The sequence below is a fragment of the Microbacterium sp. zg.B48 genome (assembly GCF_024623505.1).
Lineage (GTDB): Bacteria > Actinomycetota > Actinomycetes > Actinomycetales > Microbacteriaceae > Microbacterium.
The window spans coordinates 1-57,671 of record NZ_JANJFE010000015.1 but is presented as its reverse complement, the minus strand read 5'-3'; the positions used below and the strand labels follow the sequence as shown (position 1 = coordinate 57,671).

Here is a 57,671-nt window from a genome sequence, read left to right as displayed (position 1 = left end):
CCCGGCTACAGGGCGGGAGTGTATGCGAGGCCCAGCGATGTCCGTGATGCTCGGCGCCAGCACGAGGTGCTGTCGGCCAGCCTCAAGGCTCCAGGATATTTGTTTGACCTTGTTCGGAGGCAGGTCGTCGGTGCTGGTGACTGCCACAGTGTCGGCGTCAGTTGCCAGAATCGCGCGCTCGACAGCGTTGACGTTCCCCATTATTGGGATATCGGTCCCCTCAATGAGGTCAGCGATCTTCCCCGTAGGGACGCAGGCCCCCACCACTCGATACCCTGCGCTTGGCGAACGCCCGAGCTCCCGCGCGATCTGCGCGACCGAGTCCCGTGAGCCCACGAGAAGGACCCGAGCAGAGTATTCGCCCGCAGATCGCTTCGCGATTAGCCACTGGCGCCACAGCCAACGCTCGAGGACCAGCACAAGAATGCCAAGGGGCAGCGCTATAAGCAGATATCCCCGCGCAACATCAATCCGAGTGAGGAACGCCAGGATTGCTACCAGGCCAAATAGTCCGACGCTCGCATGGATGACACGGACATACTCTGTAGTCCCGGTGCCAATCACGCGGTAGCTACGTGAGTCGATGAGCGTGAGCGCCCACATCCAGGCGACAACGAGGCCCGCCGAAAAGAGCCAGTATGAGATTTCGCTGAGGCGGCTGTCTTCCCGAATTGATAACTGGGCGTTGCCGGCGCCGAACCAAATCATCTGCGTTCCATAAACCGCCCATACCAGCACGAGCAGATCGCTGACTCGCAGTTGCCGCGCGTAGCGCTCCCGCCAGCGGGACGTAGCCGTCCTCACTCTCGTTGCTTCCAACGACGCTGCGGCGCCAGTGGCCGTTCGATTGGCGTCGGACTCCGGCGACGTCAATGTCGCGTCGGTGTGCAGACTCGACGTCAAAGGCGTTCTCCTGTAGCTCAATCTCCCCAAGCCGAGACTAACAGGCGCCGGTAACGGGAATGTTTCTCACCGGGAGCGGGGACGTGTCGAGTCCACGCGTGCGCGAGTCAGCGGCGCCGAGATTCCATATCGGGGCGGTGTCTCGCGGTGTCCGGGGTCTACGGCTGGTCGCAAGCGCCGCATCTGGTTCTTTGCGGCGCGTCAAGGCACGACCGTGAAGGAGTCCGGAGACCAGACAAGGGTCCCCACTGCATCCGAAGCGATTGCGACCGGAGAGTGAATATCGACGCCCTCTGCGCAGCCTTCCGGTACGGGTTGCGCACTATCCGCGGCGATGAATCGTGTCAGCGCCAGGCCCGAACATCCTTCCTCAGCGTGGGCGACGAGCAGGTCACTGCCCGCGACAGCGATAGCCGCGACCTTCCGAGTCGGCAAGCGCACCCACGTCTCGTCAAGTAATACAAAGGCGTGGTCGTCGCATATTAGCCCCGCCACGGATAGCAGAGCGCGGAACCCATGCGGGTGGATGCATGGTGCGGCAACCGGCCCGCTAGGCAGTTGAACGATGGAGGGGTCGAGGAGATCGATGTAGCGCGATGATGCCAGGACATCGGGATACGCCTCCCAGTATTGCCCGTTGGTGAAGCTGCGCATTGCTTCCGTTTTACAGGCAGGACCAATGGCGGCAACCACCTCGACGGCGTCAACAGCCACCCCGTCCAGCGACGCGATTTGCGCTATCCCCCTGTAAACCGGCGTCACATCCGCCCAGCTTGAACCCCCATCGTTTGAGCGCTCAACTAAGGGCTGCGTGCGGCCGCACGACCCCGCAACGGCCCGCCAAAGGGTGCCCGACCTAGCGCTTAGGAACCGTTCCTGGTCAGCCGGGGGAGTGAGGCGCGAAGTCGGCGTCGGCGATGGAGACGGCGTCTGCACGCCAAGCGTGAACGTCGGCACCGGTGCCGGCGATTGCCACGTTGACGGCGGGGTCGCATGCCGCAGTGCGAGCACCGCGAGAGTAGCAACAGCCAGACCGAGCACCGTCACCGCTGCGATTGCGATCAGACGTGCACTGCGCGACCGATCGGCAAGACGAGGCATCTGTCCGCAGTCACAACGTGGGGGCTGACCGACGTGGAGTTACGCTGGTCACCGGTGTTTGAGTAGGACCCTGCTCATGATTTGGCAGGGCGGCCGCTGAGTGCGCTGTGCCGGTTGTTCCCGGCTCTTGCCACACTCCCGCGCTTCGGCGGCGTGCCGATCTGCCTCTGGCCGACCGATTCTTGTGGCCGCGCACCGCCTTTTCGGGAGCGGCCGCATATCCGTAACCGTATCCGTACCCTGCGCCATAAGTGTAGTAAGCGTCCGGGCCGCGCGTTGGAACCATGGACAACACGACGCCAGCGATCTTTGCTCCCACAGTTTCAAGTGCTTCCACCGCACCCGTCAGCTGATGCCTGTTCGTGTGTCCGGCGGAGACGACGACGATCGCCCCGCTTGTAGCCTTCGCGAGGATCGCGCCGTCAGTCACAGGAAGCAGAGGCGGCGCGTCGCAGAGCACTACGTCGAAGTCGCGCTCGAGCACCTCAAGCAGGGTGTGCATCTGCTTCGACCCCAGCAACTCACTTGGGTTGGGTGGAATTTTTCCAGCCGGCAGTACGTACAGGGTGCGTCCGCCCCAGGGCAGCATCACCTCGCCGATGCGGGCGCGGCCAATCAACACGTCTGTGAGACCAACGCCTCCCTCTATGCCGAGGTACTCCGCCACCTTCGGCTTGCGTAGGTCGGTGTCAAGGAGTGCGACCCGCTTGCCTGCGTCCGCAAGAGCAATTGCCAGGTTGATGGTGGTCGTCGACTTGCCCTCGCTTGGAACGCTGGAGGTGATTACGAAGCTCGAGCGACCGCCCATGTCTAGGAACTGCAGGTTCGTCCGGAGCGCGCGGAATGATTCAGCACGCGGGCTGAGCGGGTCAACGTGGACGATGAGTGGACGTTCCTTTGCCCTCGGGTCGAACGCGATGGCTCCGATCAGGGGTCGATCGGTAACCAGCTCTACATCGCGCGGTGTTCGGATGCGTGTGTCGAGGAGGGCACGCAGCACTGCGATACCGATTCCGAGTGCGAGCCCCACGACTGCACCTAGAGCGAGGTTTAGCGGGACGTTCGGACTAGCGGGAGCCAGGGCCGGAAGCGCATCCTTTACCCGTGTAAGACGCACCGGACTTGAGTCCATACCGTTCGGTGTCTCAATCGCTTCGACGGCGCTGGTGAGGCTTCCACCGATGGCGTTGGCAATATCTGCGGCTGCAACTGGGTCGGCGTCGGTAACGGTTACCGTGATCAAGGTCGTGTTGAGAGGACTGGACGCCGTGATGCGTCCTGCCAACTCGCCCGCGGTCATGCCGAGACCAAGTTGTGCGATCACGGGGTTCAAGACAATCGGCGTCGGAACTAGGTTCGCGTATGTCGTTACGCGGGATTGCGTGAAATTTTGCCCCTGCTGGAGTTCAGCGACGGTGCCCCCGGCCTGAGTCGAGACGAACACTGTGCTGGACGCTTCGTACTGTGGCGTGCGAGTCAACGACCAGCCCGCGGCGACGGCCACTCCAATGAGCGTGGCGACTGCGATGATCAGCCAGTTCTTGCGGAGCAGGCGGATGTAGTCGGTAAGCTCCATGATGCCTCTCGGTGCGCTGAGTCGGGGGGCGCAAGCCTCCCTCATCTTGCCATAGGCCATAGATCGGGTTGGTGCGCGGACCCGTACAGGGTGCCAATCACGCACGTGGTCTCTAAGAGCCCGATCACCCCGCACGCACGCTATCGCTCGGGAACGGCGGGCGTCGCGAACTATCGTCGCTGGGCAGCCCAAACCAGATGGTTATGGGCGCCCAGTCGCGTCACCGTTGTTTAGTGCGCAAATGGGCCGGGAGCGGATACGCCACGATCCCATAAAGCAAGACGACCACCAATAGCGCTTGTTCGAAGAACCAACCACCGAAGCTGCGCAAGCCGTCAACAATTGACCTTGTCATTCGAAATCTCCCCAGATGCCGCCCGATCCCCAGATGGGCTGGCTCACGAATGCTACTCTTCCTCCCCGCTGAACAACAGCGCCGTCTTACGCCAATGTCCGACACGCCCTCGAAGGCTCGCTTCGGTTGCGCCTGCTGGCAGACTCGTCCAACTCCGCGGTTGATCCTTGACCTGGCTGTCTGGTCAGCCCCCGGGCCGGGTCATCCAGGCGAGGAGCTGGTTGGCGCTAGATGCCCCCAGCCGCGGGACGGACAGCGGGGGCACTGTCTTCAGCCCACGGAAAGACGAATGATCCGGACGACTTCGTCGATGGGCCGCTCAAGTTCCGCGGCGGACCGTTCGTAAGCAGCCATGCCCCTCTTGTACGGGTCGACCACGTCGTCCTCGCTTGGGTCGGCAGGAGGCGGCAGCATTCCTCGATGTGATGCGACCGCCGCCGCCGCCGCACGGACGCGCGCCGACGGATCGGACCCGGCAGCGGCAGCTGCGTCACGAATCTCGCCGTCGGCGATCGCTGCTGCAAGCCTCGCGAACTCGCGGACAGTGAAAGTGCTGCGCAACCGTGCGGGAGCGAGTTCGGCGACGCGGCGTCGGTGATCACGCGTCATCGTGAGGATCAGGTCAGGCGATTCCAGGAGGGCCTCGGTGAGATAGCGGGAGCGGTGCGCGGCGGAGTCGGCCGCTGGAACACCGAGCCGGCTGGCCAGCGAGGCCGCTTCGGGTGTCATCGCGACAGCGTCCAACCCGCTAGTGCCGGCGCTATGCACTCTTCCCTGGAGCGGGGCGAGCCGTGCCCGTAGGAGCTGCTCTGCGAGCGGTGAACGGGCAATATTTCCCGTGCACACGGTGAGGATGTCGAACACCGAGGGGCCTCCGCAAGACAAGGTAACGTGGGCGCGTGTCAGACCACTCTATCGACGTGACAGCGCCTGATCTCGGGACCGGCGCGGCGATGACTGATGTCACGGGGGCAGGGCCGGTTCACACCAGAGCCGCGCGCCGGGGTATGTCTATGGCAGCCCCCGGGCCAAGCACTGATTGGCGGCTTGGTGGCCGCACAGTGACACAGTGGCGTGAATGGCTATTGGCTTTCGGGCTCCTTACGCTCGGCGTCTCCGTCCTGGCGGGGGCGGCCGTTTCGTGGCTCTGGCCGACACCGACTGGGGCCGCATCCGCAAGTGCCATCGTCTGGATCGGGATGTTGATACCTGTCCTCTGGGCCTTTACGCGTACGCAGCCGGTCACTCTTCTGAGGTTCCGAGCCGTGGACCTGTTGTACGGAGTCGCGCTGGCAGGAGTGCTGCGAGTCATCCAGGGATGGCTCGAGGTGGCAATCGGAGGGTCTGGTGCGATTCCGTCGTACCCGCTCGTGAACGGTCAGCTGTCAAGCCTCTGGTGGCTCACCGACGCCGTCTCGGTCGTCGTGATCGCGCCGCTGATTGAGGAGTTCTTCTTTCGAGGTGTCATTCTCGTCGCGCTGTATACGCTGCTGCGCCGGCCGTTTGGCCGGGTAATCGCTGGTCTGGCGGCGGTAATCCTCAGCACAGGCCTCTTCGTGCTGCTGCACGGGCTCACCGGTGCGATCTCGACGGATCGGCTCGTGTCGGTCGCGCTGCTTGGGCTGGTCTGCGGCATGCTCGTTATGCTGACCGGGCGCATCTGGGGCGCCGTTCTGGCGCACGTCGGCTTCAATTTGAGTTTTTTAGTCATTTCTTTGGTGGGCACGTTCCTGGTGTAGTTCCGCGGAATATTGACGATCTGTTCATGGTGTGTCCCCCGAACGGGGGACATTGCTCCACGATTTTGTTACCTCGCCGAAACGAATTCGACTCGCCATATGTCTTGAGGTATTGCTAAGCTTTCCCAAGACATAGGAATCCCATAGAGGGTTCCGCCAGCCGTCCAGTCGCGAAACCATTCCCCCGGGGGTTCTCCACATGTTTAAAAAAGTCTTCACTGCGGCTGCTGTCGCAGGTCTTCTCGTCCTCGGCGGCGGCTCTGCCGCGCAGGCCCTGTACAACGGCGACGACGAGCCGATTACTAGCGTCTCGGCGCCGACGATCACGGCCGGCAACTCCACCGTGATCACCGTGTCGAACCTGAGCGACGAGATCGACAGCGTCTCCTTCACCGCTAACGGTGGTGCGCTGTCGTCGATCGTGCTTGCGAGCGTCGGACCTGTCGTCAAGCCGGTCGTCAACGGGAGCGCATCGGTCACCTTTACGGCAACCGAGCCGGGCAACTACACCGTCTGGGCCCGTGACGCCGCGGGCAACTCCCTCGGTTCAGTGGCCGTTACGGTCGTCGCCGCTGGTAGCGGCGCTGGTGGAACCGGTGGCGGCACCGGTGGTACCGGTGGCGGCCTCCCGGCAACGGGTAACGAGCTCCCGGCTGCAGCCCTGTGGCTCGGCGTCGGTGCCCTCGGCATCGGTGGCATCGCCATCGCAGCCGGTGTTGCACGTCGCCGCGCGCAGTCCAGCAACTGATTCTTCAGCAAGTAACGAGGGCCCCGGGCGCAAGTCTGGGGCCTTCGTTGTGGGTCCTTCGAGCTGAGAGGTAGGCGGGTATGGCCGTAAGCGCGGCAGCGCCATCGGAGAACGCCGGTTCGTCGAAACCTGGGGGTTCCTTCATGCGGGCGTACTCGCGGCCCGGCCTCGCTCTCACTTTCGCCGGGCTGGGGTTCGTCGGAACTCTCCTGCTGCTCACCGTCTACCTGAACCTGCGTGCGAGGTGGGTCGCGCTGCCCGAATGGCTGCTATCCGTCCTCGATCTCGTGCTTATCAACCTGCCGATGGCGGTCGCAGTGATCGGTGCAGGTATTGCGGCGTCCAGGGTTGGGATCGCTCGGGCTACCGGCACCCGATCCTGGCGTTGGATGGACCTCGCCTACGGATTGGGCGTGGGGCTCTTGGTGCGCGCGGTCGTCGAGCTGGTTGCGCCGACATTCGGGACACTGGGTGGGCCGTTCGGTCAGCCCGCGCTTGCCACCACTGTTGTGCTCGTGCTCGGCGCCGTGTTGATCTCGCCGTTCGTCGAGGAGTGGTTCTTTCGAGGGCTGGTGCTGCGGGCGCTGGTCGACGGCTTATCGCAGGGCCGCGCTTCCCGAATAGTCGGCGGTGCCGGGGTGGCTTCGGTGATCGCGATTGTGGTCTCAACCTTCGCGTTCGCGTCGCTGCATTTCGTGCCGTGGGGCTCCAATGTGGCGATGTCGCTGGCGATCGGAACCTTTGGCGTCGGCCTGGGGTGTGGCATCCTGACACTGATCACTGGGCGGCTCGGTGCCGCGCTGGTCGCACATGCGTCTTTCAACGCCATTGGAGTTGTGCTGCTGCTGGTGTAGTCGTTTTCGACAGCTCATCATTGAAGTGCCAGACGGCCGGAGGCGAGCGTTGCCACGGCTGACGGGATGAACGCCAGATGAGAACTGTAAGTTTAGATGAGTTGGTCTTCCTGGGCGAGCGCGTCGTGGCGGTGTGAGCAGTAGCCCGGATGACCCGCGGCCGTCGATCCCTCGAGCGTAATAATCGCCTCGCAGCGAGGTTCGCTGGTTTCCCCGGCCTTGGTTCCGTATGCACACAACCTGTGAGTTTGCGCGCGTTCGCGTCGTGCTCTACCAAGCATCTGTGACCCCCAGAGGCACAAGACGAACGGCTCCATCGCCATGCGTCGTCGGAATGTACCATGTGCGTCATGCTGCTACAAGCGACTGCTGCCATGTTTACGTTTGTCAGGCCCGTCGTTTTGGAAGCCCCAGCATTGGCTCACGGTCCAGGCCCCGATGATGAAGCGGCATTGCACGCGGAGCATCCGCGCAGTCGGCCCGTCAGGTCGATGCCCGAGCGGCGCGGCGTCAGCTTGTTCGCTTAGGGAGTGACGGCACTGCCCGGTATCATCACCCTGTGGGTAGCCCAACGTTAGAGATGATCGCAGTCTCTGTCGTCGCCATCACCATGGCAGTTGTGGTTTTGACGTTGCGGCGGAGTCAGCAGATCACGGCGCTGCTCGTCGGGGTCAGCGCTGGCCTTGTTGCCGTCCAGGTGGTGCGCATTCACGTCTTCACGATTGTTGTCCTTCTGTGGCTGATCGCGTCACGAAAACCAGGCCGTAGCCGGGTCACCAGCGCGATCCTCCTTGCGGCAGCCGCACTATTGTTGGCTTCCACTGCGTTTATCGGAGATCTGGTAAACAGCGCCACCCTTGGTCTACAGCTCATTGCGCTTGCAGCTAGCGCCATTGTGATCATGGTTCGATCAAACGAGTCTGATCGCGCCGCGATGTTGATGGGCCTGCTGGCGGTCATCTCGTTCTCGTCCCTGGCGGCGCTGCTGCAAGTCGTCGGGGTTGTACCGACCGAACTGTGGCACGTGTCTGTAAGTGCGCTCGGGCGACCAACCGGGATCTATCCCGAACCGGACTGGTTGGGTATGTTCGCGGCAGTCGGTGTGGTCCTCGCTTGGCGAATCCCCATGGTTCGCTCTGCGCGAGTGATCCTGCTGAGCCTCAACGTCGCCGCGGTCGTTCTGGCGTTCGCCAGGGCTGCTTGGGTTGGTCTTGCGGCGGCTGCCATCATCGGTTTGCTCGCATACCTCACTCGCAACCGGAAGGCTAGAAGCAAGTCACGCGGCCGGTCCGGCCGGTTCGCGGCGTTGGCTGCCGTGTCCACCGTCGCTGCAGTCGCGCTTGTGATGAATGAATCGCTGCGTCGGGATCTGCTCGTGCGCGTGGCAAGCCTGTTCGGATCTGATCCCACCGATATCTCGGGTCAGGCGCGAATCCGGCAAACGAATGCTCTGATCGAACTTGCGACCGACATCCCCATATGGGGTCATGGAATTAGTGCGAGCGGCCGGGTTTCCGTCTGGGGCGTGATCGACGTTCATAACGAGACGGCTAACAATGTCGCGAGCAATTGGCTACTTGCGATGTGGGTAGACGGGGCGTGGTTCGCTGTCCCACTGATCGTCCTATTCATTGTCACCGCCTGGCGCGGTTGGCGGACAACTGCGGGTCTCTCGCTGATCCTCGTGCTGGTAAACAGCATGTTCTCCAACGCGACATATTTCCCCGTGACGTGGCTACTGCTTGGGCTCACCATGGCCGAGATGCAGGCGCGGACGCTGGAAAGAGAGGAGGGCGGACACTCCGGGCCTAATCCCTCTTCCGTACGCGCAGGTTCTGTCGATCTCGAAGCCCTCCGCCGCACCTCGTCGTCAAGCCCATGACTGGGGAAAGCAACCATCCTCGCGCTCGGGTGCCGGCGAGGACCCTAGCGTTCCGCGAGATTCTTGCGCCCGATTAGGCGACTCAGCCAATCGGGCGTCGAGAAGAAGGAGGCCACCGTGCGGCTTCGCAATGCGAGAGCCCACAGCCCCAAGCAGACGGCGAGCGTACCGGCGAATAGGGCAAGCGGTAGCCATGAGTGCGCTGCATCCGGCAAGGGCAGTGTCGAAGCGACGTACGCCAGCACGGTGAGAGTGGTGTAATGGGGCAGGTACAGATACAAGGTATTCCTCCCCGCCCATTGTGCGAGGCTGGCCCTTGCGAGGATTACGCCTAGCCCAATGCCCGCCGCAAGGCCAAGCCCGCGCGAGACGAGATTCAGCCCCGGCAGCGCCCAGACCGGAACGAGCAGGATGAATGCAGCCCAGACTGCCACAGCGAGGAGCGCTCCCGCGATGCGTAGTCGCTTGGCAAGCCATCTCATGAATGGTGCGTACGTCACGCCCGCAGCGAAGAACACAAAGTTTTCGAGCGCGCCGTCCCAGCCAACATTTCCAAGTGTGATTACACCTCCAAAGGCCAGGGTAGACACGCCCGCGCTCGCTGATACAAATACCCAGCCGGGCACGTAGGCCCACAGTCCCCGACAGAGGACGAAAAAGAGGGCCAGAGCCCAAATGAACCAGAGAGCACCTTGCGGGCGCAGAGGAGTGGCGAGCGCAGTGATGAGTTCTGCGGCATTGCTCTTACCCGGCGTGCTGACATTTGGCACCACCATGTATACCGCCGTAGTGACCGCTTGCCAAACGAGGTAAAGCCACAGCAGAGCTGCAAGTTTGGATCTCAGCAGTTCCCGCCACGGCATTGTCATCCATTTGACTGCGAGCATCCCTGAGAGCGCGAAGAATAAAGGGAGCCGCATCGTAGCAAGCAGATCGTTCGCCTGCAACCAGACCTCTGATAGGAAGCCAGCGGCGCCCGCCCACTGCGCAGAGTGGTAAAACACTACGAGCAAAATCGCGACACCGCGCGCCGAGTCGATCCAGTGAACCCTCACGGCAGAAACGCTACCCGTTTGTGGCGGAAGTTCGGTTCACATAGCGACAGCGAGGTCCCGTTCGACTTGTGTGGAAGCACATAAAGACGAGCCGCGACCGTGCAAATTGGCCGAATGCCCGGGGCGTACGCCACATTTCCCTGTAAGTCCCCACCATGCGCCCGTAGAAACCCCCGATGAGAGGGCTTGCGCTTAGGTCCTAGGGTCGGTGTCAGCCCGAACTCGCGCAGGACACCGCTGCCCCACGGCGGTACGCCGATCACCGGTGACGGTCAGGTGCCGTCGGACCGCGCTCAGCCCCCCCAAGCAAGCGTGCCCGACGGCGCCGCCGCCGCCGCACCGTCGCTTGAGCGCCGTATCGAACTAGGCGCGCGATGACAAGGCCCCCAACCGTGTCTGGGCTGCCAGGTAGGGTCGTTCATGCCCGGGTCCGAACCATGCACATTGCTGTCCTCCAAGGCGGCGGATGCGAGGAGCGGTCGGGTAGGTGCCGTCGGACGCTGTCTCCAACTCCATTGGCGCGTCCGCCGGCACCGGCAAATCCTGGCCGTCCTCCTTTATTGAATGTCATGTTGCGTGACGGTCTCTTGCAGGACATCGCGCCGCCCGGCACGAAGCGCTGCTTCCGGTTCGTGATGTCGACGCTTCCAAGCACGATCGACCGCGGTGTGTACCCCTCCGCGGGCCAACCCGCGCGCCTTAGTAATGTTGCAAGTCATCGGCCCTGGTTCGCCCCAAGACGGCGACTCTGGCGCACATGCCAACCCTCGAGACTGCTCATACACCGATCGGAACGGTCGTGGCAGAACTCGTAGGGAACAGGTCCTGGGGAGCGTGGCGACCAAGCGCAACTTCGAGCTGGGGGATCTGGGATACGTCTCGCATCTCCTTTCTCGTGCACGGAAGGCGAACCGGTTTCGATGCGCCGACCTCTGCCGGCGACTCTCATATGCGAATCTCATAGCGAGGATTGCGGATGATGATGGGAACGAGGTCGTAGAGGTCGCTCCTCGGCCGGCTGGCTGGTCATTGTCGAATGCGGGCGCGACGCTGCCGCGCCACGCCTTGGCGATCAGAACGCCCCGACGTTGTGGCGCAGCGGACCGCGACGATTGCCTTCCTCTAAAGGTAACCGCGCCACGGGCTTCGACGCCGCCGATCCGCGCGTACAGGGTCGGGATGATGCACCTTTGAGCGCGTGCGAGGAAGAGTGCGACTCGGGCCACCGCTCCGAGATGACGTTGCGGTATGCCCCTAGGAGGCAGCTGCGGCGATATCTCTTGCTAGGTACGGTCCCAGAGTCTCGCTGTAGGTGGCACTGATGTGCGAGATGTCGTCGCGGTACACGATCACATTGCCGATGACGGCCGGGCAGGTTTGCCCGCAGAAGTACTGACGGGTGTCCACGAGTGCTGCTCCCTCGACCCGCGCCACGGCTTGCATCAAGGCGTCCTGGACACGGTAAGCAGCTGCGGTTGGGATCTGACAGTCATTGCTCGCGAGGTCGAAGTTCAGGCGGGTCACGCACGCGACGGCTTCAGATGCGGACCCTGGGACGTCTGCGACCGCGACAATGCGGGCACCCGTCGCAGCAACGGGCGTCCAAGCGTCTGCGAACGACCTCGCCTGCTGTTCCTTGTTCGTTGAACCGCTACCCCTATACGCGGAGGTGATCACAATGTCGAAGTCGCCGGCAACAAGCGCCTGCTGTATCTGTGGCATCGAGGGACAACTGTCAGTTGCGGACCAGATGCATCCCGCGCCAACGAATGTCGTTAAGTTCCATCCCTGCTCGCCGACCTGATTGGCAAGACCGGGGAGCAAGGAGGCGGCGTGGCTATCGCCCACCACAGCCACTTTCGTCTCCGCCGAAGCGTTCCCGTATGTGCAGGACTTCATCGGCTGTTCGGTGTTCGGGAAGCACGAATACGAGTTGCCAGTGTCCTCGGTGAGCGCGTCGATGGAGGGTAAGATTTGGGTGCCTAGGTTCTGGTCGCAATTGGCTGCGGTGTCTAACGACGCCGCACCGAGGCACAGCGGTAGTTTCTCCTCATTCGTGGGCCCGTCGCCGAATTCGAAGGACGGAACGACGTAGTCGGCCACGGCGGGATTGTTCGGCGGTTGCAGAGCGAGGCTGGCCAAGACGGTGGTCATCACAGCCAGGACGCCGAGCCAACCCCAACTGACTGCCTTCCGCTCCGTCGCGCGCGGTGAGTGGTGCTTTGATCCGTGCGGTCGCTTCTCCAACCAGAAGGATCTGCGGATGGGGTCCTCGACAAGGTGGTAGCTCGCCACCGATAGCACGACTGTTAGCGGGAGGGCGACGGCCACGTACTGGAAGCTCTGACCGGGTAGCACGGTCAAGAGCGTGATGAGGACCGGAAAGTGCCAGAGGTACAGCGAATACGAGATGTTGCCGGTGTAGTTGGTGACGGGATTCGTCAGCGGCCATAGGTGCCGCTGCTCGCCGCCGGTTCCGGCAGCGATGACCAAGGCGGTGGAGAGCACCGGCAGCGCCGCCCAGGGCGCCGGAAATCCGTTCGAGTCGGGAACGATGAAGAACGCAACGAGGATACCGGCGAGCCCCGCCCACCCTCCAGCAGTGCGCGCCCACAGGGGCATAGCCGTTAGCCGGGGAGCGACAAGCGCGACCATCGCCCCTACACCAAGCTCCCATGCGCGCCCCAGCGTCGAGAAGTACGCCCATGTGGGGTTGGTCGTGGTCTCCCACATGGCCCACGCGAAGGACCCCACGGAAACCACGACGATCGCAACGCCGACGATCTGGCGCCCCGTAGCCTCCCCGCCGTTGGCCCGTCTCGCTGCAGTCCAGAGGATGAACACCATCAGCCACGGCCACACAAAGTAAAACTGTTCCTCCACCGCGAGAGACCAGTAGTGCTGCAGCGGCGAAATCGGACCGCCGAACTGGAAGTAGTCCGTGCCGGCAGCGGCGAAGTGCCAGTTCGCGGCGAAAAAGGTAGCCCAGACGCCGTCCTGGAAGGTTTCGATGAGACGGGGCGTCGTGAACAGGAAGTATGCCGCAACAACGGTGGCCACAATGACCAGAAGCGCGAGCGGCATGATGCGCTTCACTCGCCTGCGGTAGAAGTCCACAAAAGAAATCCGCCCAGATCGCTGGTATTCACGGAGCAATAGACCAGTGATCAGGAATCCGGAGATAACGAAAAAGACGTCGACTCCGACGAAGCCGCCACCGGGCCAACCGGTTAGATGGTCGACGATCACCGCGAGAACAGCAAGGGCACGCAGGCCTTGAATGTCGGGACGAAAGGTCTTCTTCTTCACGCGCTGGAGTGCGCTCTGACCGACTGCAGCCCCTGATGGCATGCGACCCCCAATTCGATGACCCGATGGGAATCCTACGCGGCGCGCGTCACACCCAGGTATCGGCCCAATCTTGTTCAGATTGGTTCGGTCCACGTGCCATTTCGCCTGCGCCCGGCGCGTGGGTTCGACAGAGGCATATACCCGGTTGGGAGCCACCGCACACGATCGCGGACGGGAGTGCATCGCTCGGATCCAGATCACCTGGTCCGTCTGGACGCGCGGATTGAGGAAATCACATTCCCCCGCTCTGACGCGATCTACCTCCGGATTCCTGCGGGGCTCCCGCCCTCGTACGGATCGCCCTCACGCTTTCTTGCTCAGTCGCGCATGACCCGACGCCAAAGGGACCGTGTTTGTGCACTCGCAGCGTTGCCGGTCGGGTGCTCGACGGCACGCCGGCGGAAGAGCTGCTGCGCCGCGCTCGCCAGGTGCGGGACGCGCCTTGACCCGGTCGGTGCTGAGGAGCTATTACAGCGTCGGCACAAGGCGCGGTCGATGGACCGATTGGAACGGTAGCTTCGCCGCTGAAAATGAAGTTAGAGGGAGCCCCGTTAGCGGTACTCGGTGGGGAGGACGTGGCATTGGGTCCCTAGAGGAGCTAGCAGAGCGGTGGCCGGGAGGGGACCGGCCACGCGACCGCGCTGCCGACGACCAGAGCGCCCGCCAGCAGTGCGACCGGCCCATCTCTGTCTCCAACCCAATTGGCGCGTCCGCCGGCACCGGCAACTCTCGTAGGTCGTGCTGCGCCACGTCTGGATGTGCGGCGCTTCCGCCACAGCATCCGTCCGTGGCGAGGCCTTCGCCGGCTAGTCACGTGATTCGGCGCATTGCTTGCGTCACCCACGAACGGTTCAGGTCGCCTGACACTATGCTCCGAGCATGTCTCGCACACCCCGTGAGCTCGACCTCGCCGCGCAGCCATCGTGGGGTCGGCGTCTGGCCGGCATCGAAGGCATCCGCGGCATCGCAGCTCTGCTCGTCGTGGCGCATCACACCACCCGTTATCTCACCGACGGGCGAAGCGCAGTGGGTGGCGTCTTCAGCCTCACCGAGATGGCGCAGCACGGGCTCACGGTCTTCTTCGTGCTGTCCGGCTTTCTGCTGTACCGGCCGTTCGTGTACTCGCTCATCGCGGGGCGCCCCGCCCCCACCATCGGCGGCTATCTGCGGAACCGGATGCTGCGCATCCTGCCCGCGTACATCGTGATCTTCTTGCTCGCCAACTTCGTTCTGCAGACTCTGCTGACCGAGAACGCGCTCACCGCCACCCTCAACGGCAACCCGCCTCCGGTCGGGATGATCACCGACCCGTGGACGTTCGTCGCCAATCTCTCGCTGCTGCAGAGCTTCTTTCCCGGCACGATCATGACCGGAATCGGCCCGGCCTGGTCGCTCGGCGCGGAACTGCTGTTCTATCTGCTGCTGCCGGCGCTGTTCGCGCTGGGCAGCTTTCTGGTCGCCAAGGGATGGAAGCCGGTGCAGGCGGCACTGGCCCCGGTCTGGTTGATGGTGATCGTCGGAGTGGCCACCTCGGTCATCGTCCTGGTCCTGGTGGCCGGACAGTCACCGGCCGGTCAGCTGGAAGCCCTGTGGGGATCGACCTGGCTCGCGGTCCTGGACCGCAGCGTCCTTGCCCAGGCCGAGCTCTTCGGCTTCGGAATGGGCGTCGCTGCCCTCGTCGTCTGGCTGGAACAGCGCGGCGTCGTGCGCACCCGCTCATGGATGCGATACGGCGGTCTCGCGCTCGGGCTCGTGTTCGCGTTCGTCGGCGCCCGATACGGCGGACCCATCGCGACGACCCTCGTCGGCGTGAGTGCCGCGGCGGTGGTGTTGGTCGTCGTTCTGCCAGGCCGAGCGGACCACTCGGCAAACGGCGCGGCACGGGTTCTGGAGTGGTTGCCTCTCCGTTACCTGGGACTCATCTCTTACAGCGTGTATCTGTGGCACGAGCCGGTCGCGTGGTGGGTTCGCGTGCACGTGCCGCACGACGGCACCTCTGTGTCCGGCTGGGCGCTGAGCCTGGCGACGGTGACGGCGATCTCGGTCGCGCTCGCTTCGTTCACGTACTTCTTCGTCGAACGCCCGGCGATGCGGCGCAAGTCGCGCACCGACCGCACCACTCCGCGACCGGTTGGACACCTCGACGCGGGGGAGGGCCTGCGCCCCGCGCGGTGAGGGCAGCATCCGCCGTTGAGGGCAGCATCCGTTGTTCGGTGAGGGCAGCTAGAACGAATCCCGTGCGCGGGACTCGGTGGGCACGACGTGACGCTGGGGTGCTGAGAAGAGCCAGTTGAGCGGTGGCCAGACGCGGATCAGCCACACGACTGCGGTGCTGACGAGCAGTCCCGCTACCGTGCCGGCGAGCAGTGCGACCCACCCGTTGCCCGTTGCGGCGCCGATCGCGACCCCGATGCTGGTCGGCCACCAATGCACGATGTAGAAGACGAGACTGTCACGACCGACGAACCGCAGCGGCCGCAGCACACCGGCGCTGCCGATCCGCCGCGCGGCCAGGATGGCCAAGCCGATGCCGGCGGCGGCGAACGGCGCTGAGAGCGCCGTATAGCGCAACCCGGTGCCGACGACGACAGCCGCCACCGTGCCGACCGACACCGCCGCGCAGACCCAGAGGACCCACCGCCGTGACAAGACCCGATTCAGCGTTCCCGGATGCTGCGACATCCAGACGCCGAGAAGGAAGAACACCAGCAGAAAGAGGAACCGCCGCACGCTGAACTCAGGCACGAGGGCGGCCGCAACCAGAGCTGCCGCGGCGATCCACAGCGGTGAGATGCGGGTGATCGCCAGCGCGATCACATAGAAGAGGAACAGGTCGTAGAGGAACCAGAGGTGCTCGAGCGGGTCGTACAGCACCCGGAGTGGTTCCCACGCCGTCACCGGGGCGGGGGTGGCGCCCCCGACGAGACCATCGCGGATGCCCCACAGGTAGAGCAGCACGAGCGCGATGGCGGACCAGACGAGGTAGGGATACAGCACGCGTCGGGCCTTGCCGCCGAGGTAGACCTTCCAGCCGCGTGCCAGGGACGGCGCGACCAGCAGGCCCGACAGGAACACCATCAGCGGCATTCGGATCGGCGCGAAGACCTGATTCAGAGCCCACGCGATCTCGGGCGACCCGGTCGGCACGGAGCTCGCGAACAGGATCGCGTGGTTGAACACGACGAGCACGATCGAGGTGCCCCGAAGCACGTCCATCCACTCGATGCGGGATGCCGGGGCGTCTGTCATTGCGTAAGCATGCCAGTCGCGTGTTACGGATGATCGCCGATTCTCGGGCAGGGCTGTGTGTGGGGCTTGCGCGGGGGTTGTGCGCTGGGCGCGCGGGTAGGTGCGGCGGGTGGATGCGGTGGTGGTGGGCGCTGGATGTGGGGCGGGGGTGGTGGGCGCTGGATGTGGGGCGGGGGTGGGCGCTGGCTGCGGGGCGAGTGGGCGGGGGATACGCCGCGGTCGTGCGATGGCTGCACGGCGTGTGCCCGGTCGATGCGCGGCCATTCCTCCACAGCATCCCGGGCGGTGTTGTTGTTCACAATGGGGTGCGACCTATCTCGGAATGTCAGGGGCCGATGTCACCATGAACTATGGCGTTTTTGTCCGAGCTTCAGGGTCACCTCGACTCGCTTCGTGCGCAGTTCGGGCAGGACTTCGAGCTCGGCGAGCTGTCCGGATTGCTCCGTCGCGCGGACAGCCAGCAGGCGCTGTCGTTCGTGGCGACGGCGGCTGCGCTCAACAACGGAGTGGAGAACCTGATGGCCGTCGGCGCCGGAGTCCTCGCCGAACGGTCGACCCGCGACCTCGGTCACTCCGGTGTCGCGGCGGTGCACGGGCACAGCACTCCAGTTGCGTTGATCCAGTCGATCACCGGTGGCACGAAGGCGGATGCCGCACGCGCAGTGCGCGTCGGCCAGGCGCTGCTGGAGGGCGAGCCGACGGTGGCGCCGGCATCCGATGCGGCCGAGACGGCGCCTCGCTCGCTGACGGCTGGTGGGCCGTGGCATCAGCCGCTGCGCGCGGCGATGCTGAGCGGACGGATCACGCCGGCGCAGCACGACGCGATTCGCCGCGGGCTGGGGGAGCCGCCGCTCGAGACCGCCGACGCCTCCGATGACGTGGTGCGCGAGGTGTGGTCGTGCGCGGCCGAGCAGCTGCTGACCGAAATCGACGGGATGCCGGTGGAAGAGCTGCTGCGCCGCGCTCGCCAGGTGCGGGACGCACTGGACCCGGTCGGCGCGGAGGAGCGCTTCGCGCGTCGGTACGAGGGCCGGTCGATCCGCCGGTGGACCGACCAGGACGGTGTGCACCGGGCGAGCATCATCTTCGAGGACGAAGGGTGGGCCTGGGTCGATGCGATCTGGGATTCCGCACTGCGGCCGCGACGGGGTGGTCCGCGGTTCGTGGATTCGGATGCCGCGGCAGCCGCCGACGCTCTGCTCAAGGATCCGCGGACGGACGAGCAGCTCGCCTACGACCTGATGCTGGACCTGTGGAGGGCCGGCGCGCTCGCGTCGGCGAGCGATGTGTTCGGCGCGCGGCAGCCCGGGGTGCGCATGGTCGTGGTCAAGGACGCGATCGGACCCCGCGATGCCTTCGGTCGGATGGTCGCGACCGGGCACTTCGAGGATCGGGGCGACGCGGTTCCCGGGTCGGTCATCGACCGGGCGCTCTGCGATGTCGGGGCGCAGGAGATCATCTTCGACCGGCAGGGGAATCCGCTGAAGCTCGGTCGCGAACAGCGCCTGTACTCGGCGCGTCAGCGGATCGCGCTGGCGGTTCGCGACGGTGGATGCATGTTCCCCGGATGCTGCGTCCCCGCCTCGTACTGCGAAGCGCACCATTGCGATCACTGGCAGGAGCATGAGGGTCGCACGGACGTGGACCGCGGCATCCTGCTGTGTCGGTTCCATCACATGCTGCTTCACAACAACGGATGGCGGATCACGCGCGCGGATCTCGGAGCTTTCGTTCTGCATCCACCGCCCGGGCGGGGTGATCCGGTCGCGCTGAAGACGAAGTCGCCGATCGCGTGGGCGTGGGATCCGCCGCCGACCGAAAGGCGAGGCTGGCGGGCGGCGTGAGTAGGGGATAGGACGAGCGCGGTGGGCGGGACGGTGCTGGCGGCGCCCGGCGTGCACGGGGGCTCGTGGAGCGCGGCGAGCGCGGGACAGGCGGCGCCCGGGCACCGCGCGCGTGCCCGGGCGGGGCAGATTGACAGCGAGCGAGGCGCGACACCCCAGAAGCCTCGCCTCGCTCGCTGGCCCAGTGACCGTCACCCGAAGCTCCATACGGAAGCAGCGTCGGCCCGGACCGTTGTCCGGGCTCGACGAAAGCACCGCCGGAGCCTCGCTCGATGTGCACGGTCAGATCTCCGCGGATACCGGTCAACCCACCGCCGGTCCGCGATCAACAGATGGCGGGACATCCGCCCGGGCGGGGACAGCAAACCCACCGACAACGACAACCCCCGGACCACCGCGCGCAACCCCAGCCGAGCGCGACCACAGAACGGTCATCGATTCCCCCAAACTTCCGACGCACCCCCGCGCGTCGGAACCCCCGCAGCGACCCCAGTACCGCCATCGAACACAGCGTGAACCTCGCGCGGACCCGAGTCAAGGGACCAAAGGCCCATCGGGTGTTCGGCCGCGGCATCCCGACGGCGAAGGCCAGGCAGAAGGCAGCTCAGGACAGGTTCGCGAAAGCCCAGCCGTCCAGCTCGGCCTCACGTTCGGCGTCGTCCCGCAGCGCAACCGACACACGCACCACCGACACGGCGATCGCCGACGCGACCAGCAATCCGAGCACGGCGGGTATCACGATCGGGCTAAACCCACCTATCTGGCGAAAACCACTCGAATCCATCATCGGTGCCTGGATCTCTCGTCATCCGCGGACGCAGCGGCAACCGCGTCATCGCGGGCCGTGCTGCGAGACTAGTCCAGCACCCCGACTTTCGGCAGCAGCACCGCTCCGCTTTTCGCAGCGTGTTTGGCCCCGGCGTCCCGATGCCGTAGAATCGACCCTTGGTGCCTGTGCCCTGCTGGCCTCGCACCGCGAACGTGAGCCCTCCACTGGTGCGTTTGGTCCGGCATCCCGAACCAAACCCCCCGGAGCGGGATTCACGAACATCTCCGTTCGAATCAAGAAAGCAGCACTATTGTGACGCGCACGTACACCCCCAAGGCTGGCGAAGCTCAGCGTGAGTGGCTGGTCATCGACGCCACCGACGTCGTTCTCGGCCGGCTGGCAAGCCACGCGGCAGTTCTCCTCCGCGGCAAGCACAAGGCGACCTTCGCCCCCCACATGGACATGGGCGACTTCGTCATCATCATCAACGCCGACAAGGTCGCGCTGACGGGCCAGAAGCTCCAGAAGAAGAAGGCCTACCGCCACTCCGGTTACCCGGGCGGCCTGAAGTCGGTCACGTACGAAGAGCTCCTCGCGAAGAACCCCGAGCGGGCCGTCGAGAAGGCCGTCCGCGGCATGCTCCCGAAGAACAGCCTGGGTGCGCAGCAGCTCTCCAAGCTCAAGGTCTACCGCGGCGCCGAGCACCCCCACGGTGCACAGCAGCCCAAGACCTTCATCCTCGACCAGGTCGCCCAGTAAGCGCCTCCCAGACTGACTAAGGACACACTCGTGGCGAATCTCGAAGAATCCAACGAAAGCAACTTCTCGACCGAGACCCCGGCCGACCAGACCGTCGAGACCGTTGAGCGCCCTGTGCTCAGCGTTCCCGGCGCCGCGGTCGGTCGTCGCAAGCAGGCCATCGCCCGCGTGCGACTGATCCCCGGCTCGGGCACCATCACCGTCAACGGCCGCAAGTTCGAGGACTACTTCCCGAACAAGCTGCACCAGCAGCTGATCACGGACCCGTTCACGGTGCTCAACCTCACCGGCGCGTACGACGTCATCGCGCGCATCTCGGGTGGCGGCGACTCGGGCCAGGCCGGCGCACTGCGCCTCGGCATCGCCCGTTCGCTCAACCAGATCGACGAGGAGAACAACCGCCCGACCCTGAAGAAGGCCGGCTTCCTCTCGCGTGACGCCCGCGTCATCGAGCGCAAGAAGGCCGGTCTCAAGAAGGCCCGCAAGGCTCCTCAGTACTCGAAGCGCTGATCGGTTCTCCGCTCCGCATGCCGCTCTTTGGCACGGACGGGGTGCGGGGGCTGGCCAACGGCCCCCTCACCGCCGATCTCGCACTGACCCTGGCCCAGGCGACTGCTGTCGTCCTGGGCCAGGGGCGTACCGCCGAGGCCCGCAGGGCCGCCGGCAAACGCCTGACCGCGGTCGTCGCCCGCGACCCCCGCGTCTCGGGTGAATTCCTCTCCGCCGCCGTCGCGGCGGGCCTGGCCTCGTCCGGTGTCGACGTCCTCGACGCGGGCGTGCTGCCCACCCCGGCCACCGCCTATCTGATCGCCGACATCGACGCCGACTTCGGCGTGATGGTCTCGGCATCCCACAATCCCGCTCCGGACAACGGCATCAAGATCTTCGCCAGCGGCGGTGTCAAGCTCCCCGACGTGGTCGAGCGACGCATCGAAGCGGCCATGTCGGCACCGAAGCTGCAGCCCACCGGCGCAGGGGTCGGACGCATCCGCCGGTTCGCGGATGCCGAGGACCGCTACGTCGTCCATCTGCTGGCGTCCCTGCCGCACCGCTTGGACGGACTGCACGTCGTGCTGGACTGCGCGCACGGCGCGGCATCCGGAGTCTCGCCCGAGACCTTCCGCGACGCCGGCGCCCGGGTCACCGTCATCGGCGCCGACCCGGACGGCATGAACATCAACGACGGTGTCGGCTCCACGCACCTGGATTCGCTCGCCGCGCACGTGGTGCGCGTGGGCGCCGACGTCGGCATCGCGCACGACGGGGACGCCGACCGCTGCCTGGCCGTGGACGCGCGCGGACGCATCATCGACGGCGACCAGATCATGGCGATCCTCGCCGTCGCGATGAAGAACCGCGGACACCTGGTGAAAGACACCCTCGTCGCGACCGTGATGAGCAACCTCGGCCTGCACCGCGCGATGGCCGACCATGGCATCACCGTCGTGCAGACCGGTGTCGGCGACCGCTACGTGCTCGAGGCGATGGACGCGGGCGGATACTCCCTCGGCGGCGAGCAGTCCGGCCACGTGATCATGAGCGAGTACGCCACCACCGGCGATGGGCTGCTCACAGGGCTGCACCTGATGGCCGAGATGGCCCGCTCCGGCAAGACCCTCGCCGAGCTCGCGTCCGTGATGACGGTGTACCCGCAGGTGCTCGTGAACGTGCGCGGCGTGGATCGCACGCTCGCCGCGACCGACTCGGGCGTGGCGGATGCCGTGGCCCTGGTCGCCGCGGAACTCGGCGACTCCGGACGCGTGCTGCTGCGCCCCTCGGGCACCGAGGAGATGGTGCGCGTGATGGTGGAGGCCGCCTCCGCGGAGGTCGCATCCGAGTACGCGGAACAGCTTGCCGACGTGGTCCGGGAGCGGCTCGCGCTGTAGCTGCTGCTTGCCCCCTTCGCCGTTCGCGTTTCGCCTTTCGCCGAGCGCACGGGTTAGCGCCGAGTGCACGGGTTGTGCGCGCGGACACGTCGTACGTTCGGCGCGACGTCGTGCACTCGCGGGCAGGTCGGCGCGGCAGGTCGGGCGCCCGCGGGCGGGTCGTGCGCCCGCGGGCGGGGTCGGGCGCTCGCGGGCGGAGTCAGGGCTCGGATGCCGCGTCCCGCCGACCTGTTCGCCGAGCGCACGGGTTAGCGCCGAGTGCACGGGTTCTGCGCGCGGACACGTCGTACGTTCGACGCGAAGTCGTGCGCTCGGGGCTGGCGCGGGCGCGGCGGGGTCGTGCACTCGCGGGCGGGGTCAGGGCGCGGATACCGCGTCCCGCCGCGCTCTTCGCCGAGTGCGCGGGTTAGCGCCGAGTGCACGGGTTGTGCGCGCGGACACGTCGTACGCTCGACGCGAAGTCGTGCACTCGGCGCGACGTCACCCGCGGCAACGTCAGGGCTCGGATGCCGCGTCCCGCCGACGCAGCACCTCCATCCCGACGTACAGGGCCACGTAGCCCACGAACGCGATGCCCACGAGCGCGAGAAAACCGGGAGTCGCGGGACGGTCCCAGTGCAGCGCGTCGCGGCCCGCGAACAGCGAGCATCCGATCGCGATCAGGCTCACGATCTGCGCCTGGAAGACGATCCGAAACGAACTCCACCGGGTGTCGCGCAGGAACCACAGCGACACCACACCCGGCAGCGACAGCACCGCGCCGAGCACCCGCGCGGTCAGCGGGGTCACATCCCACGCCCACAGCGGGATCACGATGTTCGGGACCAGGAACAGCACCGCGCCGGTCATCAGCGACGCCAGGCCGACGACGACCATGATGCCGCGCACCACGATCGGCACCCGCGCATCCGATGACTCGGGCTCGCCGTCGTCGCGGCCGCGCTGCAGCCACCACACCCACGCGGTCAGGAACGGCGTCGTCAGGTACAGCACGAACCAGGTGTAGAACGACACGTTCTGCGAGAACCGGTCCAGGTGCAGCAGCGTCGCGACCAGCAGAGCGCTGGTGAAGACGATCACCGGCGGATACGCGACCACCACCCGATGCCACCGCCGCGTCCGCACGATCCGGGCGAAGACCCAGATGCCCCCGACGTATGCGGAGGCCAGCAGATACGCGCTCAGCGGCGGGGCGATCGGCCACGCGAACAGCTCGCCGGTGCGGTCCGGGAACACGGACAGCAGGATGACCGCGACGATCAGGAACGGCAGCAGGAGCAGGGCGACGATCCGCGTGATCCGCAGCACCCGGTCATCGCGCACCCGGGCGGGGCGGACCGGCTCAGCGTCGGTCTGTGACACGGGCGACGACCTCCGAGACGGGCAGGGACGCGCCCTCTTGCATTGCGGCATCCAGAACCGGTCCTTCACCGAACTCGCGGAGCGCGTCGACGAGCGGACCGTAGAAAGCCAGGCCGCCCGGGTTCACCAGGCCGGTGTGCCGGCGCAGGCGCTGCGCGGCGCCGACCAGGAGTCCGGTCTGCTCGGCGTTGCGCTGCGCGGCGCGGACCGCCGCGAGCCCCTCGAGCCCGTAGGTGATGCCTTCGTCGTGGCGCATCGCCATCGAGGTGTCCAGGGCCTCGGCGAAGTCGCTCTCGGCGCCGTCCAGATCGCCGCGGAGGAACCTCGGCCAGGCGCGGTGATGCTGCGCGATGACCACCCCCAGCGTCTCGCCCGCCGACGAGGCCAACGCGAGGCTCTCGTCGAATCGCTGCGCTGCGGCAGCGACATCCTGCGACGCCATGTCGATCCGGCCGAGCGTGACCAGGATCATCGCCTGCCCCCAGCGGTCGCCGGCACCCCGGAACCCGGCCAGTCCCTTTTCCAGGGCGGCGCGACCGGACGCGAGGTCCGGGCCGGTCGGGGCGGACAGATACGCCAGGCCGATCGAGACCTGCGTCAGGGCCGCGCTCTCGGGCTCCCCGCACTTCTCGAACAGCTCCGCCGCGCGCCGCAGCCCGGGCAGCACATCGACGTCGGGATCCTGCCAGTACGTCACCGCGCGGGTGAAGTACAGCGCGATCGCCTCGGTGCGGGTGCTCAGCTCGATCCCGTCGCGGTCGGCACGCTCGAGCAGCTCGGCCATCCAGTCGTGGACGACTCCGAGGAGTCCCGCGATCCACACGTACAGGTACAGCGACCAGGCGAAATCGGCGGCGTCATCCAGGCGCGCGGTGTCCAGCAGGTGACGCACGATCGCGGCGAGGTTCTCGCGTTCGGCATCCAATTCGCGGATCACCGCCACCTGCTCGGCGGTGCGCATGCGCACCGCCGCGTCGTGGGCGACGGCAATGTAGTGGGCCACCCAGCGATCCTGCGCCGCCGCGACGGCATCGGCCGCCTCGGGCGCCTGCGCGCGCTCGCGTGCGAAGGCGCGGACCAGCGCCAGCATCCCGAACACCTGCACGCCGTCGCGTTCGTGCTGCCAGAGCAGGCTGGTGTCCACCAGCGCCTCCATCGCCGCGACCGCCCCGTCCCCGAGGACGTCCGCGGCCGCGGCGAAGGTGAACGGGCCGGAGAACACCGAGAGCGACTCGAAGGCCGCGATCGCCTCTGCATCCAGCAGCCGGACGCTCCACTCGATCGTGCTGCGCACGGTCTGCTGCCGTTCGGGCAGGTCGCGGGCGCCGCCGACCAGCAGGCTCAGCGCGGAATCCAGCCGCTTGAGGATCTCCCGCGGGGGCATCGTCCGGGTGCGCGCCGCGGCCAGTTCGATCGCGAGCGGCACTCCGTCCAGCGCCCGGACGATCCCCGCGACGGCCGGCGCCTGGTCCGGAGTGAGGCGGAAGGTGGGGCTGATCGCGGTGGCCCGCTCGACGAACAGGGCGACGGCGCTGGCGTCCGCGGCATCCGTGGATGACGCATCCGGGTCAGGAAGGCTGAGCGGGCCGAGTTCGAAGGTCCGCTCGGCCCGCACCCGCAGCGGGGAGCGGCTGGTCACCAGCAGCTGCAGGCGCGGCAGCTGGGTGATCAGGCGGACCAGGTCGCCGGTGGCGTCGAGCAGGTGCTCCATGTTGTCCACGACCAGCAGCATGTCGCGGCCGGCCAGGGCGGTGACGAGCTTGGTCTCGACGCGCTCCTCGCCGGTCTCGCGCACGCCGGCGGCCCGCGCGATCATGCTCAGCACGCGGTCGGGAGAGATGACCGTCTCGAGCATCGTGAAGGCGACCTCGCGGCCGCTCGCCGCAACCGCGCCGGCGACCTCGATGGCCAGGCGGGACTTGCCGATCCCGCCCGGGCCGACGATGGTCACCATGCGCACGCCGGGGGAGTCCAGCAGCTCGAGCAGCTGCTGCTGCTCGGCGGCGCGACCGACCAGCTTGGTGAACGGGGCCGGGATGCCGCGGCCGGACTCCACCTGCACGGCCGCCGGTGCGGCCCGCGACGCGTCGAAGCGGTCCGCGAGCAGGGTGGCCAGGTCGGCGACGATCAGCTGCGCGAGCTCGGCGGGCGTCTCGAAGCTGCGGTACGAACTCGTGTCGTCGCTGCGGATACGATCGAGCAGCTCCGCCAGCTTCGGGTCGCGGTCGGGGGCGGGGCTTTTGATGTAGATCAGGTGGGGCAGGTCGCCGGAGAGCAGGTACTCGTCCTCGAGCCCGGAGATCTGCTCGTCGGGCGAGGTCCACCCGTAGCTCTGCCAGTAGAGGCCGATGAAGATGTCGCTCTGCGCGAGGTAGGCGCGGTAGAGGGACCGGGGCGGGTGCGGCCGCGCGCCCAATTCGAACATGACCGGGGCCAGGTGAAGTGACTCGATCGCGGCACGCGCGGCTTCGCGCTCGGGCTCGAGTTCTCGGAGAGTGGAGCTGAGGAACACCCGGATGCGCTGGTCGGGAGTGCGGATCGACGCCGCAGGAGCGTCCATACCTGAAGTGTGGCGCAGGTGGGTCCGTTGCGCCAGAGTTCAGCACGGGTGGGGCGTGGGTGGGCGGCGTGTGGGGGCGGATGCCGCGGGTTGGGGGCGCCGGCGTGGTGGCGGGGTGGGCAGCGGGTGGGGGTCTGCAGGCGGCGTGTGGCGGGGTGGGTAGCGGGTGACGCGGGCTGGGGCGCAGGCTCAGGCGGCCGGGGCGCTCCAGGACAGGGACTCGATGTACCGCAGCAGCACGCCCTCGCGCAGTGCCCACGGCGAGACCTCGAGCTCCTCGACGTCGAGCGCGGTCATCGCGGTGTGCAGCACGACCGCCGCGGCGACGATCTGGAAGGTGCGGTCCGGAGTGATCCCCGGCAGCTCCTGCCGCGCGAGCGCGGGGATGCGCGCCAGCCGCGGAATCCAGGCGCCGAGCGCGGCCCGAGGCAACAGCATCCGCTCGATGCTGGACCAGCCTGGAACCGGACGGCCCGCGAGTTTCGCCAGCGAGCGGATCGCCTTCGACGAGCCGACGAACCGGTCGGGGCGCGGCTGCGCGCGGAACGTGTCGAGCACCGGCGCCAGGGTCTGCGCCGCGTGCGCCCGCAGCCGCTCGACCGCGGCTTCGCCGGGCGGGTCGTCGGGCAGGAACTGCACGGTCATGCGGCCTGCGCCGAGCGGGACGGATGCCGCGGCGTCGGGCAGCTCCTCGGATCCGGCTGCGATCTCGAGCGAGCCGCCGCCGATGTCCAGGAGCAGGATCTGTCCGGCCGCCCAGCCCATCCAGCGCCGGACGGCGAGGTAGGTGAACCGGGCCTCGGTCTCGCCGGCCAGCACCTGCAGCGGCTGGCCCAGCGCTGCCTCGATGCGGGCGATGACAGCGGCGCCGTTCTCGGCCTCGCGGACCGCGGAGGTCGCGGTGGCGAGCAGCTCGTCGACCCGCTCGGTCGCCGCGACCGCGCGGGCTTCGCGCACCGCCTGCTCGAGGGCGACGATGCCCTCCTCGGTGATCGATCCGTCCGGGGCGAGGTAGCGCATCAGCCGCAGGATCGTGCGTTGGCTCGTCGTCGCGAGCGGACGCCCTCCCGGTCGCACATCGGCAACGAGCAGGTGGACGGTGTTCGAGCCGATATCGAGGACTCCGAGGCGCACGGGGGAAAGCGTAGCGTGGCGCGGCGCCCGGCCCGCGCGGCCTCCGCCCCGCGGACTCCGCCCCTGCTGCCGAGGGTGCACGTTGCCGCTGCCGAGGGTGCGTGGCGTGGCTGTCGAGAGTGCACGTTGCCGCTGTCGAGAGTGGGTGGCATGGCTGTCGAGAGTGCACGTTGCCGCTGCCAAGGGTGCTCGTTGCCGCAGCCGAAGGCCATGCCGATATTCGAATCTCGTCATCCGCGCAAGAAGCTCCCGAAGTGGCGGCGTGCATCCCCGCCGACAGGGACCTGCACTCTCGCGAGCGGGGATGTGCACCCTAGCGAGCCGGGACGTGCACTCTCGGCAACGACAACGTGCACTCTCGCGAGCGAGGACGTGCACTCTCGCGAGCGGGGACGTGCACTCTCGCCCGCGGGGACGTGCACTCTCGCGAGCAGGGACGAGCAGGGGCGAGCGAGCGAGGGGGCGGGGCGCGGTATGGATACGATGTTCGGGATGCCCGCCGACGACACCGCCCCCGCACCGACCGCCTCCGTGTCGGGCTCTGCGGCGACGGACGGATTCTCGCTCTACCGCGAGATCGACCGCGGGGACTGGTCGCGACTGGCCTCGGGCACGCCGCAGCCGCTGACCGAGACCGAGATCGTGCAGATCCGCGGCATCGGCGACATGCTGGACCTCGCCGAAGTGCGCGAGGTGTACCTGCCGCTCAGCCGGCTGCTGAGCCTGTACGCCAACGCGACCAAGCGGCTCGGCGCCGACACGAGCACGTTCCTCGGCGAGCCCGACACGACCACGCCGTTCGTCGTGGCCGTGGCCGGATCCGTCGCGGTCGGAAAGTCCACCATCGCCCGACTGCTGCGCGAGCTGATGAGCCGCTGGCCCGGCACGCCGCGGGTGGAGCTGGTCACCACCGACGGGTTCCTGTATCCCAACGCCGAGCTCGAGCGCCGCGGGCTGATGGCGCGCAAAGGCTTCCCCGAGTCCTACGACCGCCGCGCCCTCGTCAGCTTCCTCACCGACGTCAAGAGCGGGGCGCCCGAAGCGCGCGCGCCGTTCTACTCGCACATGCGGTACGACATCGTCCCCGACGCCCACGTCACCGTGCGGCGCCCCGACGTCGTGATCGTCGAGGGGCTCAACGTGCTGCAGCCCTCACCCTCCCCGAGCGACATCGCGGTCAGCGAGCTGTTCGACTTCTCCATCTACGTGGATGCCGAGACCGACCACATCGCCTCCTGGTTCGTGGACCGGTTCCTGGCGCTGCGCCGCAGCGCGTTCGCGAACCCCAGTTCGTTCTTCAACGTCTTCTCGCACCTGTCCGACGGCGAAGCCGTGCAGACCGCGATGGGGTTTTGGAACGACATCAACCTGCCGAACCTCGAGGAGAACGTGCTGCCCACCAAGCACCAGGCGACGCTGGTGCTGGAGAAGGGCGCGACGCACACGGTCGAGCGGGTCCTGCTGCGCAAGCTGTAGCCGGTCACCCGACTCACACCTCCGGACGCAGGATGCCGTCGGTCTCGATGTAGCGCTCGCCGGTGTCCGGGCACACCCACGCGCCGGCCTCCGCCCGAAGCGGCTTGCCCGCACGGCCCACCCAGCCGATGCGGCGGGCCGGCACGCCGACGACCAGCGCGTACTCCGGCACGTCCTTGGTCACCACCGCACCGGCCGCGACCAGCGCCCAGGCTCCGACCCGCACCGGCGCGACGCACACCGCGCGCGCGCCGATGGAGGCGCCGTCACCGATCAGCACGCCGACCGGGTGCCAGTCGCCCTCGGTCTTGACCGTGAGATCCAGGTTCGCCGCCCGCGGGAACTCATCGTTGGTGAGCACCGCGGCCGGGCCGATGAACACCCCGTCGCCGAGCACGGCCGGCTCGTACACCAGCGAATAGTTCTGCAGCTTGCAGGAATCGCCGATCCGGACTCCGGGTCCGACGTAGGCGCCGCGACCGAGGTTGCAGTCCGCGCCGAGCACGGCGTCCTCGCGCACCTGGGCCAGGTGCCACACGCGTGTCCCCGGGCCGAGCGACGCGGAATCGGCGACGTCGGCGGAGGCCGCGACGAAGGGGGTGCGGGGGTCGGTCATCGGCATCCCTTCGGAAAGTGCGGTCCAGGCATTGCTTCGCCATGACCGCATAACGTTATACTGCACGCGGGGATATCGGCGACTGCGCTTTCTGGGGATCGCGCGCACCGTCGTCGGTAGAAGACACCTGCTGGGGCAGGTGGCCCGGGGAACTGTCACACAGTGCCGCGGGCAGTCTGGGGAAAAATGGGGATTGGGGAATCCGTCGTCCTGAAAGGGACGGCGCAGCCGACGGCAGCCGGCGCTTTCGCGCGTGCGTGCTCTGCCGCCGCCGACCCGATCCTCGGCGTGACCGCGACCGGCCTCACCAGCCGGCGCTTCGTCGCGCATCTGGGGAGATGACTGGGGAGTCGGGGACATCGTGGACCACAGGATGAACATCGCTGTTGTGGGGGCCGGATACTGGGGGCCGAACCTCGCGCGCAATTTCCGCGGCAATGCGGCGTGGAACCTGGCCGGGATCTGCGACCTGGACATCGAGCGGGCGCGCTCGGTCGCGGAGTCGGTGGGCGGCGCCCCGGTCACCGCGCGTCTGGGCGACGTGCTGAACGATCCGCTGATCGATGCGGTCGCCATCGCCACACCCGCGCGCACGCATCACGCGATCGTGATGGCGGCGCTGGAGGCCGGCAAGCACGTGATCGTCGAGAAGCCGCTCGCCGACAGCCGCACCGCCGGACTGGAGATGGTGGAACGCGCCAGCGAGCTGCGTCTGGTCCTGATGGCCGACCACACGTACTGCTACACCCCCGCGGTGCTGAAGATCCGCGACCTGATCGCCGAAGGATTCCTCGGCGAGGTGCTGTTCGTGGACAGCGTGCGCATCAACCTCGGCCTGATCCAGCCCGACGTCGACGTGTTCTGGGACCTCGCGCCGCACGACCTGTCGATCATGGACTTCGTGCTGCCCGGCGGCCTGGACGTGACCAGCGTGTCCGCGCACGGCGCCGACCCGCTGCGCACCGGCAAATCGTGCGTGGGCTATCTGGCGATGCCGCTGAGCGGAGGCGCGATGGCGCACGTGCACGTCAACTGGCTCAGCCCGACCAAGATCCGGCAGATGGTGATCGGCGGCACCAAGCGCACACTGGTGTGGGACGACCTCAACCCGCAGCAGCGGGTCAGCGTCTATGACCGCGGCGTGGACATCGCAGAGGTCTCCAAAGCCACCGCGGTCGACGCGCGCGCCGCGAACATCTCGTATCGCCTCGGCGACACCTGGGCGCCGGCCCTGGACGAGGGCGAGGCGCTGGCCGGTGTGGTCGCCGAGTTCGCCGCGGCCATCCGCGAAGGACGCACCGCGCGCACCAGCGGCGGCGCCGGCCTGCGCGTGCTGTCGGTGCTGGAGGCCGCCACCAGCAGCCTCGAAGCGAGCGGCGCTCCGCAGTCGATGGCCGCGGCATCCATGAAGCTGGAGGTGGCGCGATGACCACTCTGGAGGGCGCGGACATCCTCGTCACCGGCGGCGCCGGGACGGTGGGATCGACGCTGGTCGACCAGCTGCTGGCGGCCGGGGTCGCGCACGTCGACGTGCTGGACAACCTGGTGCGCGGCCGGATCGGCAACCTGGAGGACGCGCTCGCGTCCGGGCGGGTGAGCCTTGTCGAGGGCGACATCCGCGACGCGCAGCTGGTGGATGAGCTCACCGCGGGCAAGGACCTCGTCTACCACCAGGCGGCGATCCGCATCACGCAGTGCGCGGAGGAGCCCAGGCTCGCCCTCGAGGTGCTGGTCGACGGGACCTTCAACGTCGTCGAGTCCGCGGCGCGGCACCGCGCGAAGCTGATCGCGGCCTCGAGCGCCTCGGTGTTCGGCCTCGCCGAGGAGTTCCCGACCTCGGAGCGGCACCACCACCACAACAACGACACCCTGTACGGCGCGGCGAAGTCCTTCAACGAGGGACTGATCCGCAGCTTCCGGGCCATGCACGGCCTGGACTACGTCATCCTGCGGTACTTCAACGTGTACGGTCCGCGCATGGACGTGCACGGCCTGTACACCGAAGTGCTCGTGCGCTGGATGGAGCGCATCGCCGACGGCAAGCCGCCGCTGATCTTCGGCGACGGCCGGCAGACGATGGACTTCATCTGCGTTCCGGACATCGCCCGGGCCAACGTGCTCGCGGCGCAGAGCGACACCGTTGACGGCGACTACAACATCGCGAGCGGCACCGAAACCAGCTTGCTGGACCTTGCGGAGGCACTGCTGCGCGTGATGGGGTCCGAGCTCGGAATCGAGCACGGACCCGAACGCGCCGTCAACGGTGTCCCCCGCCGGCTCGCCGATACCCGCGCCGCCGCGCGCGATCTCGGATTCGAGGCCACGATCGGAATCGACGAGGGACTGCGGATGCTGGTGGAGTGGTGGACGCCGCTGCGCGAGCAGATCGCGGCCGGCCGACTGGTGCGCGCGTGAGCGACCGCATCAGCGTCATGGTCCCGTGGCTGGGCCAGGAAGAGACGGATGCCGTCGCCGACGCGATCGCCAGCGGATGGGTCGCGCAGGGACCGCGGGTGCTGCGGTTCGAGCAGGAGTTCGCCGCGGCGATGCACGCGCCCTACGCGGTGGCCACGACCAGCTGCACGACCGCTCTGCACCTCGCGCTGCTGGTCGCCGGCATCGGAGCGGGCGACGAGGTGATCGTGCCGTCGTTCTCGTTCATCGCCACCACCAACGCCGTCCGCTACGTCGGCGCGAACCCGGTGTTCGCGGACGTGGATCCCACCACCGGCGACCTCACCGGCGCCACCGTGGCGGACGTCCTCACCTCGGCCACCCGCGCTGTCATCGCCGTCGACCAGGGCGGCGTGCCGGTGGACCTGGATGAGATCCGTGCGGTGGCCGACCCGGAGGGGATCGTCGTGGTGGAGGATGCCGCGTGCGGTGCGGGATCCGTCTACAAGGGCCGCCCGGTGGGGGCGGGGGCGGACATCGCGGCATGGTCGTTCCACCCCCGCAAGCTCCTGACCACCGGCGAGGGCGGGATGATCACCACCTCGCGGGAGGACTGGGCGCTGCGCGCACGGCACCTGCGAGAGCACGCGATGAGCGTCTCGGCCTCCGACCGGCACCGCTCGGTGCTGCCGGCCGCCGAGGAGTACAGCGAGATGGGCTTCAACTTCCGGATGACCGACCTGCAGGCCGCGGTGGGCATCGTGCAGCTGAGCCGCCTGCCCGAGATCGTGGCGCGCCGCCGCGAGATCGCGCAGACCTACCAGCGTGCGATCGCCGAGATCCCCGGGCTGCGCGCGGTCACCGACCCGCCCTACGGCACCGGCAACTACCAGTCCTTCTGGGTCGAGGTGCTCGAGGGGTACCCGAGCGACCGGGACGGGCTGCTGGAGGCGCTCGCCGACGCGGACATCTCCGCCCGGCGCGGCATCATGGCCTCGCACCGCCAGCCGCCGTACCGCGGCCTCACCCCGCCGCAGGGGCTCCCGGTCACCGACCGCCTGACCGATCGCACCCTGATCCTGCCGGTGTATCACTCCCTGTCGGCCGCCGACCAGGACCGGGTGATCGCGGTGCTGCGCGCAGCGGGGAGCGCGGACGGTGAGTGAGGGAGTGCTGCTGGTGGGGGCGAGCGGGCTGGCGCGCGAGGTCCTGGCCGCCGGGATCGTCGGGGTCACCGGCATCCTGGACGACAACCTCGAGTTGCAGGGCACCGAGATCGCCGGCGTCCCGGTGATCGGACTGACCGGCGATGCGACGCGGCGGGACGAGATGCTGCTGGTGTGCATCGGGCCGAGCGTGAGCCGCCGCACGGTGGTGCGCCGGCTGCGGAAGTTCGGGGTGCCCGAGCAGCGCTTCGCCACCTATGTGGCGCGCTCGGCGCGGATCGGCGCCAGCAGCGCCGTCGGGGCCGGCAGCATCGTGCTGGACGGCGCGGTGGTCACCGCCGATGCGGTCCTCGGGCGCCATGTCGTCGTGATGCCCAACTGCACGATCGCGCACGACAACGTCGTGGAGGACTTCGCGACCCTCGCCGCGGGCGTCGCACTCGGCGGATCCGTGTGCATCCGCGAAGCGGCCTACCTGGGGATGAACGCGTCCATCCGCCAGGGCGTGCAGATCGGCGCCGCCGCGACGGTCGGCATGGGCGCCGCCGTGCTGGAGGACGTCCCGTCCGATCAGATCTGGGCCGGCGTGCCGGCCCGCCGGCTGGAGGAGGCGCGATGACCGGCGTCCCGTTCCTGGATCTGGCCGCGCAGCAGGCCGAGATCGTCGACGAGGTGCTGCCGGTGTGGCGCGCGCAGCTCGAGTCCGCCGGCTTCATCGGCGGGGCCGAAGTGGACGCCTTCGAGCGGGAGTTCGCGGACTACGTCGGCGTGACGCACGTCGTCGGTGTCTCCAACGGCACCGACGCGCTCGAGCTCGCCTACCGCGCGGCCGGCGTGGGGCCGGGCGACGAGGTGATCATGCCCGCCAACACGTTCATCGCCACCGCCGAGGCGGCATCCCGCATCGGCGCCGTGCCGGTCTTCGTCGACGTCGACGACGAGCACCTCCTGATGGATCCCGACGCCGTCGAGGCCGCGATCACGGCACGCACCCGTGCGATCGTCCCCGTGCACCTGTTCGGGCAGACCGCACCGATGGATCTTCTGCTGCCGATCGCGCAGGGCCACGACCTGGTGCTGATCGAGGACGCCGCCCAGTCGCAGGGTGCGTCGTGCGCGGCCGGCCGCGCCGGCGCACTGTCGCGCGTGGCGGCGACCAGCTTCTACCCCGGCAAGAACCTCGGTGCGGCCGGCGACGCGGGCGCTGTCCTGACCGATGATCCCGACGTCGCGGCGCTCGTGCGCACCCTCGCCGGCCACGGCAGTGCGACCAAATACGTGCACACCCATGTGGGGGTCAACGCGCGCCTGGATGCCGTGCAGGCGGCGGTGCTGCGCGCGAAGCTGCGCCGGCTGGAGGGGTGGAACCAGGCCCGCCGGGTCGCTGCCGAACGGTACGCGCAGCTGCTGCGGGACAGCGAGGTGCGGATTCCCGCGGTCCGGCCGGGGAACACGGACGTCTGGCACCTGTACGTGGTGCGCGTGGAGGACCGCGACCGCGTCGTGGCGGAGCTGGGCGCGGCGGGCATCGGCACCGGCATCCACTATCCGACCCCGGTGCCCCTGACCGACGCGTATGCGCCGCTCGGCCACCGCCGCGGGCAGTTCCCGGTCGCGGAGGCTGCGGCGGGCCGCATCCTGTCGCTGCCGATGTTCCCGCACCTGACCGGGGCGCAGCAGGAGCGGGTCGCGGACGCGCTGGTGCGCGCCGTGGCCCGGGAGCTGGTGTGACCATGCGCGTGTATCGCCCGATGCCGATGCGACGACGCCCCACCGTGACCGTCGTCATCCCGCACTTCAACTACGGCCAGTACCTGCCGACCGCGGTGGGCTCCGCCCTCGACCAGCGCGGCCTGGACGTCGAGGTCATCATCGTCGATGACCGGTCCACCGACGGCAGCACGGAAGCGGCACGCCGCATCGCGTCCGCCGACGAGCGCGTCACGCTGGTGGAGCACGAGCAGAACATGCGGCACATCCGCACCTACAACGACGGGCTCTCGCGAGCCTCCGGGGACTACGTCGTCCTCCTCTCGGCCGACGACGCACTCACCCCGAACTCGCTGACCCGGTCGGTGGCGCTGATGGAGGCGCACCCGCGGGTCGGGCTCGTCTACGGCGGGGTGGAGTGGTTCCACGGAGAGCTCCCCGCCGCCCGCGGCGGTCGCGGATGGTGGCAGGTGTGGGGCGGTGACGAGTGGACCGCGCGGCTCGTGCGCCGCGGACGCAATGCGGTGGTCAACCCCGAAGCGGTGCTGCGCCGCTCGGTGTACGAGGCCACCGGCGGCTATAACCCGGACTTCCCGCACTCCGCGGACATGTACATGTGGCTGCAGGCCGCGGCCGTCAGCGACGTCGGGTTCGTGGCCGGGCCGCGCCAGGCGTACTACCGCGATCACGGCCAGAACATGCACTCCACCGAACACGGCGGGCTGCTGGATGACATGGCGCAGGTCCTCGGCGTGTACGAGCGGTTCTTCGCCCACGACGGCGCGGTGATCCGGCGCGCGCCCGGTCTGATCCGCACGGCGAAGCGGTCGGTGGCCCGCGAAGCCCTGCTGCGGGGGGCGCTGCTGACCGCGGACGGGGCCCCCACCGAGGTGCTGGTGCAGATGCAGGACTTCGCCCGCGCGACCGCCCCCGAGATCGTCCGGTCTGCGGTGTGGCGGTGGGCGGAACTGACCGCGCAGGACGGTGCGCCGGCCCGCCTGGTCGGCTCCGTGGAGAATCTGCGGTGGAAGATCCGCTCCCGTCGGCACCTCGAAGTCGGTCTCTGAGGCCACGACGATGGGCATCCGATGAGCGTGAACGGCGCGTCGCTGCGTGCGCAGGCGACACGCGGAGCGGCCTGGAGCGGGGTGAGCACGATCGTGCTCCGCCTCGGCGGTCTCGTCGTCGGCATCATCCTCGCCCGGCTGCTCAGCCCCGAGGAGTTCGGCGTCTACGCGGTCGCGCTCACCGTGCAGGCGATCCTGATCACGGTGGCCGATCTGGGTCTGTCGGCCGATCTCATCCGCACCGATGACCCGGAGCGCATCGCGCCGACCGTCGCCACGCTGGGCCTCACCAGCGGTGCTGTCATGACCGCGATCACGCTGGCCTCCAGCGGCGTGATCGCCGAGCTCCTCGGCTCGCCTGCGGCGGCCCCGACCATCGCGGTGCTGTCCATCACGCTCGTCCTGGCCGGGGCGACCGTGGTGCCCTACGCGATGCTGCAGCGCCGATTCCAGCAGCGCGAGCTCTTCTACGTCGGGGTGGCCGACTTCGTCGTCTCCACGACGGTGACCCTCGCCCTGGTCGCGATCGGTCTGGGGCCGTTGGGCCTGGCGATCGGACGGGTCGCGGCCCAGTGCGTGTCCACGCTCATGCAGTTCCTCCTCGCGCGCGTCGTGCCGCGGTTCGGCGTGAACCGGTCGGTCGTGGGGCCCGTGCTCGCGTTCGGCCTGCCGATCGCCGCGGCGAATCTGCTGTCCTGGGCGCTGCTGAACGTCGACAACATCGTGCTGGCGCGGGTGGCCGGGGTGACCGCCCTGGGCTACTACGTGCTCGCGTTCAACATCTCCAGCTGGCCGATGAGCGCGCTGTCGCAGGTGGTGCGATCCATCTCCCTGCCGTACTTCTCGCGCACGGGCAGCGGAAGCGAAGGTCTCTCGTCCGTCGTGGCGGTCGCCTGGGCGGGAGCTCTGCCCGCCGGCGCCGTCCTGGCCGCGCTGAGCGCGCCGCTGATCGAGGTCGTCTACGGCCCGAAGTGGCTTCCGGCCGCGCCCGTCCTGGCCGCCCTCGGGCTGTACGGAAGTCTCCGCGTCGTGTTCGACATCTTCGCGGGCTTCCTCTACGCCCGGGGTCTGTCCCGCCCGGTGCTGTGGGTGCAGATCGTGTGGCTGGTCGTCCTGGTGGTGGGCATGATCTTCGCGACGCGGGCCTTCGGGATCATCGGCGCCGGCTGGGTGCACGTGGTCGTGGCCGTCGTGGTGATCCTGCCCGCCTACGCGATCGCGCTGCGAGCAGCCGGGGTGCGATTCACCACGGTCCTGCGCGCGGCATGGTGGCCGACCGTCGCCGCCGTCCCGGCGGTCGGTGTCGCGATCGCGGCCCGCGTGTTCCTGAGCGACCCGGTGTTCGCCGTCCTGGTCGGCGGCCTCGGCGCGGTCGTGGTGTACCTGCTGGTGGGCTGGCCGTGGCTGCGCGCCCACGCACGCGCGATCCGCGGCCAGCGCCGCACGGAGGTGGCAGATGCTTCGTGAGACCGCCGCGACCGCGGCCCCGGCGGTGTGGGAGGACTACGCCGAGACGCACGCGCTGTCCGGGCGTGCGCTGCGCGTGCTGGCGCGCGCGACCCCGGCCCAGCCGAGACCGCTCCTGCGGGTGCGCGCACCCCGGCTCACCCCGCGGGAGCGGCCGCTGGTCTCGGTCGTGATCCCGTGCTACAACTACGCCGGGTATCTGCCGGATGCCGTCGGCAGCGCGGTCGCGCAGCAGGCGGTCGATGTCGAGGTGATCATCGTCGACGACGTCTCCACCGACGACAGCGTCCACGTCGCCCGCCGTCTCGCGGCGACGCACCCGAACGTGCGGGTCCTGGTCCGGCCGGAGAACGGCGGGCATGTCCGCGCCTTCAACGCCGGCTGCGAGGTCGCGTCCGGCGACTACGTCGTGAAGCTGGATGCCGATGACCTGCTCGCCGCCGGGGCCCTGGCCCGTGCCACCGCCCTGTTCGAGGCGCATCCCCGCGTCGGTCTGGTCTACGGCCACCCGCGGCACTTCGCCGGCGCGCACCCGCCTGCCACGCGCCTGCACGAGGTGGGGTGGACGATCTGGTCGGGCCGGGACTGGCTGGCCGAGCGCTGCCGGCTCGGGGTGAGTGCGATCACCAACCCGGAGATGGTCCTGCGCTCCGCGGTGCTGGCGGAGGTGGGTCCGATGAACCCGGCGCTGCCGTACGCGCCGGACATGGAGATCGCGATGCGCGTCGCGGCGGTCAGCGACGTCGGATGGGTCGGCGGCGCCGACCAGGCGCTGCACCGGGAGCACGACGCGAGCATGAGCGCGAACGACGGTTCCGGCACGCTGGTGGACCTGGTCGCCCGGGCGGGCGCCTTCGCCAGCGTGTTCGAGCGGGTCGGGGCGCGCATCCCGCAGGCGGCGAGCCTCCGGGACCGGGCCCGCCGCGCTCTGGCCGAGGATGCGCTGCGGTTCGCGTCGGCGGCGGTGGACCGCGGTCACCCGCGCGCCGAGTACGCGGCGCTCCTGGATTTCGCCGCCGACGTGTGGCCGCCCTCGAGCGAGTGGGCACGCTTCCGGCGCATCCAGCGCGGAGCCCGGGCGGCGCGCCCCGCGGCCCTGGCCCGCCGCGCAGCCCGCCGCATCCGTCAGCGGCTGTACTACGCCCGCTGGGTGGTGTCCGGTGCGTGAGCCGATCGGCATCCGTGCCTCCGAGAGCCGCGGGCCATGCGCAGGGTGATCGCGGTGCTCGCCCGAGCGGGCCGCGCCCGCGACGTCGGTGTCCGCGGCGTCGCGCAGCGGATCGCGTGGCGCGTCTACCGGGCCACCGGCGCGGCGGACCTGTTCTTCCAGATCGCGGACGAGGACATCCTGGGCAGCGTCCCCGAGGACCTGGCGGTTCCGGCCACCCGGCCGCACCGCGGGCGGCCGTTGACGATCGGGTGGGTCTCGACGGCACCGGCGCCGGGCTCCGGCGGACACACGACGCTGTTCCGGATGGTGGAGGCGCTGGAAGCGCGCGGTCACCGGTGCGTCCTGTACTTCTACGACCGTCACGGTCTGGACGCTGCCGCCCTGGACGCTGTCGTGCGCGAGCACTGGCCGACGGTGCGCGCGGAGGTCCGAGACGTCCGCGCCGGCATCCGCGCCCTGGATGCCGTGGTCGCGTCGGGGTGGGAGTCCGCCCACCTGATCGTCGGGTACGGGCAAACTCCGATGCGCCGGCTGTACTTCATCCAGGACTACGAGCCGCACTTCTACGGGCACGGCGCCGAGTACGAGTTCGCGGCGATGACCTACCGGCTTCCGTTCCGGCTCATCGCGCTGGGCGAGATGCTGGAGGGAATGATCCGCCAGCACACCGGGCTGGCCACGGACGTCGTCCCGTTCGGCTGCGATTCGGCGGCCTACCGACTGCCGACGCCGCAGCCGCACCGCCGCGGGGTCGTGTTCTACTCCCGCCCCGACTACGCACGTCGCGGCTACCAGCTCGCCCGGGTGGCATTGACCCGGTTCCACCGGCTGCACCCGGACCAGCCGATCCACGTCTACGGGGCGCCGCCTCGGGGGCTGCAGGTGCCGCACTCGTTCCACGGTCGCCTCACCACCGGTGAACTGAACGAGCTGTACGGTCGCACGGTCACAGGGCTGGCGATGTCGTTCACGAACATCACGCTGGTGGCCGAGGAGATGCTCGCCGCCGGCAACATCCCGGTCGTCAACGACATGCCCCTCGCGCACCTCGTGCTGCCCAACCCGCACGTGCGGTGGGCCGAGCCCACCGCCGACGGTCTCGCGGCGGCGCTCAGCGCGGCCGTCACCGCCGCCGACATCGACGCGAACGCCGCCGCCGCTGCCGCGTCCGTGATCGGGCGATCGTGGCAGCCCACCCGTGACGCGGTCACCCGCATCATCGAGGACGAGGTGTACGGACAGTGACCGCGATCCGCACGAACGTCCACCACCTGCTCGCGCGGGCCGCCGAGGCGAGCCCGGACGCGCCGGCTCTCACGTACAAGGGCGAGACCGTCACCTACGCCGACACGTGGCGGGCGGTCGCCTCGGTCGCCGCGCATCTGCGCGAGCTGGGCCTGGTGCGCGAGGACCGCGTCGCGGTGTACCTGGAGAAGCGGATCGAGACCGTCGTGGCACTGTTCGCGGCATCCGCCGCCGGCGGCGTGTTCGTCCCCGTCAACCACGTGCTCAAATCCGCCCAGGTCGGCCACATCCTCAGCGACAGCCGAGCCCGGGTCCTGATCACCTCGGCGGATCGTCTCGGTGCGCTCGCCGACGTGCTGCCGCACACCGCGGTCGAGCATCTGATCGTCGTCGGTGACGTCGTCGAGCCCGCGATCGACGCGGCGGTGCACCCCTGGCGCACCGCCGTCGCCCAGGAGCTGATCGAGCCGGCTGCCCTCGACATCGACCCCGCCGCGATCCTGTACACCTCGGGCAGCACCGGCAGACCGAAGGGGGTCGTGCTCAGCCACCGCAACCTGCTGGCCGGGGCGGAGAGCGTGAGCACGTACCTTCAGAACACGGCGGACGACGTGATCCTGAGCGCGCTGCCGCTCAGCTTCGACGCCGGGCTGAGCCAGGTCACCACGGCGTTCTCGGTCGGTGCGCACGTCGTCCTGATGAACTACCTCGTCCCGCGCGACGTCCCCAAGCTCTGCGCACGGCATGGCGTGACCGGGATCACCGCGGTTCCTCCGCTCTGGCTGCAGATCGCAGAGGTCCCCTGGCCGGAGGCGGCCGCCGAACGCCTCCGCTACTTCGCCAACACCGGGGGACGGATGCCGCGTGCCACGCTGGACCGGCTCCGCGACACGTTCCCGCAGGCCGCGCCGTACCTGATGTACGGCCTGACCGAGGCGTTCCGCTCCACCTACCTGGATCCGGCCGAAGTGGATCGGCGGCCCGACTCGATCGGCAAGGCCATCCCGAACGCGGAGGTCCTGGTGCTCCGGCCCGACGGCACGCGCTGCGACCCGGGCGAGCCGGGTGAGCTGGTGCACCGCGGAGCGCTGGTGGCCCTGGGCTACTGGAACGACCCGGTGCGCACCGCCGAGCGGTTCCGCCCCGTGCACCACCCCGATCAGGAGTGGCGCGCACCCGAGATGGCGGTGTGGTCGGGGGACACGGTCGTGGCGGACGAGGACGGCTTCCTCTACTTCGTCGGACGCGCCGACGACATGATCAAGACCTCGGGCTACCGGGTCAGCCCGACCGAGGTCGAGGAAGCGGCCTACAGCACCGGTCTCGTCCGGGACGCCGTCGCCGTCGGGGTACCGGATCGGGCGCTGGGACAGCGTGTCGTCCTGATCGCCACGGCCACCCAGCCGGAGCTGGATATCCCGGCCCTGACCGCCGCCCTGCGCCGGCTCCTGCCCTTCTACATGGTCCCCTCGCAGATCGACGCGCGCACCGAACTGCCCCGCTCGCCCAACGGCAAGTTCGACCGCGCCCTCCTGAAGGCCGAGGTGCCCGCGTGAGCCCGCACGACCACGTCGCCGCATTCGGCGCGATCGACGGCCAGCTGAAGGTCGGCGGGATGCCGCTCAGCCGGCTGGCCGGTCGCGTCGGGTCCACGCCGTTCTTCGCCTACGACCGTGGCCTGCTCGACGCGCGGGTGGACGCCCTGCGTGCGGCGCTTCCGGCGCGCATCGAGCTGAGCTATGCGATGAAGGCGAACCCGATGCCCGCTGTCGTGCAGCACCTCGCCCGGCGGGTGGACCGCATCGACGTGGCCTCCGGCCCGGAGATGCAGGTGGCGCTGGACACCACGATCCGTCCGGACCGCGTCAGCTTCGCCGGGCCGGGAAAGACGCCCGCCGAGATCCGTCAGGCCGTCGCTGCCGGCATCCTCATCGAGATCGAGTCCAGGACCGAGCTGGGTCGGGTCATCGCCGCCGGCGACGAGCTGGGCCTGACCCCGGACATCGCCATCCGGGTCAACCCCGACTTCGCGGTGAAGGGCTCGGGGATGCGGATGGGCGGCGGACCGCAGCAGTTCGGCATCGACGCCGAAGAGGTGCCCGCGCTGCTGCGCGACCTGTCCGGCGCCGGGGTCGACGTGCTCGGCTTCCACGTCTTCGCGGGCTCGCAGAACCTGCACGCCGCGATCATCGCGGAGGCCCAGCGCCGGACGGTCGAGCTCGTCAGCACGCTCGCCGACCACCTCGACGGCCCGGTGCGCTACCTCAACCTCGGCGGAGGTTTCGGCATCCCGTACACCGAGAAGGACCAGCCGCTGGACCTGGACGCGGTCGCGGCGGGCCTGCACGAGCTGATCGACGGTCCGGTCGCCGCGCGGTTCCCCGAGGCCAACCCGGTGATCGAACTGGGTCGTTACCTCGTCGGGGAATGCGGCGTCTACGTCACCCGCGTGCTGGACCGGAAAATCTCCCGGGGCAAGACGTACCTGGTCGTGGACGGCGGGATGCACCATCAGCTGGCCGCCTCGGGGAATTTCGGCCAGGCGATCCGGCGGAACTACCCGGTCGTGGTCGGCAACCGCGTCGAGGCCGATTCCGGCGATGCGGTCACCGTCGTGGGGTGCCTGTGCACGCCGCTGGATCTGCTCGGCGACGACATCCCGCTGCCGCCGGCGGCGATCGACGACCTCATCGTGATCTTCCAGGCGGGCGCCTACGGGCTCACCGCCAGTCCCACCGCATTCTTGGGGCACGCCGCCCCCGCCGAAGTGCTCGTCTGACACCGAAGGAGACCGAGATGACCGACACCCTGGATGCCGTCCGCACCGTCCTCGTCGACGCGCTCGAGCTGCCGCAGGACCCCGGCGAGCTCACGCCGGACACGGCGCTGTTCGGCGCTCTTCCCGAGCTGGATTCATTCGGCGTCGTCGCCCTCGTCGCGGCGATCGAGGAGCGCTTCGACATCACGATCGACGATGACGAGTTCGGTGCGGAGCTGTTCGACACCGTCGGCTCGCTGACCCGGTTCGTCGAGGCGAAACTGGCGCCGGCCGTGCGATGAGCTCCGCCGCCCTGCCCGGGTTCATCGCCACCACCCGGCGCCCGCTTCCCCCGCCCCCGGCCGGGGTGACCCGGGTCGTCTGCGGCCCGGCAGCGCTGGATCACTGGGGACTGCGGGCGGCGCCGGATCCGCACCCCGTGCTGGCCGTCTCGCGGGTGGTGCGACGGGCCGGGGGAGGCGTGAGCGAGGGCGACGTCGCCGAGCTGATGCGGGCCGATCCGCACGCACTCAGCCGGCTGCTGCCGCCGTTCGGCGCGGTCGGGGCGGACCGGAGCGGTGTGACGATGGTCGCGGATTCGCTGGGGTTCCAGCACCTGTTCCACTCGCAGACCGGGCGCACCCGAGCCGGAGTGCTCTCCAGTTCCGCGCTGCGCGCGGGCGGGGCCGCGTCCGCGCCGCTGGATCGCACCGCTGTGGGCGTCCAGTCCCTGCTCGGCTGGCAGCTTGGCCAGCGCACGCTCTTCGAGGGCATCCGCAAGCTGGACCCCGGCGCGATCGCCCGGCTCGGACCCGATGGGGTGGCGGTCACCTCGTCGCGTGCGCCCGCGGCATCCCCGATCGAGCTGGACGACGCCGTGCACGAGGCCGCCGCGCTTCTGCGACGATCCCTCGATGCGCTGCTGGATGACCACCCCGACGCGGTGCTCCAGCTCACCGGCGGTATGGACTCACGGCTGCTGCTCAGCGCCATTCCGCAGCGTCGGCGGCGCGGGCTGCGAGCCATGACGCTGGAGGTGCCGGGGACCGGCGATGTCGCCCTGGCCCGCACGATCTCGGCGCGCTACGGCATCCACCACTCCGTGCACGGGCTGGCGGATGTGGCCGCGGTCAGTCCGGACCAGGCGTGGGAGCTGTGCCGTGCCGACGCCGTCCGCCTCGACGGCATGGCCGACCCGGTCGCGCTCGCCGCGCAGCGGATCGCCGAGCGCGACTTCGACCAGGGTGTGCGCATCTCGGGTCTGGGCGGCGAGATCGCCCGCGGGTTCTACTACCTCGGGCCGGTGCGGGAGCGGACCTACACCAGGAAGGATGCCGAGCAGCTGGCGTCCTGGCGGATGTTCGTGAACGAAGCGGTCGAACCCGGCCTGCTCACGGAGGACTTCAGCACGTGGGCGCGGGAGGCCGCGAACCGGGCCGTGTACGAGGCGCTCAGGGCCGGCGGGGACGAGTGGTTCCGGGCGGCCGACGAGCTGTATGTCGCGCATCGCATGCAACGGTGGGCGGGCGCCACCGATGTGGCCGTGTCCGATCAGCGCGTGGTGATCAACCCCATGCTCGACCCGGGCTTCCTGGATATCGCGGCGCGGCTACGCCCCCAGGACAAGGCGGGCGCGCGCTTCCTCGGCGCGCTGCAGATGGAACTGGATCCTGAGCTCGGCGCGATGCCCCTGGACGGCAGGCCGCCGCCATCGGCGTACGCGCACCCCGCACGGTGGCAGCCGGTGCTGGACGCCGTGCGCACCGGCCGCAAGGCGGCACGCAAGGCGCTGCAGCGGGTGCGGCGCGGCAACCGCCCCCCTGCGGGCGGATCGATCATGACGGCGAAGGTGGTCGCACACTGGAGGGAGCATCCGGGGGTGCTCGATCCCGTCCGCGACATGGACTTCGTGCGCGCCGAGTGGGTCGAGGGCGTGCTCGCGGGACGCGTGGAACCGCGTCCGAGCTCGGTGGCGCTCGTGACGAACCTGGTCGTCGTCAGCTCGCTGGACCGGGGGTAGCGGACCCGACGGCGCGCGTGGCGATGTCTTCGTAGAGCTGGTTCATCCGCTCCAGGCGGTGCGCCCACAGGTGGGTGCGCGCAACGCGTTCGCGCGCCGCGTCCCCCATGCGGCGCCGCAGCCCGGGCTCGTCGACCAGCGTGCGGATCGCGCCGGCGACATCGGCGGCCAGCTGCGCGGGGGAGTCCGCGTCGAGCCGGAACGCGCAGGCGTCGTCGACGTTCGCGCCGGGCCCGCCGCGGCGGCAGACGACGAGGGGAAGCCCGTAGGCCATCGCCTCCAGACTCACATTGCCTCCGGGTTCGCGGTAGCTGGGGAAGACGAAGACGTCGGCGCGCTCGTAAAACCCATCCACCGCCTCGCGGGGCACCTTGCCGTGGAACCTCACCCTGGCACTGACGCCGAGCCGCACCGCCAGGGCTTCGCAGGCCGCGCGGTCGTCGCCGTCCCCGAGCACGTCCAGGACCACATCCAGGTCGCGGGTCAGGCCGAGGGCCGCGATCGCATCGCGCAGACCCTTGGTGCGCACGATCCGGCCGACGTAGAGGAGCCGGACCGACCCTTCGTGCGCGGAACGGTCCACCGGCGGAGGGACGGTGTGGACCGCAGTCTCGCTCATGATCTCGAACCGGCGCAGGGTCAGCCCGCTCAGGAAGTCCTGGACATACGGCGCCACGCCGATCACGCACGCGGCCGACTCGTACGTCCGCCGAAGCAGCGGATCACGCCGGATGCGCCACGCGTCCAGGGCGCGCAGTCGCTGCCACCAGGGGGTCGTTCCCTCGTCCTCGGCGAATGCCGGGGGCGAGCCCAGGCTGCCGCCCACCGGCCCGATGAGGAGCGGAATCCCCGAACCCGCCGCGGGCGACGGGTAGCGCATCGCGACCGGTACGGCCTGATGGGCGATATCGAAGCGCTCGCCGTCGGCCAGCCGCCGGCGGAGCCATCGGCGAGCACGGAGATAGAACGGGACGTAGCCGGGCTGCATCAGGCTGTTCAGTCGCTCGAATCGGCCGACCCCGGGTGGCTCCTGCCACTCGATCACCCGAACGTCGGGCAGTTGCACCGCTGAGGGCGTGTGGCCCCGCTTATAGGTCGTCAGCAGGGTCAGATCGTGTTCGTCGGACAGCATCTGCGCCCACTGGAAGGCGACCCACGCTTCTCCGACGTCCTCGCCGTCGCAGGCCGGTGCGATCATCAGGACCTTCATCGTGGCCGCCCCTCTCGATGGGTTCACTTGGGGAGCAGGGCGTCACTCGCCCCGAGCAGCGGCGGCCGCTCCGCGGGTTTCAGCAGCGCCCGCAGCGTCGGCCAGGACTTGGCATGACCCAGCAGTGCGCGGCGCAGTTCGGTCGCGACGGTCAACCAGAAATAGACCGTCGCGCGGACCGTGCCCGTTCGCCGACGGTACAGTCGCACGCGATTGAGGATCTTCATGGTGTGCGTCGTCGCGCTCTCCCCGGAGCCGCCGCCGACGTGCATGGCGCCGGCCGCCGGGGTGAACACCGTCGCCCATCCGGCGTCCTTGGCGCGGAGGCTGAAGTCGGTCTCCTCGGAGTACAGGAAGTACGACTCGTCCATTCCGCCCAGCGTCGCGTAGCGGCCGCTGTCCACCAGCAGGATCGCGCCCACCGCCCACTCCACCTCGTGCTCGGTCTGGTACTGCTCGGGGTCTTCGATGCGCTCGGTGAAGACCGGCCAGCCGGTGAAGCTCAGCCCGCCGACGCGCCCCATGGTGGGACCGCGTCGCAGCGTCGGGGACAGGCTGCCGTCCTGCTCGCGAACCCGCGGCGCCACGACGGCGACTTCCGGTCGGCGGAGCACGTCGTACATGACCGGCACCGAATCCGCATCCAGCACGGCGTCGGGGTTGAGGATCAGGATCGCCGCAGCATCCGGGGAGTGGCGCACCGCCCGGTTCATGCCCGCGGCGTACCCGTCGTTGCGGGAGAGGACGACCGTGCAGTCCGTGCGGGTCTGCAGGATCTCTCGCGTACCGTCGGTGGACCCGTTGTCCACGACCACGACCGAGTAGGACAGATCGCCCATCGCCGCGGGGATGCTGTCGAGCAGGTCGGCGATGTGGCGTTCGCTGTTGTACGTCACGACGACGGCAGCGACGTCCACGGACGCGTCGGTCATCTCAGCAGCGCTCCCAGGCTCGCATCGGCATCCTCTATCCGCCGCAGCGCACCGGCCAGCCCCAGGATCAGGAACAGGGTGCCCATCGTCATCGGGAACGCGAAGGCGTCGAACATGAACAGGCACGAGAACCCGGCGCAGATCGCCGCGGCCAGCGCCAGCGCGAGGTCGCGCGAGGATTCCGCCCGCAGTCTGGCGCGGAGCCGGAACAGCGTCACCGCGGCGGTGACCCCCAGCGCGAGGAATGCCAGCGTGCCGATGATGCCGATCGTCACAAGAAGAAGGAGGTACTGGTTGTCGAAGATCCGGTACTTGGGCAGCAGTGTGCCCAGGCCGCGTCCGAACCAGGGGTCGCGGGCGATGAAGTCGCCGGCGAAGGCGAAGCCGTCGGTGCGCGAGGTGATGCTGGGGTCATCGCCGGCCCCGCTGAAGAGGCCGACGATCGAGCCGACGAAGTTGGGTGTGAGCACCACCATCGCCAGCACACCGGCCGCTGTCACGGCCACCACCCGTCGTCGTCGTTCCGGTGCCCACCCGATCAGGCAGACGAGCAGGGCGATGGCCGCCCCGAGGTAGGCCGAGCGGGAGGACGTGAGGGGAATGACCGCGGCGACCGCAGCAGCGGGGAGCCACCGCACGAGCAGCGGGCGATGCGTGTGCGAGAAGCCGACGTGAAGCGCGATCGGAAGGATCATCGACAGGATGACGCCGTACTCGATGGGATGAGTTGCCGTGCCCGGCGGCCGCGGATAGCCGCCTCGCGCGCCGAGGGTGTACGACGGTCCGCTGACGAGGCCGGGCACCGACAGCTGATCGACCCACAGCTGGCGCGTGGCGATCTGGATCAGGCCGAGCGCCGCCAGAAGCCCGCCGCACACCGCGAACCGCCAGATCAGGGTGTCGAGCCTGCTTCTCTGGTGGATGCCGTCGTGGGTGAGCAGCAGCGTGCCCGACCACGACGCCAGGGCGAGCAGTCCGACATCGGCAGGACTCACCTCGTCCGCGCTGATGGGCCGCGTCATGGCGAGCACGTACGTGACCCCCACGCAGAACAGCAGGATGCCGAGGGCGATCCGGATGGGCTGCGGCTCGGTGACCGCCCGGCGGGCGGCGCCGACGAAGGTGAGCAGCCAGAGCAGCAGACTGCCCAGGCCGAACAGCAGCGAGGGAGCCCCCGCGCTTCCGAGCGGCCCGACGATCAGCCGGGTGGGCAGGAACAGCAGCAGCACCAGATACAGCGTCAGCCATCCGACCGAGTCGGTCGTGGGCCTGGTCTGCGGGAGGCGCAGCAGAAGTCCGGTCACCTATCCCGTCCCGCCCGGACCTCCCGCGGGCCAGGGACCGAGCCCTCGGGTTCCTCGATCGACGGGGGAGGCGTCGTCGGCCCCGCCCCGTGTGCGGCCTCTGCGGGGACGGAATGGGGGGCTCTCGGCGTCGGCGTCGGCGTCGGCGATGGCGGCGGCACTGGATGCGGCGGGAGCTGTCCGGCGCATCCGGCGTCGTAGCAGAAGACCGTCCAGCGCGAACGCGGCGAAGCCCGTCACGACCACGCCCAGGACGATGGCGGCGATGACGTTGCGAACCGTCGCGGATGTCTCCGCCGTCGCCTCACTGTCCACGGCCAGCTCCATCGAGGTGATCACCGACGAGGCAGGCGCTTGCACCTCGACCTGCAGCCGAGCCAGCTCCTCGGGGATGCGGGTCAGCAGGAACTCCAGCGTCGAGAGGGTCCCCTCCGCCGATCGGTCGGTCACGTCCACCGAGATGACCGGCCCGCGGACGGACTCATCCAGCAGGACCTCGTACTCGGCGGTTCCGGACCGCTCCTGGACCTCGGTGTGCGCGGACTCGCTGGCGAAGTAGGCCACGACGATGCTCGCCGGCTGCTCCAGGCCGCTGAGCGCGAGGAAGGGGTTGCCGCCGTCACCGACCGCGTTCGCGCCGGGAAGCAGGAGGACCAGCGCTCGGGCGTTGTACTCCGGGGGGGTGACGGCGTAGGCGCTCACGGCGAGGCCGACGGTCAGGGCCAGCCCGAGCAGCACGACGTACCACCGGCGCGCCAGCGCCTTGACGACATCGGCTATCACGGGCTTCCTCCCCCCACGAGCATTCCCGGAAGGCCACGGACATGGTTAGTCTAATCGGGGGGAGCTATGACTTTCTGGGGGCTTTTGCGAGCAGTTCTCAGGTACTGGCCCATCGTTGTGGCGGGTGCGGTCTGCACGGCCGCGGCGGGCCTGGCGATTCTGAGCGACGAAGGCGTGTACTCCACGCGCACCGAGATCGTGTTCCTGGCGCCGACGAGCCCGTCGAATCCGAACGCCCTCCGCACCCAGTCCGAGGACGTCATCGACATGGCGGGCGTCGTGGCCAAGCGGCTCACCGGCCCGGGCGAGGTGCCGAAGTTCGCGGCACCGGATGTCACGCTCGTGGGCCTCGGTGTCCGCGACGGCTGGTCGCTGCGCCTCCCGGACACGGGCGGCCAGTGGAGTTCGAACTTCGCCACGCAGCGACTCGTCCTGGACATCGTCGGGCCCACGACCGAAGCGGTCCGGGAGCGCCAGGATGAGCTCCTGGACCGCGTGCAGGGCGAATTGTCCGCATTGCAGAGCGAGCGAGGCGTCGCGGACGTCAACCGGATCACCGCGCTGGCAGCCCCGGAGACGACCGTGATCGCCCACGTCGGAGGCAGTCGTCCGCGCGCCCTCGCAATGACCCTGGCGCTGGGCGTCGGCGCCATCCTGACCGGAGTCCTGGTGCTGGAGCGCCGCCGCCTGCGCCGGGAATTCGAACAAGGGTCGCTGCTGCGCCACGGAGAGGCAGCCGCGCCCGCTCGATCCGATCGGCAGCGGGTCCGGCGCTGACGGGTGGTGTCCGCGGCGCAGCGGACACCACCCGTCAACGGTCAGTTCGCCGGGGCGACCACCGTGCCGTCGTCGAACAGGTTGTTCGTCCAGACCGCGCCCGGCGCGTTGATGTCGAAGGACGTGATCGGTCCCCAGTATCCGCAGACATACCCGCGGCCGCCCGCACCCATCTGCGTGCCGCGCTGCCACACATTGTTGGTGAACCGGATGTCACGGGTCTGACCGGAGTAGGGCTTGCCCGCCGTGGAGCCGCCGTAGGTGCAGTAGCCGCCCGAACCCGCGATGATCAGGTTGTTGTCGATCCGGTTGTTCTGCACCGGATCGAAATCCGGATAGCCCGTGATGGCGGCGGAGCAGCCGGCATCCGGGGCGAAGTCCGGTGCGTCGCACGCGATGGTGTTGTGGATCAGGTTGCTGTTCGTGTTGACGCGGATGCCGGATTCGTGGTTGACGCCGGTCGTGTCGTGCAGCTGGCCGTGGACGTACGAGTCCTGCACCGTGCAGTCGGCGTAGCAGTTGATCGAACGCGTCCCACCGGTCACCTCGACCCGCAGAGCGGTGAAGAAGGCGTCGCCGATCCCCGTTCCGACGTAGTCGCCTGCGAACACCTCGCTGTCGGTGATCGTGAACGAGCCGGCGCCGGCGGTGTAGTCGGCGTAGACGGTCCCGTTGATCCTCGAGTTCTTGATCACCACGTCCTTCGCAAGGATCCGCAGCGAGCAGTTCACCTGCTTGCCGTCGATGACGTACCCCGCGGTCTGGATGGCGCACGGACCGGTGTAGTCCGTCAGGGCCACGCCGGACGGGACGCCCGTGGTGTCAGAATTCGGGAAGGTGCGACCGAGTGCGACGAACCCACCAGAGCTGGGTGGTTCCGGGGTGGCGGTCGGCGTCGGCGCAGGCGTCGGGCTGGCCGTCGGCGTGGCCGTCGGCGTCGGCCGCGGCGTCACGGTCGGTGTCGGCGTCGCCGTGGGCTCCTCGCTCGGTTCCGCGGTCGGTGCCGCGGTCGGCTCGGACGTCACGGTGGGGGCGGGCGTCGCAGCCGGTGCCCCGGGTGCGTAGACGACGTCGACGAGGTAGTTCGAGCCCTGCCACGCGGAGGTGGGCACCGTGCTGGTGTCGCCGTAGCGGTAGACGCCGGCGTTCGCGGTCAGGCTGAAGCCGTTCTGGGATCTGGCCGAGGCCAGGTCGCGTTCGATCGAGGGGTAGCCGCCGTTCGGCGCCTGATATGACACCACGTACGTGCGGTCACCGGTCAAGCCGACGGGGTTCGTCAGCGGGATGGTTCGCCACCCGGGGGTGGTGGTGGCTGGAAAGTCGACGGTCGCCAGCACGCTTCCCCCCTCCGTCCACAGTGTGGCCGTGGTGACGTTGCGCGCACCGCTGCTCTGGTAGTACTGCACGGCCGTGACGGTCCCGGAGGTGTCCGGCGAGAACCGGACACCCAGTTCCACCGCGGCCCGGTCGCGGTCGACGTCCGTCGTCGGTGCCAGGTCGTCGGCGAAGATGCCGGTCGTGGTCGGTGCGGCGAGGGCGGGAGCGATGGCCGCGCCGGTGAGGGCGATCGCCAGAGTCGCGGCCACCGCCAGGCCCCGCTTCAGTCGCAGCTGCAGCGGCGCATGGGGGGAGAGAGCTTTGTGAGACATATCAATCCAAGGGGGTTTCGCTGGGGGGAGCGTTGAATGGGATTCAGGTTGAAATGGGATTCAGGTTGAATCGGGTTCCTTGGGAGTATTGCCCAGGACATGTGCATTTGAGCCGGGTATGAGAGAAGCCTCACGGAGTTTTTCGGCGGCGAGTAGGATTTCGGCCATCCCGGCTGCGCGGTCCCGACGCCGCGGAGACCCGTCAGGGAAGGCGCCCGGAATGGCTCGAAGGACCCGCCCGTCCCGCGCTCTGGTGCTGGTGTCGCTCGCGGTGTATGCGGCTCTGGCCGCCGCGATTCTGCTCGCGCCGTTCTCGGTGACCGGGGGTCTGGACGCCTTCTCCGCGTGGGTGCGCCGGGATCTGCAGATCGCCTGGTTCGGCTCCGGGTGGTTCGAGTTCGCCGCCAACGTGGTCCTGTTCGTTCCGCTCGGTCTGCTGCTGACGCTGCTGTTCGCCCATCCCTGGCGCGGCGTGATGCTGGCGCTCGGAGTGTCGGCGGCTGCCGAGCTGGCACAGTTCCTGATCCCGTCCCGCGAGCCCAGCCTGCGCGATGTGCTGGCGAACGTCGGCGGGGCGGCACTCGGGGCGGGGCTCGCCTGGCTCGTGCTGCGGCGGGCCGCGGCATCCGCCGGGAGCGCCGTTCCCGAGGAGACGACGATCTGATGGAGGGCGCGCGGGCGGACGACGCCGGAACGGAGAAGGCATCACTCGAGCTGCGGCCGATCCTCGATGCGGATGCCGAGACCGTCGCCGCGTTCCTGCACAAGCACCTGAACACTCGCGTGCCCCACGCGGCATGGCGCGCCCTGTTGTCGCCCCCGTGGCGTGCGGCGGCGCCGAACAGCGGCTTCCAGCTGAGGGCCGGCGAACAGATCGTCGGCGTCTACGCGGCGGTGTATTCCGAACGCGACATAGACCGGGCGACGGTGCGGTTCTGCAATCTCGCGGCGTTCTGCGTGCGGGACGAGTACCGCGCCCACAGCCTGCGGCTGCTGCGGGCGCTGCTTGCGCAGAAGGACGACGTGTTCACCGATTTCTCGCCGAGCGGCAATGTCGTCGCCCTCAATGAGCGGCTCGGTTTCGTGCGGCTCGACACGTCGACCCGGCTGAGCGTCAACCTGCCGGCGATGCCCGGTCGCGGCATCCGGGTCTCCGGCGATCCGGCCGTCCTCGAGGCGACCCTCGCCGGGGTGGATGCCGTGGCCTACCGCGATCATCGGAATGCCGCAGCGGCGCGTCACCTCGTGGTGAGCGCGCCGGGCGGATACGCCTATCTCGTCTTTCGCCGGGACCGCCGCAAGCGGCTGCCGCTGTTCGCGACGCCGCTGTACGTCGGCGGCAGCCGCGCGCTGCTGCGCGCGGCGTGGCCGCGGGTGGCATCGCATCTGCTGCTGCGGCACGGTCTGGCCGTGACGCTGGCCGAGCCGAGGATCCTGGGCTTCGCGCCGCGGCTGGGCACCGCCCTGGCCGCGCCGCGGGCGAAGATGTTCCGCGGCAGGACCATCCCGCCCGAGCGCATCGACTATCTGTACAGCGAGCTCACGCTGCTGGAATGGTGACGCACGCCCAGGGCTACCGCACCCTCTTGATCGCGCTCTTGAGCAGCTGCCCGGCTGCGGTCAGGCCGGGGCGGCGCAGGATGAGCTCGCGCATCGACTCGCGCGTGTCCTCGGCGGTCACGCTGTAGCGGGCCTGGAACCACGAGTTCGGGCGGGCGGGGAACCGGTCGCTGCTGTACACGCGGGCGTAGCCGCTGAGCTGCAACCGGTTGATGACCCCGCGGTCGTACTGGCCCAGGGGCAGCGCGGCCTCATCGACGGGGCCGCGGCTGGCGTCGGCGAGCTCGGCGCGCGCGTCGACCAGCTCCCGCGCCGCGACCTGGTCCGACATGCGCCGCCAGGAGATGTGCGACCAGCCGTGGCTGCCGATCTGCATGCCCGCGGTGCGCAGCAGCCGCAGATCGCCCGGCGACAGGCTCGCCGGATCCTCCAGCCGGCCGGCGAGCGCGAAGAACGTCCCGGTCAGGCCACGGTCCTCCATCGCCGGAAGCGCCACCGCGGCATCCGAGATGTTGCCGTCGTCGAAGCTGATGCCCACGTTCGGATGCGTCGCGATCTCATCGAGCATCCGCAGGAAGTGGGTCTCGCGCACCCAGTACCGGGCTTCGCCCTCTTCGCGCTCGCGGGTGCAGACTCCGACGCCGTGGAAGCAGATGTTCGTGATCACGGACTCATTCCGTCGGCCGGGACAGGAGCCCGCCGACGCGTGCTGGTGTCCTGCCCCCAGCCCGCACCAGCGCTCTGGGTCCGCCGGGCGCGCCGTGCGGCGAGCATCGTGATCGAGAAGTACGCCAGTGCGCCCGGCCAGAGCCGAGGCTGCGGCAGTGCGACGCGCAGCCACGCCCAGCGGTCGGTGGGGCGCACCTCGAGCGGGATCTGCCCGGTCGCCGCGGCCGCGCGCATCTCGGCGTTGCCGCGGCGCACCCGCACGAGGCGGTTCATCAGATCGCGGGTCTTGTACGGCGCCTCGACGACCACCGACACCTCACTCACCTCCGCCTTCTCTGTCCGGTCGAACTGCGAATCCAGGAACAGGTCGTCCGCCACCAGGGCCGGGAACGCACCGAACCGGGACCGACCGGCCTCGGAGACCACGATCAGCCCGCGCCCGAACAGGCCGTCGCGGAAGGCGGGCAGACGCTCGTTGATGGAGAAGTAGGCCCGTACCGGCCACGGGCGGCCCGCGGTGTTCATGCGCCGTCGCGGAACGACGGCCAACGCGCGGGGCGTCCGTTCCAGCGCGGTCACGAGCGTGGTGATCGCGTCCTGCGGCGGGACGATGTCGGCGTCCAGGTAGACGCGGGGGTAGGAGGAGGCCACCGCATCGCCCGCGTTCAGCGCGCCGGCCTTGCCGGGCGTGGGACGGTCGATCACCGTGACGCCGTAGCTGCCCGCGACCTCCGCGGTGCGATCCCGGCAGCCGTTGGCGACGACGATGATCTGATCGCCGTGCACGTCCTGGCGGAGCAGGGCGGAGAGGCAGGCGCCGATGACGCGCTCCTCGTTGTGCGCGGCGATGACGAACGTCGGTCGGACGGCGGTCGGCGCCGCGACGGGCGCCGCGGTCACGCGTGCGCCGGACATGGGTCAGAACCCGCCTTCGGCCCGAGCCAGCGCCGCCACGCGAGCCACCGCCGGGACGGGCGCCGGAGTCAGCACGGGTGCGGCTGCGGGCACGGGGGCGGGCGCCGGGACGGGGGCCGCCCGCTCGGCATCCCGAGCCAGAAGGTAGGCGTCGAAGACCTGTGCGTCGTCCAGGTCCACATAGCGGCGTCCCTGCGCGTCGAAGAGCCGGTCCGAGATCGTCTCGGGCACGGCGCGCCCGTCCAGATGGTGCCCGGTGATCCGGTCGTAGACGGCGACGTAGGCCTCGGCCTGGGGGCGCCAGTCCATCAGCTCTGTGGCGCGGTGCCGGGCGGCGCGTCCCAGACGGGCGCGCAGGCCGGGGTCATCGATCAGCCGTTCCACCTGATCGGCGAACGCGGACACATCGCCGGATGCGGCGTACAGCACGGTGTCGGCGCCGGAGACCTGCGTCTCGACCAGGTCGAACGCGACCGACGGCAGGGCGTAGGCCATGTACTCCATGGTCTTGTTCATCGTCGACACGTCGTTCAACGGCGTCTTCAGGTCGGGGCACAGCCCGATGTCGCCGCGGCTGAGGTACTCCGCCATCTGCACCCGGTCGACGCGACCGGTGAAGGTCACGTGATCGTGCAGCAGAAGCGCCTTCGCCTCGGCTTTGAGCTCGTCGAGGCAGTCCCCGAAGCCCAGGAGCGTCGCAGTCACGTTGTTGCGTCCGCGACGGTGCACCAGCTCGTCGACCACGTGCAGCGCCTGGTCGACGCCGTCCTGCGGGCCCATGATCCCGACGTAGACCAGGTTGATGCCGTCCGCCGGCCTCGGGCTGTCCGGATAGATCGGACGCATCTGCTGCGTATCCGGTCCGCTGCGCACCACGGTCACCTCGGACGCGGCGCGACCGCCCCGGCTGACCGCGATCGCCTTGTATGACTCGTTCGTCGAGATGATGTGATCGGCGGCGCGGAACGAGCGTCGCTCGAGCCACACCAGTGCCCGGTACTCCAGCCTCTTCAGCCGCCCGGTGGGTTCTCCGAAGCGCGAGCGGAACAGCTCGGGGTTCAGGTCGTGGTGGTCGAAGACGAACCGGACGCCGGCCATCCGCCACAGCAGCGCCAGGAGCCAGTACGTGTCCGGCGGGTTGCACGCCTGGATCACGTCGAACCGGCCTCCGCGGCGGACCTGCAGGCTGAGCCACGCGGTGCGCAGCCAGCTGTAGGCGAACTCCCACGCGAAGCCCCCCAGCCCCTTGGCCTCGGGCGCGGGGGCGTACTTGTAGACGTCCACGCCCTCGAGGTGCTCGCGAGCGCGGTCGCCGGGACCCTTGGGGCAGATCACGCTGACCCGGTACCCGCGGGTGACCAGAGCCTGACACTCCAGCCACACCCTCCGATCCAGTGGCACCGGCAGGTTCTGGACGATGATCAGGATGTGCGGGCGCCTCTTCGCGGACCCGCGTCTGGTGCTCTGGAACATGCTCATCCTTCTGTGTCGGAGTTCGGACGGAGGCAGAGGTGTACGGATACCGAGGGATCCACGACTGCGGCAGCCGGCGCCTGAACGCGCAAGCGGGCGGGCCGGCCGGGGATCGGGGGTTCGCAGCCGTGGATCCGGTCTCGGTGTCGGGGGGAGACTGTGCCCGGCGCAGCGGCCGGTGTCAGAGGGGCGATGAGTGCGGTCATGGATCAGTACGCACCCTGAGGGCGGATCATCACCCGGGCGGTGCGCCAGATGATCATGAGGTCCGTCATGAGCGACCAGTTCTCGACGTAGTGCAGGTCGAGGCGGACGCTCTGCTCCCAGGACAGGTCACTGCGCCCGCTCACCTGCCACAGGCCCGTGATCCCCGGTTTGATGTACAGCCGCCGGAAGACGGCCCCGTCGTAGCCGCCCACCTCGCTCGGCAGCGGCGGGCGCGGGCCGACGACGCTCATGTCGCCCCGCAGCACGTTCCAGAACTGCGGCAGCTCGTCCAGCGAGAGCCGTCGCAGCACAGCGCCGACGCGCGTGACCCGCGGATCGCTGCGCAGCTTGAACAGCGGGCCGGCGCCCTCGTTCTGCGCCAGTAGGGCGGGCAGCTCCTGCTCGGCCGATGCGCGCATCGTCCGGAACTTGAGCATGTCGAACTCCTGACCGTTCAGGCCGACGCGGCGCTGGCGGAAGAACACACCGCCCGGAGAATCGAGCATCACCAGCAGGGCGATCACCGGCGTGACCAGCGCGATCGGCACCAGCGCGACGACGGCGACCAGCAGGTCAAGCGCGCGTTTGTACGCGTGCCGGGCCCCCTCGAACGACGGGATCCGCACCTGGACGAGGGGCAGCCCCTCCACCTGACGGAACGAGATCCGCGGCCCGGCGACATCGGTCAGCCTGCTGCACAGCACCAGGTCCGCAGCGGTCCCCTCCAGCTGCCAGCTCAGGTGGCGGGTGTACTCGGCATCCTCCAGCTGGCTCGCGACGATGATCGTGTCGGCGCCCATCTCGCGCGCCGCTTCGGCGACGGTGGCCGGCGTCGCCACCACCGGGTATGTCCCGGCCGGAACGGCCACGGCGGAGCCGGCGGGCGCGTCATCCAGCGCGGCTCCCACGACCTGGTAGGCGCGCTGGTTGTCCCGCTCGAGCGTGCTGATGACGTGCTCGATGGCGGCGCGGCGGCCGACCACGATGGCCCGGGAGACGTGGTTGCCGCCGCGTCGCTGGGCGATCAGCCAGCGCCGCCAGCCGCGGCGGGTGATCAGCAGGATGAGCAGACCCACCGGCAGCGCCAGGATGAGCTGATCGCGCAACCCGTCCCACTGCAGCACGATGAACGCGATCGCGAGGAATCCGAATGCCAGACCGGTGGCGTGGGCGACCAGTTTGTACTCGGTGCTGCCGGCCCCGATGACCCGCGGCGACCTCGTCTGGAACGCCCACAGCATCGCCGTCCACGCCACCGCAGCGGTGAACGGGAGCCGGAAGATCACCCACGGATCCGCCGCGAGCGCCGGCGCGCCGGCGGCGAGCAGGTGCAGGAGCGAAGCGCTCGCGGTGACGATCACGATGACCGCGGTATCGGTTGCGACCAGGCGCCGCCGGTAGCGGCGCTGCTCGCGGCGCCGGCGTTCCAGCGCCGGCGTGATCCGCCGGGCGGCGGCTCCGGCCGCGAGCGCGCTGCTGCGGGCGGCATCGGACTCGATGCGGTCGGTCGGCGCCTGCGGCCGGACCGGCAGCTCGGGGACGGGCGCGACCCACGGCGCGGCGCCGACCTCGACGGTGGTCATCCGCGCGTCCCGGATCGGAGCGCGCGAGCGAAGTGGCGACGCACCCGTGCATCGTCGAAACTGCGCATCCGCGCACCTCCAACGGTGCGCGGGTACGCCAATAGACGTCTCCCCATGACGTACTTCCCCAGTGTTCCCCAGTTGCGGGCCCCATACCCGCGTGCGCATCGAAGAGAAGGCCTCGTCCCCGACCCCAGATCGGGAGGTCCTGCACTGCCGACCCCTCGGCAGTGCACTCTCGGCATCTTGCGATGACGGATGTGCGGTTCGAAGCCTAACCCCAAGACCGGTCATCTGTCCCGACTTTTTTCCGGCCACCGGCGTGTCGGGCGTCGTTCCGCGGTTGACGGGGGGGGGGGGGGGGGGGGGGGCCGCGGGGCCGCGGGGCGGGG

General features: G+C 69.0%; 47 protein-coding genes (1 of these 47 running past the window's edge). 26 read left to right on the top strand and 21 right to left on the bottom strand.

What is annotated here, in order from left to right:
- The 4 genes from NQ152_RS12020 to NQ152_RS12005 form a co-directional block, all read right to left on the bottom strand.
- On the bottom strand, nucleotides 1-819 hold the 5' portion of the coding sequence (locus tag NQ152_RS12020) for a sugar transferase (protein WP_257524147.1). 645 nt of this gene lie to the left of the window's left edge; the window shows 819 of its 1,464 coding nt (coding positions 1-819); the start codon lies at nucleotides 817-819; its stop codon lies beyond the left edge, outside the window.
- Between the two features lie 285 nt (nucleotides 820-1,104).
- Complete coding sequence (locus NQ152_RS12015) at nucleotides 1,105-1,665, bottom strand: hypothetical protein (RefSeq protein ID WP_257524135.1); 561 nt, start codon at nucleotides 1,663-1,665, stop codon at nucleotides 1,105-1,107.
- 349 nt (nucleotides 1,666-2,014) lie between these two features.
- On the bottom strand, nucleotides 2,015-3,580 hold the full coding sequence (locus tag NQ152_RS12010; RefSeq protein ID WP_257524134.1) for a polysaccharide biosynthesis tyrosine autokinase: 1,566 nt from the start codon (nucleotides 3,578-3,580) through the stop codon (nucleotides 2,015-2,017).
- A 625-nt stretch (nucleotides 3,581-4,205) separates the two neighbouring features.
- Nucleotides 4,206-4,781: a low molecular weight phosphatase family protein gene (locus NQ152_RS12005; RefSeq protein WP_257524146.1), complete on the bottom strand. Its 576-nt coding sequence runs from the start codon at nucleotides 4,779-4,781 to the stop codon at nucleotides 4,206-4,208.
- Nucleotides 4,782-5,200: 419 nt separating this feature from the next.
- Between NQ152_RS12005 and NQ152_RS12000 the strand changes: the two genes are divergently transcribed.
- The 4 genes from NQ152_RS12000 to NQ152_RS11985 all read left to right on the top strand — a co-directional run bounded on the left by NQ152_RS12000 (nucleotide 5,201) and on the right by NQ152_RS11985 (nucleotide 9,158).
- Entirely contained in the window at nucleotides 5,201-5,674 is a 474-nt protein-coding gene (locus NQ152_RS12000; RefSeq protein WP_257524133.1) for a CPBP family intramembrane glutamic endopeptidase, read from the top strand.
- Nucleotides 5,675-5,873: 199 nt separating this feature from the next.
- Complete coding sequence (locus NQ152_RS11995; protein WP_257524132.1) at nucleotides 5,874-6,422, top strand: hypothetical protein; 549 nt, start codon at nucleotides 5,874-5,876, stop codon at nucleotides 6,420-6,422.
- A gap of 143 nt (nucleotides 6,423-6,565) precedes the next feature.
- Nucleotides 6,566-7,276: a CPBP family intramembrane glutamic endopeptidase gene (locus tag NQ152_RS11990; protein ID WP_257524131.1), complete on the top strand. Its 711-nt coding sequence runs from the start codon at nucleotides 6,566-6,568 to the stop codon at nucleotides 7,274-7,276.
- 559 nt (nucleotides 7,277-7,835) lie between these two features.
- Nucleotides 7,836-9,158, top strand: a complete 1,323-nt coding sequence (locus NQ152_RS11985; protein WP_257524130.1) for an O-antigen ligase family protein — start codon at nucleotides 7,836-7,838, stop codon at nucleotides 9,156-9,158.
- A 44-nt stretch (nucleotides 9,159-9,202) separates the two neighbouring features.
- On the opposite strand, the gene NQ152_RS11980 is transcribed toward NQ152_RS11985, so the two are convergent.
- Together NQ152_RS11980 and NQ152_RS11975 are read right to left on the bottom strand one after the other, a co-directional pair.
- Nucleotides 9,203-10,213 (bottom strand): acyltransferase family protein, encoded by a 1,011-nt coding sequence (locus tag NQ152_RS11980; protein ID WP_257524129.1) that lies wholly within the window; start codon nucleotides 10,211-10,213, stop codon nucleotides 9,203-9,205.
- 1,254 nt (nucleotides 10,214-11,467) lie between these two features.
- Complete coding sequence (locus NQ152_RS11975) at nucleotides 11,468-13,522, bottom strand: acyltransferase family protein (RefSeq protein WP_257524128.1); 2,055 nt, start codon at nucleotides 13,520-13,522, stop codon at nucleotides 11,468-11,470.
- A gap of 921 nt (nucleotides 13,523-14,443) precedes the next feature.
- On the opposite strand from NQ152_RS11975, the gene NQ152_RS11970 reads away from it, so the two are divergent.
- Nucleotides 14,444-15,739 (top strand): acyltransferase, encoded by a 1,296-nt coding sequence (locus tag NQ152_RS11970; protein WP_257524127.1) that lies wholly within the window; start codon nucleotides 14,444-14,446, stop codon nucleotides 15,737-15,739.
- A 48-nt stretch (nucleotides 15,740-15,787) separates the two neighbouring features.
- Here NQ152_RS11970 and NQ152_RS11965 read toward each other — a convergent pair whose 3' ends face one another.
- Nucleotides 15,788-16,813 (bottom strand): acyltransferase, encoded by a 1,026-nt coding sequence (locus NQ152_RS11965; protein WP_257524126.1) that lies wholly within the window; start codon nucleotides 16,811-16,813, stop codon nucleotides 15,788-15,790.
- 350 nt (nucleotides 16,814-17,163) lie between these two features.
- On the opposite strand from NQ152_RS11965, the gene NQ152_RS11960 reads away from it, so the two are divergent.
- Nucleotides 17,164-18,657, top strand: coding sequence for an HNH endonuclease signature motif containing protein (locus tag NQ152_RS11960; protein WP_257524125.1), 1,494 nt, complete (start codon nucleotides 17,164-17,166; stop codon nucleotides 18,655-18,657).
- Nucleotides 18,658-19,261: 604 nt separating this feature from the next.
- Here NQ152_RS11960 and NQ152_RS11955 read toward each other — a convergent pair.
- Entirely contained in the window at nucleotides 19,262-19,396 is a 135-nt protein-coding gene (locus NQ152_RS11955) for a hypothetical protein (protein ID WP_257524124.1), read from the bottom strand.
- Between the two features lie 342 nt (nucleotides 19,397-19,738).
- Here NQ152_RS11955 and rplM point away from each other — a divergent pair, with 342 nt between their 5' ends.
- From rplM to glmM, 3 genes are read left to right on the top strand one after another with little or no spacing between them, the layout of a single operon-like run.
- Nucleotides 19,739-20,185, top strand: coding sequence for a 50S ribosomal protein L13 (gene rplM / locus NQ152_RS11950; protein ID WP_257501572.1), 447 nt, complete (start codon nucleotides 19,739-19,741; stop codon nucleotides 20,183-20,185).
- Nucleotides 20,186-20,215: 30 nt separating this feature from the next.
- The gene (gene rpsI / locus NQ152_RS11945) at nucleotides 20,216-20,695 is read left to right on the top strand and encodes a 30S ribosomal protein S9 (protein WP_285178036.1); all 480 of its coding nucleotides are present in this window, start codon (nucleotides 20,216-20,218) and stop codon (nucleotides 20,693-20,695) included.
- Between the two features lie 17 nt (nucleotides 20,696-20,712).
- Complete coding sequence (glmM, locus tag NQ152_RS11940; protein WP_257501573.1) at nucleotides 20,713-22,071, top strand: phosphoglucosamine mutase; 1,359 nt, start codon at nucleotides 20,713-20,715, stop codon at nucleotides 22,069-22,071.
- Between the two features lie 495 nt (nucleotides 22,072-22,566).
- Here the strand turns inward: glmM and NQ152_RS11935 are convergent, their stop codons facing one another.
- The 3 genes from NQ152_RS11935 to NQ152_RS11925 form a co-directional block, all read right to left on the bottom strand.
- Nucleotides 22,567-23,433 (bottom strand): hypothetical protein, encoded by an 867-nt coding sequence (locus tag NQ152_RS11935; protein ID WP_257524123.1) that lies wholly within the window; start codon nucleotides 23,431-23,433, stop codon nucleotides 22,567-22,569.
- Nucleotides 23,414-25,993 (bottom strand): DUF4062 domain-containing protein, encoded by a 2,580-nt coding sequence (locus tag NQ152_RS11930; protein ID WP_257524122.1) that lies wholly within the window; start codon nucleotides 25,991-25,993, stop codon nucleotides 23,414-23,416. Before NQ152_RS11930 ends, NQ152_RS11935 begins: the two co-directional genes overlap by 20 nt.
- Before the next feature lie 189 nt (nucleotides 25,994-26,182).
- Complete coding sequence (locus tag NQ152_RS11925; protein ID WP_257501576.1) at nucleotides 26,183-27,127, bottom strand: Ppx/GppA phosphatase family protein; 945 nt, start codon at nucleotides 27,125-27,127, stop codon at nucleotides 26,183-26,185.
- Between the two features lie 492 nt (nucleotides 27,128-27,619).
- On the opposite strand from NQ152_RS11925, the gene coaA reads away from it, so the two are divergent.
- Nucleotides 27,620-28,603, top strand: coding sequence for a type I pantothenate kinase (gene coaA / locus NQ152_RS11920; protein ID WP_257524121.1), 984 nt, complete (start codon nucleotides 27,620-27,622; stop codon nucleotides 28,601-28,603).
- Between the two features lie 13 nt (nucleotides 28,604-28,616).
- Here the strand turns inward: coaA and NQ152_RS11915 are convergent, their stop codons facing one another.
- Nucleotides 28,617-29,219, bottom strand: a complete 603-nt coding sequence (locus NQ152_RS11915) for an acyltransferase (protein ID WP_257501578.1) — start codon at nucleotides 29,217-29,219, stop codon at nucleotides 28,617-28,619.
- A 373-nt stretch (nucleotides 29,220-29,592) separates the two neighbouring features.
- Here NQ152_RS11915 and NQ152_RS11910 point away from each other — a divergent pair, with 373 nt between their 5' ends.
- The 13 genes from NQ152_RS11910 to NQ152_RS11850 are packed head-to-tail and all read left to right on the top strand — an operon-like array spanning nucleotide 29,593 to nucleotide 44,217.
- Entirely contained in the window at nucleotides 29,593-30,648 is a 1,056-nt protein-coding gene (locus NQ152_RS11910) for a Gfo/Idh/MocA family protein (protein ID WP_257524120.1), read from the top strand.
- A complete protein-coding gene (locus NQ152_RS11905; RefSeq protein WP_257501580.1) occupies nucleotides 30,645-31,634 on the top strand; it encodes an NAD-dependent epimerase/dehydratase family protein in 990 nt (329 codons plus the stop codon). The genes NQ152_RS11910 and NQ152_RS11905 overlap by 4 nt, the downstream gene beginning before the upstream one ends.
- Before the next feature lie 17 nt (nucleotides 31,635-31,651).
- Entirely contained in the window at nucleotides 31,652-32,779 is a 1,128-nt protein-coding gene (locus tag NQ152_RS11900) for a DegT/DnrJ/EryC1/StrS aminotransferase family protein (protein ID WP_257524145.1), read from the top strand.
- Nucleotides 32,772-33,398: a NeuD/PglB/VioB family sugar acetyltransferase gene (locus tag NQ152_RS11895; RefSeq protein ID WP_257501581.1), complete on the top strand. Its 627-nt coding sequence runs from the start codon at nucleotides 32,772-32,774 to the stop codon at nucleotides 33,396-33,398. Before NQ152_RS11900 ends, NQ152_RS11895 begins: the two co-directional genes overlap by 8 nt.
- Nucleotides 33,395-34,510, top strand: a complete 1,116-nt coding sequence (locus tag NQ152_RS11890) for a DegT/DnrJ/EryC1/StrS aminotransferase family protein (protein ID WP_257501582.1) — start codon at nucleotides 33,395-33,397, stop codon at nucleotides 34,508-34,510. The genes NQ152_RS11895 and NQ152_RS11890 overlap by 4 nt, the downstream gene beginning before the upstream one ends.
- A 2-nt stretch (nucleotides 34,511-34,512) precedes the next feature.
- Nucleotides 34,513-35,556 (top strand): glycosyltransferase family A protein, encoded by a 1,044-nt coding sequence (locus NQ152_RS11885; RefSeq protein ID WP_257501678.1) that lies wholly within the window; start codon nucleotides 34,513-34,515, stop codon nucleotides 35,554-35,556.
- Between the two features lie 21 nt (nucleotides 35,557-35,577).
- Nucleotides 35,578-37,023 (top strand): lipopolysaccharide biosynthesis protein, encoded by a 1,446-nt coding sequence (locus tag NQ152_RS11880; RefSeq protein WP_257501583.1) that lies wholly within the window; start codon nucleotides 35,578-35,580, stop codon nucleotides 37,021-37,023.
- Entirely contained in the window at nucleotides 37,013-38,191 is a 1,179-nt protein-coding gene (locus tag NQ152_RS11875; RefSeq protein ID WP_257524119.1) for a glycosyltransferase family 2 protein, read from the top strand. The genes NQ152_RS11880 and NQ152_RS11875 overlap by 11 nt, the downstream gene beginning before the upstream one ends.
- 36 nt (nucleotides 38,192-38,227) lie before the next feature.
- Nucleotides 38,228-39,439, top strand: coding sequence for a glycosyltransferase family 1 protein (locus NQ152_RS11870; protein ID WP_257524118.1), 1,212 nt, complete (start codon nucleotides 38,228-38,230; stop codon nucleotides 39,437-39,439).
- Entirely contained in the window at nucleotides 39,436-40,995 is a 1,560-nt protein-coding gene (locus tag NQ152_RS11865; protein WP_257524117.1) for an acyl-CoA ligase (AMP-forming), exosortase A system-associated, read from the top strand. The genes NQ152_RS11870 and NQ152_RS11865 overlap by 4 nt, the downstream gene beginning before the upstream one ends.
- Nucleotides 40,992-42,218, top strand: a complete 1,227-nt coding sequence (locus NQ152_RS11860) for a pyridoxal-dependent decarboxylase, exosortase A system-associated (protein ID WP_257524116.1) — start codon at nucleotides 40,992-40,994, stop codon at nucleotides 42,216-42,218. Before NQ152_RS11865 ends, NQ152_RS11860 begins: the two co-directional genes overlap by 4 nt.
- Nucleotides 42,219-42,235: 17 nt before the next feature.
- A complete protein-coding gene (locus tag NQ152_RS11855; RefSeq protein WP_257501588.1) occupies nucleotides 42,236-42,499 on the top strand; it encodes an acyl carrier protein in 264 nt (87 codons plus the stop codon).
- Complete coding sequence (locus tag NQ152_RS11850; RefSeq protein ID WP_257524115.1) at nucleotides 42,496-44,217, top strand: hypothetical protein; 1,722 nt, start codon at nucleotides 42,496-42,498, stop codon at nucleotides 44,215-44,217. The genes NQ152_RS11855 and NQ152_RS11850 overlap by 4 nt, the downstream gene beginning before the upstream one ends.
- On the opposite strand, the gene NQ152_RS11845 is transcribed toward NQ152_RS11850, so the two are convergent.
- Genes NQ152_RS11845 through NQ152_RS11830 form a run of 4 tightly spaced genes read right to left on the bottom strand, consistent with a single transcriptional unit; the run spans nucleotide 44,195 to nucleotide 48,446 of the window.
- Nucleotides 44,195-45,427, bottom strand: coding sequence for a glycosyltransferase family 4 protein (locus tag NQ152_RS11845; RefSeq protein ID WP_257524114.1), 1,233 nt, complete (start codon nucleotides 45,425-45,427; stop codon nucleotides 44,195-44,197). The two genes, NQ152_RS11850 and NQ152_RS11845, sit on opposite strands and share 23 nt — an antisense overlap.
- Before the next feature lie 23 nt (nucleotides 45,428-45,450).
- Nucleotides 45,451-46,359 carry a glycosyltransferase family 2 protein gene (locus NQ152_RS11840; protein WP_257524113.1) on the bottom strand — a complete coding sequence of 303 codons (909 nt, stop codon included), beginning with the start codon at nucleotides 46,357-46,359 and terminating at the stop codon, nucleotides 45,451-45,453.
- Nucleotides 46,356-47,663: an O-antigen ligase gene (locus tag NQ152_RS11835; RefSeq protein ID WP_257501592.1), complete on the bottom strand. Its 1,308-nt coding sequence runs from the start codon at nucleotides 47,661-47,663 to the stop codon at nucleotides 46,356-46,358. The genes NQ152_RS11840 and NQ152_RS11835 overlap by 4 nt, the downstream gene beginning before the upstream one ends.
- Nucleotides 47,664-48,446 (bottom strand): hypothetical protein, encoded by a 783-nt coding sequence (locus NQ152_RS11830; RefSeq protein ID WP_257524112.1) that lies wholly within the window; start codon nucleotides 48,444-48,446, stop codon nucleotides 47,664-47,666.
- A 66-nt stretch (nucleotides 48,447-48,512) separates the two neighbouring features.
- On the opposite strand from NQ152_RS11830, the gene NQ152_RS11825 reads away from it, so the two are divergent.
- Nucleotides 48,513-49,223 carry a hypothetical protein gene (locus NQ152_RS11825; RefSeq protein ID WP_257524111.1) on the top strand — a complete coding sequence of 237 codons (711 nt, stop codon included), beginning with the start codon at nucleotides 48,513-48,515 and terminating at the stop codon, nucleotides 49,221-49,223.
- A 41-nt stretch (nucleotides 49,224-49,264) separates the two neighbouring features.
- Here the strand turns inward: NQ152_RS11825 and NQ152_RS11820 are convergent, their stop codons facing one another.
- Nucleotides 49,265-50,872, bottom strand: coding sequence for a DUF4082 domain-containing protein (locus NQ152_RS11820; RefSeq protein WP_257524110.1), 1,608 nt, complete (start codon nucleotides 50,870-50,872; stop codon nucleotides 49,265-49,267).
- Between the two features lie 220 nt (nucleotides 50,873-51,092).
- Between NQ152_RS11820 and NQ152_RS11815 the strand changes: the two genes are divergently transcribed.
- A complete protein-coding gene (locus NQ152_RS11815) occupies nucleotides 51,093-51,536 on the top strand; it encodes a VanZ family protein (protein WP_257524109.1) in 444 nt (147 codons plus the stop codon).
- Nucleotides 51,536-52,432, top strand: coding sequence for a hypothetical protein (locus NQ152_RS11810; protein WP_257524108.1), 897 nt, complete (start codon nucleotides 51,536-51,538; stop codon nucleotides 52,430-52,432). Before NQ152_RS11815 ends, NQ152_RS11810 begins: the two co-directional genes overlap by 1 nt.
- Nucleotides 52,433-52,445: 13 nt before the next feature.
- Here NQ152_RS11810 and NQ152_RS11805 read toward each other — a convergent pair whose 3' ends face one another.
- From NQ152_RS11805 to NQ152_RS11790, 4 genes are all read right to left on the bottom strand, one after another.
- Nucleotides 52,446-53,099, bottom strand: a complete 654-nt coding sequence (locus NQ152_RS11805) for a polysaccharide deacetylase family protein (protein WP_257524107.1) — start codon at nucleotides 53,097-53,099, stop codon at nucleotides 52,446-52,448.
- Nucleotides 53,096-54,016 carry a glycosyltransferase family 2 protein gene (locus NQ152_RS11800; RefSeq protein ID WP_257524106.1) on the bottom strand — a complete coding sequence of 307 codons (921 nt, stop codon included), beginning with the start codon at nucleotides 54,014-54,016 and terminating at the stop codon, nucleotides 53,096-53,098. The genes NQ152_RS11805 and NQ152_RS11800 overlap by 4 nt, the downstream gene beginning before the upstream one ends.
- Nucleotides 54,017-54,019: 3 nt before the next feature.
- Nucleotides 54,020-55,489, bottom strand: a complete 1,470-nt coding sequence (locus tag NQ152_RS11795) for a glycosyltransferase family 4 protein (RefSeq protein ID WP_257524105.1) — start codon at nucleotides 55,487-55,489, stop codon at nucleotides 54,020-54,022.
- 209 nt (nucleotides 55,490-55,698) lie between these two features.
- A complete protein-coding gene (locus NQ152_RS11790) occupies nucleotides 55,699-57,279 on the bottom strand; it encodes a sugar transferase (RefSeq protein ID WP_257524104.1) in 1,581 nt (526 codons plus the stop codon).
- Between the last annotated feature and the right edge of the window lie 392 nt (nucleotides 57,280-57,671).

Excerpts from the sequence above, each read along its gene's own strand:
- NQ152_RS11960 (WP_257524125.1), top strand. The coding sequence starts at position 17,164 with ATGGCGTTTTTGTCCGAGCTTCAGGGTCACCTCGACTCGCTTCGTGCG.
- coaA (WP_257524121.1), top strand. The coding sequence starts at position 27,620 with ATGCCCGCCGACGACACCGCCCCCGCACCGACCGCCTCCGTGTCGGGC.
- NQ152_RS11965 (WP_257524126.1), bottom strand. The coding sequence starts at position 16,813 with ATGACAGACGCCCCGGCATCCCGCATCGAGTGGATGGACGTGCTTCGG.
- glmM (WP_257501573.1), top strand. The coding sequence starts at position 20,713 with ATGCCGCTCTTTGGCACGGACGGGGTGCGGGGGCTGGCCAACGGCCCC.
- NQ152_RS11915 (WP_257501578.1), bottom strand. The coding sequence starts at position 29,219 with ATGACCGACCCCCGCACCCCCTTCGTCGCGGCCTCCGCCGACGTCGCC.
- NQ152_RS11790 (WP_257524104.1), bottom strand. The coding sequence starts at position 57,279 with ATGACCACCGTCGAGGTCGGCGCCGCGCCGTGGGTCGCGCCCGTCCCC.
- NQ152_RS11890 (WP_257501582.1), top strand. The coding sequence starts at position 33,395 with ATGACCGGCGTCCCGTTCCTGGATCTGGCCGCGCAGCAGGCCGAGATC.
- NQ152_RS11910 (WP_257524120.1), top strand. The coding sequence starts at position 29,593 with ATGAACATCGCTGTTGTGGGGGCCGGATACTGGGGGCCGAACCTCGCG.
- NQ152_RS11970 (WP_257524127.1), top strand. The coding sequence starts at position 14,444 with ATGTCTCGCACACCCCGTGAGCTCGACCTCGCCGCGCAGCCATCGTGG.
- NQ152_RS12010 (WP_257524134.1), bottom strand. The coding sequence starts at position 3,580 with ATGGAGCTTACCGACTACATCCGCCTGCTCCGCAAGAACTGGCTGATC.
- NQ152_RS11905 (WP_257501580.1), top strand. The coding sequence starts at position 30,645 with ATGACCACTCTGGAGGGCGCGGACATCCTCGTCACCGGCGGCGCCGGG.
- NQ152_RS11880 (WP_257501583.1), top strand. The coding sequence starts at position 35,578 with ATGAGCGTGAACGGCGCGTCGCTGCGTGCGCAGGCGACACGCGGAGCG.
- NQ152_RS11815 (WP_257524109.1), top strand. The coding sequence starts at position 51,093 with ATGGCTCGAAGGACCCGCCCGTCCCGCGCTCTGGTGCTGGTGTCGCTC.
- NQ152_RS11825 (WP_257524111.1), top strand. The coding sequence starts at position 48,513 with ATGACTTTCTGGGGGCTTTTGCGAGCAGTTCTCAGGTACTGGCCCATC.
- NQ152_RS11845 (WP_257524114.1), bottom strand. The coding sequence starts at position 45,427 with ATGAAGGTCCTGATGATCGCACCGGCCTGCGACGGCGAGGACGTCGGA.
- NQ152_RS11800 (WP_257524106.1), bottom strand. The coding sequence starts at position 54,016 with ATGTCCGGCGCACGCGTGACCGCGGCGCCCGTCGCGGCGCCGACCGCC.
- NQ152_RS11850 (WP_257524115.1), top strand. The coding sequence starts at position 42,496 with ATGAGCTCCGCCGCCCTGCCCGGGTTCATCGCCACCACCCGGCGCCCG.
- NQ152_RS11875 (WP_257524119.1), top strand. The coding sequence starts at position 37,013 with ATGCTTCGTGAGACCGCCGCGACCGCGGCCCCGGCGGTGTGGGAGGAC.
- NQ152_RS11930 (WP_257524122.1), bottom strand. The coding sequence starts at position 25,993 with ATGGACGCTCCTGCGGCGTCGATCCGCACTCCCGACCAGCGCATCCGG.
- NQ152_RS11810 (WP_257524108.1), top strand. The coding sequence starts at position 51,536 with ATGGAGGGCGCGCGGGCGGACGACGCCGGAACGGAGAAGGCATCACTC.
- NQ152_RS11820 (WP_257524110.1), bottom strand. The coding sequence starts at position 50,872 with ATGTCTCACAAAGCTCTCTCCCCCCATGCGCCGCTGCAGCTGCGACTG.
- NQ152_RS11990 (WP_257524131.1), top strand. The coding sequence starts at position 6,566 with ATGCGGGCGTACTCGCGGCCCGGCCTCGCTCTCACTTTCGCCGGGCTG.
- NQ152_RS11900 (WP_257524145.1), top strand. The coding sequence starts at position 31,652 with ATGGTCCCGTGGCTGGGCCAGGAAGAGACGGATGCCGTCGCCGACGCG.
- NQ152_RS11840 (WP_257524113.1), bottom strand. The coding sequence starts at position 46,359 with ATGACCGACGCGTCCGTGGACGTCGCTGCCGTCGTCGTGACGTACAAC.
- NQ152_RS11885 (WP_257501678.1), top strand. The coding sequence starts at position 34,513 with ATGCGCGTGTATCGCCCGATGCCGATGCGACGACGCCCCACCGTGACC.
- NQ152_RS11995 (WP_257524132.1), top strand. The coding sequence starts at position 5,874 with ATGTTTAAAAAAGTCTTCACTGCGGCTGCTGTCGCAGGTCTTCTCGTC.
- NQ152_RS11795 (WP_257524105.1), bottom strand. The coding sequence starts at position 55,489 with ATGTTCCAGAGCACCAGACGCGGGTCCGCGAAGAGGCGCCCGCACATC.
- NQ152_RS11855 (WP_257501588.1), top strand. The coding sequence starts at position 42,236 with ATGACCGACACCCTGGATGCCGTCCGCACCGTCCTCGTCGACGCGCTC.
- NQ152_RS11870 (WP_257524118.1), top strand. The coding sequence starts at position 38,228 with ATGCGCAGGGTGATCGCGGTGCTCGCCCGAGCGGGCCGCGCCCGCGAC.